We start from the raw sequence: 57,671 nt of genomic DNA, 5'->3' as shown, positions 1-57,671 counted from the left end.
ACTTGAAGAAAAAGAGATTCTGCGCCGTGAAAAGCAGTATGACTCAGAAGTGAAGAAGAAGGCTGACGCAGATCGCTATGCTGTTGAACAGTCTGCGGAAGCCGACAAACGCAAACAGGTCGCTGAGGCAGATGCTCATAAATATCGCGTTGAAGCGATGGCAAAAGCTGAGGCTGAAAAAGTACGTTTAGACGGTCTTTCAAGAGCAGAAGCAGAACGTGCAAAAGGGGAATCTGAAGCAGACGTTATCCGTCTGAAAGGTCTTGCTGAAGCCGAAGCGAAGCAGAAGATTGCCGAAGCGTTCGAGTTGTACGGCCAAGCTGCGATGATGGATATGATGATTAAGATGCTTCCGGAATACGCGAAGCAAGTGGCAGCACCACTTTCTAACATTGATAAAATCACAGTCGTGGATACAGGCGGCAGTGAGAACGGCGGGGCGAACCGTATAACAGGTTATGCGACAAACTTGATGTCCTCTCTGCAAGAATCATTAAAAGCTTCATCTGGCATTGATGTTAAAGAATTATTGGAGAACTTCTCAGGCAAAGGCAACGTGCGCCAAAGCATTGACGATCTTCGCATCGATTTTGCCAAAAAGCAGCCAAATGCGGTAGCAACGAAGGAAAAGGCTGAAGTAAAAGTTACAAAAGGCGAATAAATTGAGGAAAGCTTACTCTGTGCGGGGCAAATAGCCCTATGAGAGTAAGCTTTTTTCTAAATATGTATGCATAGATTGGTTTAAAGCTCGTTCAGCAGCATAAATTGCATGCTGAACGAGCGCCATACGGAAAATATGAGCGCCATACGGAAAATACGAGCGCCATACAAGATTTACTCTCAACTTAGCACACGAGCAAATCCTGCACTTACTCCTTACTCATCTGTGCCTCAACAGCTTTCAGTTTACCAGCCATCGTGGACTTTTTATCTCTGCGGTCATCTATCCTGATATTCGTTGCAACCCGCTGAATGCCTTTAGAGAACGGCACTTCATGCAACTGCTGGATGACATCAAAAAGATCTGAGAGTTCCCCCTCGATTAATGTGCTCATTGGCGTAAGCTGGTAGTTCACTTTATCTTTGTTTTGCTCAAGAACTTTTTGAATTTCTGCTACATAAGCACTGACACTTGGCGTTTCTGTACCGATTGGAATGATCGTAATGTCTACAATAGCCATATTAACACCTCAACTTTTTTCTCTTTATTGTAGCAAACCCATTCATAATCACAAAGAGGATGATACATATGGAAATCCGGCAAGCAAATGAACAGGATATCAATGCAATTATAAATATTGATCAAAGAATAATTGGAAGTGATCGAAGAAAAGGAGAGATAAGTCAGGCAGTAATAGAGGAAAGGTGCTTAATCATATCTTCAGAAGGTGAATTATTTGGATTTCTTATCTATCATGTTCATTTTTTTGAATGCTGTTTTATATCTCTTCTTATGATCGATCCAGCACATCAAAGAAAAGGTCTAGCTAGTGCCTTATTGAGCCGAATCAAACAGATTTCACCAACAGTAAAAATATTCTCATCCACCAATGAATCAAACGAGTCTATGAAAAGGGTGTTCACGAAGAATGGGTTCAGTAAAAGTGGTAAGGTTGACAACTTAGATGAGGGAGATCCAGAGATTATTTATTTTATAAAAAGGATAGGTGAGTAATAACATGGTTCAATTGAGAAAGATCGATGCTGCAATTGATGAGCTTTTTGTCCGTTATAGGGAGATCGGAACAGATCCAGCGTTCAGCCGTTTTATCCCTATGGTATATGACACTATTGCCTTTGATTGGAGAAAGGAATTCGAAACAGAATTTACACAACTTTTTAACGGACTCATGTTAAGAGGAAAAGAAGAGGTTAGCCGTGTTTTTCTGGCTGTGTTTCCATCAGACGAAGTGTTAACTCGTTTTATTGAAGAAAGCAGCCCTGGCGATTTGTTATTTATGCACCATCCACTCGTTATGGAGTGTGGTGATCCCCGAGGAAAGTGGGGAAGAGGATTTTATCCCTATTGCTCCTCATTATATACAACAGATGAAAGGTAAGTTTCTATCTGTATATACTCTTCATGTACCGCTTGATTATTCCAGAGTAATCAGTACGAGCGATGCGATAGCTGAAGCATTCAATGCAGAAGTAGTTGGTGAGTTTTTTCATGATGAGAAAGGAGCATGTGGTGTCATATGTGAGGTTGACCCCATTTCTACAGAACATTTGATTGCTGCATCAAAAGAAGTTTTTTCTATTCCTTATGCAGATGTTCAGGGAACTCCACACTCTCAAATTACAAAAATAGCAATCGTAGCAGGCTGTGGTGATAAAGTTAATGCAATGAAAGAAGCGGAAAAGATGGGAGCACAAGCTTATTTGACGGGAGAAGTGCATTGTCATATCGATAATGATTATGGGAAAAAGAAATATGAACAAATGAAAAATTTTATTGGTACAACATCAATGAGTTTAATAGGAGTTTCACATGCAGCCTCTGAATATTTAGTGCATGCAACACACATGAAACCTTGGTTTGAAGAAAGGTTTCAACTGCCTGTAACACTATTGCCGCAAAGCAAGTGGTGGATTTAGTTGAAAAATACTAACATGAGGTGAACAACATGAAAATAAGACGGGCTGTTCTAACAGACGCAGCTAACATCGCACAAGTGCACGTAAAAAGCTGGCAGCAATCGTATAAGGGATTAGTGGATTCAGACTACTTGGCACAAATGTCGATTGAAGAACGAACAGCCAAATGGGAAAAATGGCTAAGGCAAGGAAATTCACATATCGTTTTAGTTTTAGAAGATGACGAAAGAAATCTATGCGGCTTTATTTCTGGAGGTGCTATTCGATCCCATCATCCAAACGCGGGAGAAGTATATGCCTTTTACTTATTAAAACATGTCCAGCAAAAGGGATTTGGAACGAAAATGTTACGCATGTTTGTGACTGAACTTGCAGCGATAGACAAGAACAGTATGATTGTTTGGGTTTTGAAAGATAATCCCGCTAAACAAGCTTATATTTCATTAGGCGGGAAAAAAATAGACGAGGAACAAATTCTGATTGGTAAGCAAGAACTAACGGAAGAATGCTTTGCATGGTTTGATTTACAGGGAATACGCACATAGGGTCCATCTCGTCCCATATGCATATGTTATAATATTCTTATAAAATGTATTTTCCCCTTCCCAAAATACCTAATTTATCGTTACAATGGTAGAAGGTGTAAAAAAAGAAGTTGGTGACGTCATGGAATTTGACTTAATAAATATTATTCATCAATATAGTTATTTTGGGATTTTTTTATTATTGGCATTAGGTATTATTGGGCTGCCGATTCCTGATGAAATCCTTCTTGCCACAGTAGGCTACTTCATCTTTGCAGGAGATCTTGAAGCAGTGCCTGCTGTATTAAGTGCTTTTTTAGGTGCGATTACAGGTATAACGGGGAGTTATTATATTGGAACAAGCTTTGGTAAGCCTTTATTAAAAAAACTAGGCCCGAAGATTGGAATTTCCGAAGATAAAATAAATAAAACACAAAATTTCTTTTTGAAATATGGAAAGGCAGCTTTGTTCTTTGGGTACTTCATGCCAGGTGTTAGACATCTGACTGCTTATTTTGCAGGAATGTATTCATTAAACTGGAGGCAGTTTGCCCTTTATGCCTATACCGGAGCTGTATTTTGGTGTTCCTTTTTCTTACTGATTGGCTATCAGCTTGCAGGACGCTGGGCTCTTGTGATGGATGTAATCCATAAAATTGGGTTGTATGCATTTACGATTGTTGTTCTTAGTGTCATTGCTTGGCTAATCTTCAAGCCGAAAAACAAAAGTTCATATTCTAACGAAGGATTTAAATAGAAATCGTCTGCCTGATTGGGGAGGCGTTTTTTTATATCCATTTCCTTGCAATTACGGCCCCTATGTATATTTTCCCTTGTTCCTACAAATTTTATTAGATGACAGTCAAAAATTTTTAAAGGAGTGTCATTTAATGAAAAAGACTATTCTTGTTACATCTATGGCAGTTATGCTTTCTTCCTTTTTAGGTGCTTGTGGTATGAACAATAATGATAAGGACTTAGGAAGAGAAGCACGTGATAACATGACAAAAGTAAATTATGATAATCGTGCTGACCGTGACATGAACGATATGAACAACAATATGAACATGGGGACAGACAACTACCGTTACGATGAAAATGCGCGAATGGATGTTGCTGACGAAGCTGCTAATAAAGTTACAGACTTAAAAGAAGTTCAGAACGCTACGGTTATCGTTACCGATAATAATGCTTATGTCGCTGCTATGCTCGAAGGCGGAGAGAGCCAAAAATTATCGAAAGAAACAGAGAAAAAAATTGGGGATGCTGTAAGAAGCACAGACCCAGACATCAATGATGTATTTGTTTCTACAAACCCTGATTTCATGGATCGTTTGAGAGGTTATGCAGATGAGATCAACAAAGGAAATCCAGTGTCAGGTTTCATCAAAGAGTTTAATGAAACGATTCAACGCGTGTTTCCAACAAACCGTTAATCAATAACAAAGGGCTGAGCAAATTCTCAGCCCTTACATTTTGTCATCATTTATTAGAAAATTCTTTATATCTGAATATTGACTCCAATCAAATATCATGTTACAAATACATATGGATTAAAAATAATTCGACAAAATTCGATATATACTAATTTAAATAAACGACCACGGAGGAGGACAACTAACATGGAGAAACGAACGCTCTCGGTGGGCTTGATGTTATTTGCTTTGTTTTTTGGGGCTGGGAATTTAATTTTTCCGCCAGCATTAGGACAGTCAGCAGGAGTTTTGGTCTGGCAATCCATGCTTGGCTTTTTTATAACAGGAGTCGGTTTACCATTATTAGGCGTTATCGCGCTAGCTCGTTCAGGTGGGGGACTACAGACTCTGACAGAACGTGTAAATCCTCTATTTGGAGTAGGTTTTGCTGTTATTCTCTATTTAGCAATCGGACCGTTTTTTGGAATTCCGAGAACAGGAACCGTTGCATATGAAATGGCGGTTATGCCATTTTTGCCTGAGAGTATAAAGGGCGGATTGCCTTTATTTTTATTTACTGTCGCTTTTTTTGCTCTAACGTACTGGCTAGCATTAAATCCTTCAAAGCTTGTTGACCGGATTGGCAACATCTTAACACCTTTGTTGTTGATTATAATCGGAACTGTACTTGTAAAAGCAATAATTACACCGGTTGGAAAGTTAGGGCAAGCAACGCCAGAATATGCGAGCAGCCCGTTAATCAAAGGGTTCATGGATGGCTATTTAACAATGGATACACTTGGTGCTCTTGCATTTGGAATCGTTGTAATCACAGCGGTAAAGCAACCAGGTATGAAGAAAGAACAAGTGACTAAAATGGTTATCAAAGCAGGTGTTATTGCCGCTTTATGTTTAGCAGCAGTGTATGGAATCCTTGCATACCTTGGCGCAACAAGTCAATCACTGGGCAAATCAGATAATGGTGGACAGATCTTAACAAATGTCGTTTCCCAATTGTTTGGACAACCCGGAAATTTACTTCTTGGCCTTGCTGTAGCACTTGCCTGCTTAACTACATCAGTTGGACTTGTAACAGCATGCGGTGAGTTTGCAAATAAAATGTTTCCGAAGCTTTCTTATAAAGCCGTTATTTTAGTGTTAAGTATTTTTAGTGCAGGTGTAGCGAATCTTGGTCTAAGTCAGTTAATCAAAGTTTCTGTTCCTGTTTTAACTGCTATCTATCCAATAGCCATTGTACTCATCATTCTTTCTTATTTTCACGATGCCTTTTCAGGCAGACAAGAAGTTTACATTGGTGGAATCATTGCTACAGCACTCATTTCCATTGCAGACGGATTAAAAGCATTTGGCTTTAACCTAGGTTCAATTGAACAGTTCTACTCTTATATTCCTTTATATGCAGAAGGAATCGGCTGGCTTTTACCAGCTATAATCGGTGCGATTGTCGGATTTATCATTGCACTTATCAGAGGAAGAATTGTTATTTTCTCCGCATAAAAATCAATGATGCCTTAGAATTTAAAAATTCTAGGGCATCTTTTTTTTGCATGTGAAACAAGATCATTCATCAGATAGAAATTTTGTATGCATTCTAACCTGAACGTTAACTTTTACTAATTCCTTATATCGCAAAGATAATGTCCAAATGTGAAAGATTAGCTTTTTTTAGATATGGGTTGTTTTCGTTTGGAAAAAAGGTGGAAACATTCTGATATAGAATTAGTTGAGGAGGAGATACATGAGAAACTTCATCAAAAAATGGGTAGCAATGATCACATTTATTATTTTGGTGGGGGGCACTTCTGTACATGCATCACCAGAAGTACTTAGTGAAGGGAAAGCATGGGGCTATCATTATACGGTGATGGGAGAGTCCAAAATATTCACCTGGAAAATCGGAAATGGTAAGAAGCAGTATCATATTGAAGAGAATGAAGAGAACCGTCATGAATTAGATCGTTTCAGAAGTGCGGTTAATGAAAGTGACTTACAAAGCATTACATTATTCTTATTTGCTTTCTACTTATTGATAATCGGATTTGTAGCGTGGATTAATTATAAAAAAGGTAAAAACAACAAAAGACACATAACACCTATTCTTTGGTTATTTGCAATGTTTGCAGGCTACAAATGTTTCATGGCTTTTATCCATCTTAGAGAAGCTCTAGACAGTGCAAAGGTATATTTTTTAGTACTAACATAATACACAAAAAAGACCCAGCATTCGCCGAGTCTTCCTTAAATTAAACCATCGCTGGCATTTTTTTATTTTCTTTAATCTTAGCGGCTACATTCTGTGCAATCCAAACACCGCATGCGCTCGCTTGTGCAAGACCGCGGGTTATTCCAGCTCCATCTCCGCCGACATATAATCCGTTGATTTCAGATTCAAACTTGTCATCAAGCTTCGGCCGTGCAGAATAGAACTTTGCTTCTACGCCGTAAAACAATGTGTGTTCTGAAGCAATGCCTGGTGTAACTTTATCTAACGCTTCTGTCATCTCAATTAAGCTTTTCATCGTGTTATACGGAAGCACTAACCCTAAGTCACCAGGAACAGCTTCTTTTAATGTAGGGTGGAGAAACCCTTCTTTAATCCGCTTTTCAGTAGAGCGTCGGCCTTTTAATATATCCCCGTATTTTTGAACAACGAGTCCACCCATTGAGAGCTGATTTGCTAATCGAGATACTTCATGGGCATATTCAGTCGGTTGATCAAACGGTTCAGCAAATTGATGAGAAACAAGAAGGGCAAAGTTTGTATTTTCACTGCCAAGCTTAGGATCTTTATAAGCATGTCCGTTTGCAAGCATGATTCCCGAATGATTCTCTACTACAACGTGACCAGAAGGATTCGAGCAGAACGTTCTAACTTTTGTACCTACAGAAGTATTGAAAACAAACTTGCCTTCGTACAGATGTTTATTGATTTCTTCCATTACAATGTTGGATGTCTCAACGCGCACACCAATATCAACTTGGTTTGCTGTCATTTTAATCCGTCTCTTCTTAAGAATTTTTGTCAGCCAAGAAGAACCATCACGGCCTGGAACAATTACCACTTTTTCAGCATGAAGGGAAGTGCCATCTTTTAAGAGGATTCCTTTTGCAACATGTCCCTCAGTAGCACGTTCTGTAATAAGATCTTCTACTTCAGCTTTGTATTTCATCTCAATGCGTGTTTTTAAATATTCATAGATGCTCTTAAGAATTTCAAGGTTCTGTTCTGTACCCAAATGACGAACTTGAGCGCGCAACAGCTTCAAACCAGCAGCATATCCACGTTTTTCGATATCTTTAACTTCTGGTGTAAGAGGATCGGTTATCGAATCCGTTGCACCGTGCTCTAGATTGATTTCATCCACATATTTAATAAGTTCAACCACTTTTTCTTCAGAAAGATAATCCGTCATCCATCCGCCAAATTCACTCGTAATATTGAATTTTCCATCGGAATAAGCACCTGCTCCCCCAAAACCATTCGTAATGGAGCATGCAGGTAAGCAGCCAGCAAATTCTTTTCTCCCAGCTGCTGGAGGACATTTTTGTATTTTCTTCTCTAAAATCGGGCATGAACGGGCATAAATGTCATGACCTTTATCTATTAATAAAATCTTCGCTTCAGGAAGCTGTCTAGTTAATTCGTAGCTCGTAAAAATACCTGCAGGACCTGCGCCAACAACAATTACATCATAATGGGTATTCATAATATCCCCCTTGAAATTCTTGGTCGTTTTTCTTGAACTCTTTTTCCCTTGGTAAATATAACAATTATCCAAAGGTATTTCAAGTGAAATACGAACAATTTTATAAAAAATTTTATTTTCATTCGTGTTTAAGTCAATGATAGAAAAAACCTTAAGACATGGACTAGCATATCTTAAGGTTTTTAGAGCCTGATCTTTATGATTTTCCAACCGTCTGTCATTGACTTTTTTTCTAATAAAAACGTGTAGGTATCCGATTGCAAGCCGTTATCATCGTACATCCTAACCTTTGCTCTTATTTCAGTTTTAACGATAGGAGGATATCTGCTGCTTGGCGCCCTAATCTCATATTGCAAGCTTGTAATTCCTTTAAATAAAGAAGTGATTTTTTGGTCTTGAAGCAATGTGGGTGAAAGTACAGGTCGAGCTATCTTGATATCCTGCTGCTTCATACCGACTAAAAACATGGATACCGCTTGTTTAGCACTTGCACCAGATGCGAATTTAGACAATTGTCCACCCGCTTTTAGAATCATGTATTGGTGGGAAGGGTCGATATTACGAGAACGATGTGTTGAACTTCCCAAAAAATGAATACAAAAATGACCAGGAAATCCGTTCTCTAATGCCCCTGCTCCGTGTGGCATTCCGTGCATGCTCCCAGCTATCATTCTGCCTTTAACAGGAATTAGTATGGCGCGTCGGTTCCAGCTCCATTTACCGTTATACAGGTGCTTTAAAACAGCAGTATCATCACGCGTCAGCGGCTGTACATCGGCGTGTTTATTGCCAGCTCTTCTTTGTACTTGAAAATAAAAGCCTGTCTCCAAATCAATGACTTTAAATGTTGCACCTTTAGGAAGGAGTCTATTAACTCGATCCCACTCCAAAACCTCTCCCTTTTTAACGATAGGAAAATAAGTAAGAGGTTCTTTTGCTTCAGAAGCAGAGGGAGAGATCAAGCTGACACTAGCAGCAATTAGAACTCCGATCAAAATCTTATTCCACATAATAAATCCTCGTTTCCATCTTTTCTCTTCCTTAATATGGATTGTTTTTTTCTTTTTATCCTTTATAAAGAAAAAAGAAATGAATGATACGTTTTGGTTCATTCGTCTAACTAAAGAAGGTGAAGGAGGGCAGAGATGAAAACACTAAAAGAACGATTACTGCAGTTATTTTTAACGATTATTTCCATTATTCTTATAAGCGGACTGCCTGAGCTGATCATGAATAAAGATGTTTCTGCTTATGCAAATAAGATTGCGGTTGTATTTAATGAAGTACTTCAAATAAACGAGATGATCTATTTTAATCAGGGAATAGAGCGTTTATTTTTGGAAGACATATGGGGACCTTACTTCTACTCATTGACGATTCTTTTTGGTGCAGTGTTCATAGCTTTTTGCGCAGCACAGCTTTTGACCTGGGGGACACTTATGCTGCCGCTCTTTTTAAGAAAATTCATCAAAAATGTTCTGACCTTTTTAGAATCTTTACCAGATCTTCTCGTTTTCGCACTTGTTCAGATGGGAATTGTGATGATTTATAAAAAAACTGGAATACTTGTTTCAAATGTTGCCTCATTGGGAGCGGAGAGCAGAATCTACCTTGTCCCGATTGCGTGTCTGATGATTCTGCCTTTCGTTTATTTTTACAAGATGATGATTCTTATGACAGAAGAAGAGATGGCAAAACCATATGTAGAAATGAGTTTAGCAAAAGGTATGAAGAGGATATACGTTCTCATCTTCCATGTAACGAGAAACACAAGTGAAGGCATTTTTCATTTTTCAAAATCGGTTCTTTGGTTCATGATCTCCAACTTGTTGTTAGTAGAAATTATTTTTAATATCCATGGAATCACACATTATATGTACCACGATTTTAGACCTGAAATGCTTGCCGCTTGTCTCATTTTACTTGTGCTCCCATTTTTTCTAATCTTTGCCGTATTCGAATGGTTCATTCTGCGTTTTACGAATAGAGGTGAGGTGGTATGATAAGAAGCTGTAAATTTTGGATAGGATTTAGTATAATCTCAGGTTTAATTGTTTCTAGCCTTGTCTTTTCTGTATGTTTTGATAGCGAAATTCGTCAAGTCCAAGTGCTATATGATGAAAACATGAATCCGATTAAGGCAGCTCCATTTGAACCATCCTTTATGTTTCCGATGGGTACCGATCCCCATGGTTATGATATTGCTTTAAAAGTTCTGCAAGGTGCGAAATTCACACTATTAAGCGTCATCGCGATTGGTTTTTTACGGGTTTTGATCAGTCTCTTGACCGCAATACCTTTAACTTTTTACGTGCCAGAAAAAATTAGAAAAAGTCTAGATCAATTGCTCAGTTCTTTTTATTTCATCCCGCTTACAATCATAGCTGTATTTATCCTTTCTCCCATTTTAAAAGAACAATTCAATCCCAAAGAGATGGAAGGGTATTTTATTTATTCGTTAACCGAAAGAATTGGACTTGAAATTATCATTTTAACTGTACTTGTAGTTCCGCTGTTAGGATCTCTAATTAGTAATCTGATGGCTTCAACTTTAAAAGAGGACTTTATTGAGGGTGCACACGTTTTAGGAGCTAGCCGATGGAGAATATTTAATAAACATGTCATGCCTCATCTACTACCAAAGCTCGTTATCGTGTGGTGTCAGCAATGTGTGCAAGTGTTAATCATTTTTACACATCTCGGGTATTTTAAACTCTTTTTTGGAGGAACAGATGTTGATTTTACCCCTTTGGTTAATGATCCGCCAAAATCAATATCAAATGAGTGGTCGGGATTAGTAGGAGATTATTATTTCATGATTCAAGCCAATCCATTTATCGCGTTAGGACCCATCATCATGTTCGGCATCGCGATCTATGCGTTTCAACTTATGGGGGAGGGCTATCAAAAACACCTTCAAATCAGAAATGTAACAAAAGGTAAAAAAGTGAAAGTTGTAGAAGAAAACATTCCCTCACCTCATAAAGCACCATTTTCCTTTTTACAAAATAGAGGGGCATAAAAAAACACCACTTCTCTCATCCTGCCATACAATATCGTATCCTGTGCAGACAGGGGGGAGAGAAATGATTTTTGTTAATGGGTATCCAGTAAATACATCACAAATCTCAGGTTTCAATTCGCTTACATCGACACAGAAACAAATAGGTGAAAAGCTTAAAAACTCTAGAGAATCGTTCTATTACACAAGTCCTCACCAATTTTTATTTGAAGTTGTTATGCGTTCAAATATTGTTGCAGCTGCACTCGCTATGCGGGATAGCGGAGCGGGATTTGCTACGTTCGTTAATGCTCGCTGTAATCCTCAATATTGGAGAAGAACAGCTTATGGAGGTTTTTTGCTTCGATCGGGAGTCCGTCCTTCTGATGCCATTTCTGATATTTTTATTAATGGGAAAAAATACGGATTCGAATGTACAACAGCCATTATGATCATGTTCTATAAAGCAGTCCTTGAGACAATTGGAACGAGAATGTTTGATCAATTGTTTAACGGATTGCTTCTCTACAGTACAGAACATGATGAGGATCTTCAAATTATTCAGGTGTCGTCTGGAGATTCCTTACCTGGAGATGTGAGATATGTAAAAAATCCAGAGCATCATCCAAACACGCCTCAATGGCAAGGTGAAAATTTGATTGATCTTGGAAACGGGCAATTCTTCGGCCACGGAATTGGTACAGGTACGATTGGTGAGGTTATTGATGTGCTAAATAAAAAGAGAATGCCTGGTGCCACAGTATCGGCTTTTTTAACATCTGAAATCATCAGGCCAAACTATCGATTAATGTCCGAATACACGCGTCATCCAATTCGAAGGCTGCTTGCTGGGGTCATATAAAAAAGACGCAGAGAATCGTGTTCTCTGCGTCTTTTTACTTTTTTATTGAAGATATGGTCTTGGATCAACCGCATTTGATTTAGATGCATTCCAAGGTCCTTTGTGTAATTCGAAGTGTAAATGCTGACCTCTTGATTCACCAGTATTGCCTTGGTAGCCTAGGAACGTGCCTTGAGAGACAGATTGACCTTGACGAACTGCTGGTGTTGTTCTCATATGTGCATAAAGTGTTGTATAAAGCTGTCCGTTAATATAATGCGTAATATAGACAACGTTTCCGTAACTGTTTGAATAATAAGCTCTTGCTACTGTTCCAGATGCTGCTGCAACGATTGGTACCGAGCTTCCGCCTTTTGCGATGTCCAACCCATAGTGCATTCCTGAACTTCTGTTACCGAAGCCTGACGTAATCATTCCTTGAGAAGGCATGATAAAGTCACGGCCAACTGGAGTTGGAGCCGGTGTTGGTGCAGGCGGTGGTGTTGATGGTGCTGTTGAAGAACTAGAGTTTGACGAGCTGCTTTTCGCTCTTGCTGCCGCTGCTGCTGCATCAGCTTTCGCTTTTGCCGCTGCTGCTTCAGCCGCTGCTCTAGCTGCAGCTTCTCTCTTTTTGCGTTCTTCTTCTTCACGTTTCGCACGAGCGATTTCTGCTTTAATTGCCGCTTCTTGTGCTGAAAGAAGTTCGTTTTTCTCTTCTAATTGCACAATATGACTATGGATTTCTCCTTCTTCAGTCTGCAAGTGCGCAAGAAGAGAAGCTTTTTGTTTTTTCTGAGCCGTTAGCTTTTGGTTTAATCCCTCGAGCTCTGCTAAGTCTTTATTGAGAGAAGTTAGTTGAATTTCAACTTCTTCTTTTTTCTTTTCAACAGAAGCTTTATCTTGTCTGTGTTCTTCTAGAATCGCTTTGTCTTGCTCAGCAATTACATTTAAAGCAAATACACGATCAAGAAAATCGCCAAAATCTTTAGCGCCTAATAAAACGTCTAGGTAGTTAACAGCCCCGCCGCTTTCATACATGGAACTTACACGTTCTTTTAAAAGTGCGTCGCGTTCTTTAATTCTTTTTTCAAGCACATCGATTTCTTTTTTTAATTTTTCAATAGAAGCTTTTGTAGATTGAATAGAAGCTTTTTTGTTTTCAATTTCTTTAACTGTCTTTTCTATTGAACTCTGTAACTGTTCAATTTGATCTACTGTGTGATCTTGCTGATCTTTATTCTCTTTCAATTCAACCTGCTTTTTATCCTGTTCAGAGCGATTTAGTTCTTTTTTTTCTTTTATAGAAGACAGAGTTTCTGCCGATACGGTATATGTACTAAATACTAGACTGAGAGATAGTGTTGCCATTACTAGCTTGCGATTCAAAATGGGTACTCCTCCTTGTAAGTGCAAATGTTGCCAATTTCTTTACTCATGTGATTATACCATTGATTACTAGTCAGTTATCGCGAAATAATATTACATTTATATTTCAAAATGTTACACCTTGAAACACGATTCGACGTATGTCTGTAATAAATTGTCTATTAAAGGAAATAGAATGGTAGATATAGAATATGAAATGACAAATAAATACTTAATAGAATCAAAGTTTTATTACAAAAAAAACGGAGCCATTAGATAATTTATATAAAACTTCTCCATATTTACTATTCAACGAGAATAGATGCGACTCAGGCAGTGTTCGGATGGTTATCTGTAGTTGTATTAGATCAATTAACAATGAGTAAAAGATGAAAAATTTTGAATGAAAATCGAATCAACAACCGTCTAAGAGATAGATGGAGTGTAAGGTAAGGGGGGATGGACTTGAAAACGAAAAAAAGCGTTGTGTCACCAGAATTTAATTTTCACCACCTAAGTCAGGAAGAGTGGCTGATCCAAATTATGGACATGTATCAAGATAAGGTGGTAAGGCTCGCTTATACATATGTAAAGGATAGAAAATTGGCGGAGGATCTGGCACAAGAAGTTTTTGTGAAATGTTTTATCCACAAAGACAACTTCCGAAATGAATCATCAGTCAAAACATGGGTTTATTCGATCACCATTAATTTGTGTAAAGACTATTTAAGAAGCGGATGGAAGAAGTATATTCATGTGATTGATCGTTTTAGCAAGGCCAAACCATCCTCAGCTCTTACACCCGAACTCTCAATCGTGCAAAAAAGTGAACATGAAGCATTGTCAGAAGAAGTCTTGAAACTTCCGCTTAAATATCGAGAAGTCATCCTTCTCTTCTACTATAAAGAGTTGAAGGTTAATGAGATCAGCCAGATTCTAAATAAAAAGGAAGCAACAGTCAGAACAATTCTACAGCGAGGCAGAGAAATGCTGCGCCGTAAATTGGAAAAGGGAGGGTGAGTTCATGGAAGATCCGTTAAAGCAGCTGCCTGAAATTTTGAACAACGGCCGTATGAAAACCATTACGTTTAAAGAGGAACACAGGCAGAGCGTTCTTCAGAAAACACGTGATCTGAATAAACTTCCTGCACCTAAAAGTATGTGGTATCATTGGTTTCATCAGAGTTTGAGTCTTGCACTCGGTGTAGCCTTTATCTTTCTTTTTATCCAATTCGCCGAAAGCATGCCTCTTAATAAGGATACGAATAAAGATGCCAATTTCTTTGTGAAAACCCCTTATGTCAATCAAGCCATTTTAACAAAAGCACGACATGATATGCGGCATCAGCATAATGTGACAGGAATAGATGCCTACCAAAAAGGTGATACCTTAACTGTATATATTAGGTTTCCTGAAAATCTTTCACAAGAAAAACAGTTTTTTTTAACCGAATCATACTTAAAGGGAGTATCACACCTCACGTTAAACGAACCGTATGAAGCGCAGGAAAATTTGGGCGAACTATGGAAATATGTTAATCTAAAAGTCTATACAGCAAGTTCTACGGATAACGATTTGATTGCAGAACTTCTCAAAGTGGATAAAGACTTCGAATGGCTCGGTTCGATCAAGAAAAATGAAGGTACTTTAAAATGGGAACGAATCACGAATAAATAAACCATAGCCAAACAGGATATATGTATGTGCAGCTAGAAATTAGACAGGAAACAAGCAAAAGCGGTGAATAGCATGAAAAAAACACACATAAAATTTTTTACAGAAGTAGGCGCACAAAAGCCGAACAGCATCAAAAACAGAGAAACACCTTGTCCATTTTGTCGCATTGATGAATTGGAAGAAGTACTTGATAAAAGCGGATCGATTATATTAGTAAAAAATAAATATACCGTACTTGATGGAGCTTATCAGACAGTCCTTATCGAAACAGACGAATGTGAAGGAGAACTTTCTAATTACAGGAAAGATCACCTTTATGATGTCCTGCGTTTCGGTCTGGAACATTGGGAGCGGATGTTAACTAGCGAAAAATATCGTTCGGTTATGTTTTTTAAAAACCACGGTCCTTTATCAGGCGGAACGATACGGCATCCTCACATGCAGATTATTGGTCTGAACGAAGTGGATTGTATGCATGATTTTTCTGTCAATCAGTTTGAGGGAATTTCTATTTTAGAGAAGGATGGGGTAAGGTTCACCGTTTCAAATGAACCGCGGGTAGGATTTTATGAGTTGAATGTGATTTGGGAAAAGGATGCTGATTTAACCTTATTCGCAGATTGCATACAGACAGGAGCTCATTTTCTGCTTAATCATTTCCATCGAAACTGTACGAGCTATAATCTTTTCTTCTATAAAAAGAACGGCACTACGTACTGTAAGATCATGCCTCGCTTTGTAACATCGCCTCTTTTTATGGGGTACGGTGTACAGCAAGTGGCTAATAATATTGAAGGTATTGCAAAAAAAATACAAGACATTTATTTCACGGTATAAAGAAAAACCAGATCATTCAGATCTGGTTTTTTGCTTTATCAAACAGTGTTTCCATGGCAAACACGATGAGTGGATGCGTTTCGTCCATCACTTTGTTGATCTCCAGCCGTTCAGTCCACTGGTGAGCATCTTTGCCTAGTGGACCGATGTTAATCACCGGAATGTTGATCTCTCTCATATCATCAAAGGGAATGTTATATCTTGATCCTAGTAAAGGAAAGTTACTAGTAAACGCTGAAAGATCTCGAGCATCTCCGTTGAAACCAATATAACTTAAATCAGATAAACCGCTAAAGTAATGAACATTAACAAGGTCACTGTTGAACTCCCTTTTTGCATGGTTCACTACCTCTTCTGATGTCGCTTTAATTAATGGATGATCACTTGAACAAACAGCGGGATAAAATGGCGGTGTGTAGAAAAGAACAATCATTGGTGAAATGTCTCTGCACAGACTCGCCAGTTCAAATACATATTGAATGGTAAGTTCTCTTTCATCAGCATTTGGATTATTGGTTTGCAGCATGTTTTCTCTGCGGTCTAATTCTTCTTGTCCATATTTTGTTACTGCATGCTCATAAAGTTCGTTAAAGGTGAGTACTTTTATGTTTTCTTTTTCAGGTGTGAAAGGAACAATTTTAGATACGGCTTTACTTCTTTCATATAGTCGGTTCTCTAAATTTCTAGCTGCAGTCTGAGCACTGTTCATCAGCATGGATGTAATATCTGATAGCGACCGATTAAACAGCATAAGGTTAAATAGAGTAACAGCGGCATGTGGAATCTGCACGGAATAATGGTCTTTTAAATCTTTTTGTATCAAGTTCGTAGGAACAGGCGTAGCTTCTTCCCGAAACGTCTCAACATAATCAACGTTCCATTCTAGTTCTCTCGTAATCTCTGCTGCCATCGCGTTGCCATTCAAACCAGCAAGCGGTTCACCGACGTGCGTCTCTTTACCGTAACAAAGGAACCCTGGAAGGATCTTACCCGTTGATCCTGTGTACATATATGGCGCAGTATCACCTGGGAATTTAGTGAAACTAGGCTCACCGTTTAAACATGTGATGTATTTAATATCATATTCTTCCTTCAGCTGGCGTAAAACACTTACACCTGCCAGCATTCCCTCAGAGTGAACTTCTTCATCTGGAACTGATATCATAAGAACATTTCCTTTGAAATGACCTGTTGCTGCTTTCTCAATCATGGACATATGAAGCGCGACACCCGCTTTCATATCCATCGTTCCTCGACCGAACAGCCAATCGCCACTCTTTAAATCTTCCTGAACAAAAGGATGAAGCAGCTCTTTATTTTCAATAATCTTTTCGGTAAGTTCATCAGCCCGAAAAGCGAGGTGTTTCCATTCTCCAAAATCCTCAACAGAGACGACATCAAAGTGACTTAACAGGATAATCGTCTCTTTTACACTAGGATCTTTCTGTACAAATGCTGTTATCAGTTTTCGGCCATCTGGAAGGGGATGATGGCGAACGTGATCTGGGTGTGTTGTGAAATATTCAAGTGAAGATAGTGTGTGGTAAAGGTGCTCTGCCATAAACATTTCTCCATCATGATGGGTGATGCTCGGAATTGAAACAAGATCTTTTAGCAGTTTTGTATATCCTTCTTTTGATTGCCACTTTAACATATGTGTACCTCCTAGATGTATGTCATTGTTATCTATACTACTCTTTCCCTTTAAATCCTTTTTTAAAGAAAGTTTTTAAAATCATTGGTGTCCTTGTAAGAGGTTGATTTCCGTTCCAGATGCTCGCTTTCCATGGTGTACGATGTCTACAAAGGTGGACATTATGTAAGCAGCTTGATAGGGCTTCTATAAAAGTGTGAAGCCACCGCCGCAAAAACTTCATTGGGACATATTGACAGATAATGACATAACGTGGTATATGTGTATTGTAACCAATAGTACACTTAATACAAATGAGGTGAATTTGTGATTAAAGTTAATCATTTATCTTATGCTTTTAAGATTGGAAAGAAAGAAAAGGAGAATGTTGTTCCTGTTTTGCATGATGTAAATCTGCAGGTGGAAAAAGGGGAAATCGTAGCGATTGTTGGTAGGAGCGGTTCAGGGAAGTCAACATTATTAAACTTAATATCGGGATTCATTCAAGCTGAAACAGGTACGATTTCTATCAACGGGACCAAAGTTAGTGGTTTGTCAGAATCAAAGTGGGCAGAATTTCGCTTAAGCCACCTTGGGTTTATCTTTCAAAGTTTTCAGCTGATCCCTAGCATGACAGCTTATGAAAACATAGAACTTCCGTTGGTTCTAAAGGGGACGAACGAGAAAGATAGAGTTGAACGGACGAAAGAAATGTTAAAAAGGGTTGGTTTGGAACAGTATCAAAGTCATTATCCAGGAGAACTTTCAGGAGGCCAGCAGCAACGGGTCAGTATAGCAAGAGCATTGATCTTAAATCCTCCACTCATATTGGCTGATGAACCAACAGGAAGCTTGGATTCTGAAAACGAGAGAGAACTTTTATCGTTTATAAAAGAATTAAATGAAAACTATGGGATTACCTTTTTAATGATTACACATGATCATGAAGTAGCTTCCATCGCCCACCGGAAAGTGGAGATTGTAGACGGGTACTTAAGAGAAGGGAGAATGCTTCGTGAAGTTCAAAGATAAGCACCGTTTTGTCAGAAGTAATATGAAAAGAAACAGAACACGTGTCTGGATGACGATCCTCGCTTCAACGATTGGCTGTGCCTTTTTAATCATGCTAGCATCAGTCGGGTTTGCCATCCATAAAACAGCTGTAGATGATGTGATGAGTTACCGGTTGATGAACGAAATACAAATCCAAAAAGAAAACGGTATGATCACGGATAAAGAAGTGAAGAAATTAGAGAAGATTAAAGATGTAAAGGCGGTTACCCGCAAAAAGCATACACCAGCAAACGAATTTACGCTCGGTGATTACATGATCAGTACTTCTGTTTTCAGTGCACATATGCCTTCTGAGATCAAAGCTGGTTTTGAACTGGACCGCGGTCGTTTACCTAAAAATAAGAATGAAATCGTAGTCGGGTATCATTTTTCGGAACAATTCATAAAAGAAGCGCCTGAAAGTTTTTATGAAGGGTTGAGCGAGGAAGAGTCACAGGAAAAACACAAAGAGTTAGTTTACAAAGAGGACTTAATAGGAAAAACGCTCACCTATCATTTGACTCCAGCTGATAATAAGGATCAAAATGCAAAAAATCTTTCGGTAGACGTTAAAGTAGTTGGGATTGGAAAAAAACCAACAAAGAAGTGGGCTATTGTTACAGATGCTTATATTACAGATGATCTTCGAAAAGAGGTAGTTAACACGCTATTTGAAAAAAATAAGAATGAAGGTTCTTTGGAAGAAGGGTATGACGATGTAAAAGTATATACGTCGTCAGCCGAAGAGGTAAAAGCAGTTTCTGAAGTCATTGAGAAGATGGATTTATTAACTTATTCTGTTGCGAGCGAGTTAAAGGAGCTAAACCTATATTTTACTTTGTTTAAAGCAGGTTTAATTTTTATCGGTGGAATTGCTGTTCTGATTGCATCCATCGGCATATTTAATACGATGACGATGGCCGTAACGGAACGCTCACAAGATATCGGTATCATGAAAGCTATCGGTGCAACACCTAAAACCATAAAACGAATTTTCTTATTAGAAAGCGGTTATATCGGTTTATGGGGAGTGGGATTAGGTACAGTTCTGGCTTATATGATCAGCTATGGAGTCAATTTTGCTCTTCCCATTATCATAGAGCAGTTTTTAAACGAAAAACCACCTGAAGATTTCATTCTATCTTATATTCCATGGAGCCTGACTGTGATTGCAGTAACGATCTGTATGGGCGTAACGCTGTTATCAGGTTGGAGACCAGCAGCAAAAGCTACCACGGTAGATGTACTAAAAGCGTTAAGAAGAGACGTGTAGAGGTGAGCACCAGTAGAGGTTAGTCTGCTGGTGTTTTTTGTAATGAGGTGTCTTTCTGAAGTGTACACTAAATATCTATTTCCGTGATGTTTGGCCTTTTTTCCGTGATTGTTCTTTCTTTTTCCGTGATAACTTAAGATTTTTCCTTAATCAAGCTTTGTTTTTCCGTGATCACCTCCTCCTAATCAAGTCAGTGTCTTTCCTGACTAAAAATATACCCAATTACGACAGGAAAAAGAGTGATATTCCACGAAAACGTAAATTAAAAGGAGTGGTTAACATCATGAAACAAATTATTGCTATGGGTGGCGGCGGTTTTTCCATGGAACCTGAAAATAAACGATTGGATCATTACATTCTTCAGCAATGTAAAGCTGCTCAACCTCGTGTTTGCTTTGTTCCTACTGCGAGTGGAGATTCAGATGGATATATCGAACGCTTTTACAAAGCTTTTAAAGCTGAAAACTGCATATCATCACATTTGTCGCTCTTTTCACCACCTCTAGATCTCAAGGATTTCGTGAATCAGCAGGATATCTTTTATGTTGGCGGGGGTAATACAAAAAACCTTCTCACTCTGTGGAGAGAATGGGGATTAGATGCTCTATTAAGAACGGCATATGAAGAAGGGAAAATTCTGGCGGGTCTCAGTGCAGGATCACTTTGCTGGTTTGAAGAAGGTGTGACCGATTCATTTGGTCCGCTTACAAGGCTGGATTGTCTTGGCTTTCTCCCAGGAAGTCATTGCCCCCATTATGATGGCGAGGCAGAACGACGACCCGCATACCATAAACTTATTAAGGATGGATTAAAATCAGGATATGCAGCAGATGATGGGGCAGCACTTCACTTTATTGATGGAAAACTGCACAAAGTGGTTAGTTCAAGAGAGAATGCAAAAGCATATCTCGTAGAAAGACAAGGGGATGAAGTGGCGGAAAAGGAGCTCGAGACACTTTTTTTAAAATAAAGGTTTAAAGTTCTGATGATTGGGCGGAAAATGTACTAATCGCTAATCATCAGGAGGTAAAAGTGTTGAAAAAATTTGCAAGCATTCTGTTATTCGTGATGCTGGTCATCGTTTTAGCATCGTGTGGAAACAAGAATAAAGACGATGAACATAAAAATCATGATATGGAAGAATCCAAAGCCGCATCTCAAACGGCATCCAGTAAAGTAAAGGGTGGATCTTACATTGTGAATCTTATTGATTCAGAAGGTGATAAAGCAGGAGAAGCCACTTTAACACAAACAGCGGATGGAGTTAAAGTTGAGGTGAATGCCACAGGATTGAAGCCAGGCGAACATGGCATCCACTTCCATCAAGAAGCCATATGTACACCGCCGGATTTTAAATCAGCTGGATCACACTTTAATCCGACAGAAAAAAAGCATGGGTTTCTTAATCCGAAAGGTCCTCATGTAGGGGATATGCAAAATGTGAAGGCAAACAAAAGCGGTGTTGTTCAAGACGAGGTGTTATCAAATCTTGTGACACTTTTAGAAGGCAAGAGTAATTCACTTTTTGCAAACGGAGGCACCTCACTTGTTATTCATGATAAGCCCGATGATTATAAGACTGATCCTGCAGGAAACTCAGGAGACCGTGTTTTGTGCGGTGTAATTAAGAAATAAATAAAAAGGCTGGAAACCCGTAATCTACGGAATTTTCCAGCTTTTTCATCCTTTTAAGGAAGACAGGTTCTTGCTGATTTGATCATTTTATGTGATGACGTGTATTTTTTATGTGATGTGCCAAGTTTTTTATGTGATTATATCCTTTTTTTATGTGATCTCAATTCCTCTGTTTTTTTCAAAAGGATTTTGCAGCCAACTGGGGTGCACGCTGCTGCCGTACGCACACCTCACACTTTTGTATTTTACGAAAAAGTCCTAATTTAACTCCCCGTACTCGTAAAGGCTTTTAAACCTTTATTCCAAAACCAGTAGGCCACCACACATGAGACAATCGCCACTACAGGTGTTAGCAATGCAAGTTTTTGAAATCCTGAGCCTTCGATAAAATAGGCAGCAGGATAGAAAGCGGTAAAGCCGTATGGAATGATCCATGTAAGCAAGTGACGAATGCCTTTGTGATAAATCGTTAATGGATATCGAGCAAAATCACTTAAATTAAAAATCGTCCATACGATCGGAAGGCTATCGACCATCCAAAAGGATAACGTTGCAAAAAAAAGATTAATCGCTACAAAGATAAAGCCAGATGCAATAATCATGACAATAAGAATAAAGAACTCTAAAACTCCCCATGAAATATCCAGATGCGGCATGGCCGTACTGATAACGATGATACCGATAAACAGCTGTCCAAATCCGTCCTGCTGAAGCCGATCAGCAATAAAGTGAAACAACGGATTGATCGGACGTATGAGAAGACGGTCAAACTTTCCTGGCCGAATATACTGCCAACCGAGCGTCCACAGGTTATCAAAGAATATATGGTGAATGGACCGCCCTGTAGCGGCGATTCCGTATATGAATAGAATTTCGTAAAACGTCCAGCCGTTAAGCTGATGAATATGATCGAACACAATTTTAACAAAGAAGATTCCTGCAAACTGCTGAAGCATAACTGATAAGACGCCAAGCAGAAAATCCATCCTGTATTCCATCATTACTTTTAAGTTTTGTTTGCAAAACAAATAATATAATTTCAAGTACCGTGTTAACAAGCTAGCCACCTCCTAACCTCCAAAAATCGTGACCTTTTTTATTGCTATCGACCATAGGACCCTTAACAAAACAAAGAGTAAGACAGCCCAAAATACTTGCGATCCTAGCGCAAGCCATGCTTCTGTTCCAGTTAATATGCCTGTGTAGATCGCTACTGGAACATAGACCATTGCTTGAAATGGAAGGAAAAGACTGACCGTTTGAAACCATTCGGGAAATAGGATAAGCGGAACAAGTGCTCCAGAAAAAAACGAGATTACCGCTTCTTTCATCACTTCAAGCCCCCAAAGGTTAATCGTCCAAAAGGCAAGAATAGCAATCAGCAGGTCGAAAAATGTACCGATCCAAATCCCCATTAGTGCACTTAGCAAAAATAATAAGCCGCCTTGCCACGTAGTCGGCAGTGTAATATCCATAAAAATAAACGCAAGTATGCCTAGAGGCAGTGCTCCACGTATAAAGTGAATGATTTTGTCCCCGATATCCATAGCGATCAACCGAGTGATAAGGTGATAAGGGCGCATGAGTTCAATCGCAACATTTCCATCCTTTATGGTATGAGCAAGTTCTCTGCCCACACCTGAAACGAACATCTGTAAAAACATCGCGATAATAATATACGTAATCATGCTATCAAATGGCAGACCTTCTATTTCCGTGCGGCTGCTGTACACGGCTTTCCAAAAGAAATAAATGACAAGCATTCTTAAAAGAACGGAGAAGGTATTTGCCCAAAACCATGCGGAATAAGCAGCATGAACTTGCATTTGAACACGGGCAAACTCAATGTATTTCCTCATGCTGCACCCTACCTTTCAACCCTTTGCTGTAGATCTCTTCAACGATAGTTTCAATCTTTGCATCAGCAATCGTTAAGTCTAAAACAGGATAATGCTTCATCATACAGCTGATCACTTCTGCTCCTGAAATCTCTTTGCTGCTGAACGAAACAGATACAACATGATGATCCTCGTCTGTTTTTGGAATCACTACAGCTGCTGATCTTATTTCTTCTGGCAGCACAAAATGATCGATTGAATGCTCTAGCTCAAATTGAATGACACGCTTATCGCCAAATTGTGCTTTGATGTCCTGAATGGACCCGTCATATATGACACTGCCATCATCGATGATAATAATACGATGACAGATTTCCTCGATGTCTTGCATATCGTGCGTAGTTAATAGCACAGTTGTTCCGTACCGAGCGTTCATCTGTTTGATGAAGTTGCGGATTCGTACTTTAACCGCAACATCTAATCCGATGGTTGGCTCATCCAAGTACACGACCTTAGGACGATGTAAAAAAGCAGCAGCGAGTTCACAGCGCATTTTCTGGCCTAAGGATAGCTGCCTTACCGGTATACCTAGCAATGGTTCTAAGTGAAGCACTTCCACGAATTCAGCTAACGTTTCTTCATATTGCTTTTGTGGAATTTCGTAAATATGTTTTAGCAGTTCATAGCTTTCTCGAACAGGGATATCCCAGAACAATTGTGTCCGCTGTCCAAAAACAGCTCCGATATGACTGGCGTTTTGTTTCCTATTTTCATAGGGAATGATTCCGTTCACTTTCACTTCGCCAGAGGTAGGGGTTAAAATTCCGGTTAACATCTTGATCGTTGTCGACTTTCCTGCACCGTTCGCCCCAATATATCCAACCATTTCGCCTGATTCAATGTGCATGCTTATTCTTTTAACCGCTTTTTTCGTTTCATATTTTCTATGAAACAATGATTTAACGGCTCCTCTTAAACCAGGATCCCGTTTTGCAATTTTATAATATTTTTCCAGATTTTTTACAACAATCATGTGAAATCTCCTTAAAAATGAACACAAAAAAACCACAGACCATTTCCTGCGGGTATGTGTGCATATGTAATTTTTGCTCACGAATCGACGCGTCAGGTTTTAAAGGGATATGTAATTAATTTGATTGTATGATGAAAATCCACATGTTATCCCTCTCCTTTTGAAAACGTTTGCACTAGTATGCAATATACGCATTATATCGAAATTTTCATGATTTGTAAAATATATCCTTGTCTTTCATTTATCAGGTTCTAGTTTAATTGATTAAGTGTTTGGGAAAGTAGAGCTTATGTAGAGGTCAATAAATGTAACCATAAAAGGAGGAAGAATATGTACGATTACAATGGAGTAACGGATTCGTGGATGGCTTATTTGGGAAGACTGCCTGATTTGCTTCTAGCTATTTTAGTATTGTTAATTGGCTGGCTTATCGCTTCTCTAGTTGCCAAAGCAGTCAAAAAAGCTCTCCACAAAACTGACTTTGACAATAAAGTCGCAAGGTGGATGAGACCTGACTCAGATGGGGAACAAGTTGAACATAAGAGATCTGGAACATATTCTTCAGAAGAAATTATTAGTAAAGTAGTATTTTGGATCTTAATGGCAGTGGCAATTGTTATGTTCTTAAACATGCTTAGCCTTCCGTATGTTGCACAGCCGATTTCAAACGCATTAGGTGTAATTGCAGCAGCCATTCCTAACTTATTAAAAGCAGCTTTAATCGCGGCTGTTGCTTGGCTGATCGCATCTGGATTATCTATACTTGTAAAAAAATTAGGACAAAACACACGTTTCGAAAGATTATTGCATCGCTGGAAGCTTACTCGAGATCCGAATCAATCTGACAAAGCGGTTATCTCAGCTTCAAAAGCAGTATTTTACCTTACATTACTCTTATTCCTTCCTGCTGTTTTATCTGCATTAGGAATTGATGCTATCTCTGAGCCATTAGAAGGCATGTTAACGGGATTCTTTGCTTTCTTACCAAAACTTCTTGGAGCAGCTATCATTCTTTTTGTAGGATGGTTAGTTGCTAAAATCGTTAAGGAGATTCTCGTAAATTTCTTACAAAGCATCGGAACAGACCGTTTAGCCAACAAAATGGGTGCTGAACGCGCATTAGAGAAAACATCTCTTTCACAACTAATTGGAACAATCGTATACGTTTTTATCTTAATTCCTGTTGTAATTTCTGCACTTGAAACACTGGACATCAATGGAATATCCGGCCCGGCAATCGGTATGTTAGGCCAGATTATGGACATGATTCCGAATATTATCGTAGCTATCATCTTAGTAGCTGTAGGATTATGGCTAGGTAAATGGGTGAAAAGAGCAGTTACTTCGTTATTAGAACGAGTTGGATTCAACGGTATCTTTCACAAGATGGGACTTGGATCTCTTCATAAGACAAACCAAACGTTTACCATCTCAGAGATCATCGGATATGCCGCTCAGGTAGTTGTTGTACTTCTCTTTACTATTGAGGCATTGCAACTCGTTAATCTTGAAAGTTTAGTTAGCATACTATCTGTTGTCCTTGCTTATATCCCGATGGTTTTAACGGCTGTGTTGGTACTTGGAATCGGATTCTATGCTGGAGACCTTGTAAAACGTGTCGTTCAAAGCATGGTGAAACAACAGGCAGAAGGCAAGCTTTTAGGTAATATTGCAAAGTATACGATTATTACGCTCGCGTTCTTCATGGCTCTCGATCAGCTTGGAGTAGCAAAAACAATCGTAAACGCTGCGTTCATTTTGATATTAGGTGGATTCACCCTTGCTTTTGGCCTTGCTTTCGGCCTAGGTGGACGAGATGCTGCTGGTCGTACGCTGAATAAATGGGGACGACGAATGGAACAGACAACGATCGGAAGCCCGGACCCAGCGGAGTGGAAAGATAAGACTTCATTAAAAGACTTCCGTACAGATTCTTCAAAACAGCAAGATGTTTCAACAACACCAAATATGGATAAGCCTCATACCATCGCAAAGGATAGACAGTTTGATCACTTGAACACACCAAGCGATGAATTTGGCATCAACAAGAATGACCCAAAAAGAAATGATTTCTAATCCATAAATAAATAGGAGAATAGAAATGACTCATAAAGGTGAACCTTAACCTTTGTGGGTCATTTTTCATCGGTTCATTCACTGAGGTTTCATGTGATTTTCAATGAATGTGAATATAATCGTGGTTAACGTGAAATGAATTGGATGAGTGAGAAAATAAAGAACGTTTTAATACTATCGATTCTAGCATTATGATTATCGTTACTATTAAAGTAAGCTCATAAAAAAATTGAGAGGAGTTAAATAAGAATGCTACAGGCCGCTTTTTGGGGAGGAATAGCAGGTTCTGCTGTCCTGCTAGGATGTTTTGCAGCACTTGCGTTTCATATTCCAAAAAAATGGACAGCATGGGTCATGGCTTTTGGAACAGGCATTTTAATAGGAGCTGTTTCCTTCGAACTTTTAATAGAAGCTGTTGAACAAAGCAATTTAATGGTTACAGCCATCGGGTTTATTCTAGGTTCAACCATATTTACAGTCATAAATAGTATTCTTGCAAAAAAAGGTGGACACGAAAGGAAGAAATCAGGAGATAAGAAAATAAAAGGGGTAGGCATTGCTATCTTTTTTGGAACACTCCTTGATGCCATTCCTGAATCTGTTCTAATAGGTGCAAGCTTAATCGATCATAGTAAAGTAAGCTGGCTGCTTGTCGTTGCCATTTTTTTAAGTAATTTCCCTGAAGGGTTATCAAGCTCGATCGGATTATTAAAAGAGGGTTTTTCGAAACGCAAAATTATCGGTATGTGGATTTCTGTATTTTTCATATCTTCTCTCGCAGCTTTTCTTGGCTTTGTCTTTCTAGAACAAGCATCGGTAGCTTCACTTTCGTTGATCGGTGCCTTTGCCGGAGGAGCCATCATGGCAATGGTATCCTCCACGATGCTTCCGGAAGCACATGAGGATGCTGGTGTTGCCGTTGGTTTTATTACCTCGTTAGGACTGTTATCATCATTGGTCCTGACTCATTTTTCATAATCAAAGAATCCTAACCCAATAGAGCTGTTTTTGGAGAATCCTTTAAAAAGAGCATAAATAAAAACTTCGCTGACATGCGAAGCTTTTTATTTATTTTGGTAGATGAAGTGTTTTAATGTGCTGTATATTAATAAATACGGTTTCATTTCTTCCGATGGTCAATTGTATATGTTTGTTATCCATAGTAACTAGTTTTCCAATTTTATTTGGATCGTTGCCAAGATCAAAAATGACAAGTTTGTCTTTGTATTTTTTACATTCTTCCGAAAAAGTTCTGGCCAATGTCATCTGAAAAGGCACCAGTGGCAATTCTTCATTAGAAAGTGTGTATGGCCGTTCACCGACATGATAAGGAATAAGCCATTTCAAATGCTGCATGGGTATGAGCATAATGCTATAAACAGGCGAGTAAAAAGTGAAGTAATCATTCATGATCGTAGTAATATATCCATGGATAGATTGATTGCTTGTAATAAAAACCTCAGCAAATAACCCTTTTGCGTTCAATAATACTTTTCTAAGTGAGTATGACTCCTCTTCTGATCCGATAGGTAAACTTTCTGGTTTTTCTATATCTGTATCAAAATCTGTGCTGTTTATACGATGAATGTGGATTTTTGGTACATATAAAAATTGTTTACCGTCATAAATTACGATTATATCTGATCCGATATCGATTAAAATACCCGTAATCGTTTTGTTACCGCTAATAGATAGCTCAACGGTTTCTCCAACAAGTTTGTTAAAAATGCTCAAAAAAATCCTCCTATGATTGATACTCCCCCGCTAGGAGAGCATCCATCTTTCCTGTCCTAAAGCATATAAAGTCCTGTTTTCCAAAGAAAACAGGACGATACATAAAATTACAGTTTAAACCAGCCTTGTTCCCGCGGGTTACCTAATTTTTTTGGTCCTTCACCGCAGCAACCTTTCTTTTTTCTTTTCTTCCATTGTTTACTACTAGAAGAAGAGGAAGACTCATGTTTCTTATGAGAAGACTCTTTCTTATGAGAAGACTCTTTCTTATGAGAAGACTCTTTCTTGTGAGAAGATTCTTTCTTATGAGAAGAAGATGAAGAAGATGAAGATGATGAAGATTCTTTTTTATCGTCTTTATGAGAAGATTCTTTCTTATGAGAAGATTCCTTTTTGTGAGAGCTGCTTTCATGGCATCCGCCAATTTGGCTGAAGCTCTTAATATGAAGGATCGTTACAAAAATGATTTCATCTCCGCGAACTAATTCAAGCGTGCTATTGTTTACGGCTACAAGAACACCTTCTACGCTGTTTGGACCCCCGCGGTTAATTTTAACTTTGTGGTTGATAAAGTGTCTTAATACGTTGCAGAAAGTATCTTTTGTGCATTTTTTTGATTTTTTCCAACAGCACAATTCATCTGCTTCAATTACGATTGCTTTTACATGGAATAGTTGATAAAAAATTAATTCTTTATCATTACGACCCTTGCCTTTACCTTTACCATCTTTATCAAATGATTCAATCGCAAGGAAGTCTTCGCCTACACAAACCAATCTCCCTACTCTTGACTCTGGGCCACCAGTATTAACCTTAATCTTTTGACCCAATAATTTGCATAACTCTCTTGAAGAAAGTTTTGTTGGACAGTTGTTATTCTTCAAAAATATTTCCTCCTGATAATGATTTTGACTACTCTTGTCCATGCATTATATGTATCACTCTAATGAAAAGGCATAGGCAACTTGTCTAAATTACTAAAAAATAGGTTCAAATTTGACCCATTTTTTTTCTCTGATAAAAAAACTTCTGTTTAAGGGTTACCTGGAGGAATTTGTAAGTTTGGAAATCGGAGCTATTCTATAAGATAAAATATCTTTTACTTCACTTACACAAGCTGCTGTGTATATAATGTTGGAAGAAAAAGGAGGCGGTTATGATGGAATTTGTACAAAAAAGAAATACACATCTAATTCCACATATTCGCTGGTTAATTGAAAGAACAGATGACGTTATCCATTGTCATTTGTTCTTTTTTTGTGCATGAAGAAAGGGAGGGAAGCAGATGCGTTATAAACGTGTACTCATTAAACTAAGTGGCGGAGCTCTGGCTGGCCAACAGGGAACAGGGTTTGATCATCTTTCTCTAAATCACATCGCAAAAGAAGTTTTGTCCGTAATTGAAAAAGGAATTGAAGTCGCAATCGTGGTGGGCGGAGGAAATATCTTCAGAGGCAACCTTGCAGAGTATTGGGGTATTGAAAGGGTAGAAGCAGATCAGATTGGTACGTTAGGAACCGTCATTAACAGTTTAATGCTTAGAGGTGTCTTAAAAAGTAAAATGGATCAAGAAGTGCGGGTAATGAGTTCTGTTCCAATCAGTGCAGTAGCAGAGCCTTATATTCGATTGAGGGCGGTTCACCATTTAAACAAAGGATATGTTGTCATTTTTGCTGGCGGCAACGGGCAACCCTACGTAACTACCGACTACCCTGCGGTGCAACGAGCACTAGAAATGAATTGTGATGCAATACTTTGTGCGAAACAAGGAGTTGATGGAGTGTATGACAGTGATCCTAATCGATTTAAACAGGCAAGGAAGTATGCAACTTTGCATTATGATGAAGCAATTCGCAATAACTTAAAAGTGATGGATCAATCTGCTCTCATTTTGGCACGTGATCATGGATTGCCGATCCATCTTTTTGATTTTAACCAAGAAGGATCCTTTCTCAAGATTTGTACAGGACAGGATGTTGGTACATTTATCAGTCACAATATTGAAACAGCCCTTGTTTAAACAAGGTTTCATAGACACGAAACAGTCTAGTCTATTAAGGCATTCCGGCATACGACCGGAATGCTTTTTTGTATATTTCGAGTATTCTTTTCTCATATTAAGAGATAGAATAGAGGTGTGGACATCATGTTGAAATGGCTAAAAAAGAAACCAAAAGAGCAAACCCATACGATAGATTTATCCAATAATACATTCGGTCATATTAGAGAATTAATCGATAACTCTTTAGAATCGGCTGACTTTATTCACTATCCGCAAAAGACTGTCCACCACTCTATCTTTATCTCTTATTATAAGGCGATGATCGATGGAGAACTTCTTCATCGTGATGTACTACCTTATCTGATACACAATAAAGATTTTAAATCGTTAAAAGACTTAAAAGATATTCTGCCTATTGAAAGTGTTACGATTACAAATGATATAAAAGAGATTCAAAATAAACTGCTTCGTGGTTTTATTGTGGTTCAATTTGGTGAGTATGACGAAGAATGTGCCATCATTCGTGCTGAAAACTTTGCGACAAACCGTCCTGTTTCTGTTTCGGAAATTGAGTTTTCCGTTATTGGACCGAAAGAAGCATTTATCGAGAACTTAGACAGCAACTTGTATTTAATCAGAAGAAGGCTGCCCGTTCCAGAACTACGCTTTAAAGAGATCGTAATCGGAAAATTTTCAAAAACGCGTGTTATTATTGCTTATCTTGAAGGAGTAGCAGATCAAGAGAATCTTAATACCGTCATGCAGAGGATTAAAGATATAGAACTAGAGATTATTCCAGACAGTTCCTACTTGGAACAGATCATATCTGATAACACCAAATCCGTTTTTCCACAGTTGATTACAACCGAACGGCCAGACCGTGTAGTAGCCATGTTGAACTATGGACAAATCGCAATTTTGTCTGAAGGCTCTCCACAAGCGCTTTTAGGGCCTACCGGAATATCTGAATATTTTGCTTCACCAGAAGACTATTATCTAACATGGATACTAGGCTCGCTTTTCCGATTCATACGCTTTATATCTGTTATTTTCTCAACCTTCGCGACACCGCTTTATGTAGCTGTTTTAACGTTTCACTATCAGATGATTCCAAAGGATTTGCTGGCACCATTAATTTCTTCTCGTGTAAATATTCCGTTTCCCCCTGTATTAGAAGTTTTGTTTCTAGAATTAACGATAGAATTGTTGCGAGAAGCTGGTGCAAGGCTTCCGACAAAAGTTGGTCAAACACTTGGAATTGTAGGTGGTATTGTTATCGGTCAGGCATCTGTTGAAGCAGGACTAACAAGTAACATTTTGTTAATTATCGTTTCCTTATCAGCCTTGGCTTCGTTTACAACACCTATTTATAAAATGGCAAATACAATCCGGATTCTGCGTTTTCCGTTCATCTTTTTTGCTGCATTATGGGGCGGAGTGGGTATCATTCTCGCAATGTCCTTTATATTAGTCCATTTATTACGTTTAGAGTCACTTGGAAGACCTTATATGCAGCCAATCTATCCTCCACGGTTGCTCGATATGACGGATACCGTCTTCAGGCTGCCTTACAATCGTTTATTAAAACGTCCTATTTCGTTAGGAACAGAGCTTCCATCGAAAGATAAAGTGAAAGAAATGAGAAAAAAGAAGGACATAGACGAATGATCAAAAAGGGCAGATTAATTCTATTACTTATCGTGCTGCTATTTTCTGGTTGCGTACCTAAACAGATTATTGACGAAGTACAGCTGATGCACGCAATCGGCTTTGACGAACTGCCGGATGAAAATATTAAAGGGACCATAACGTACCCTATCTTTAACCCAGATGGTAATGTCCGAGTTGAAACGCTTACAGCCGTTTCTCATACGAGCCGTTTTATTCGGTCAATGCTCAATACTCAATCACCTAAAACATTAACTACAGGCCAGCTGCGTGTTGTTCTATTTAACGACAGATTTGCCGATAATGGCATCTTGGAGATTGTAAATTCTCTTTACCGTGACCCTAATGTAGGGAACCGTTTATACTTAGCTGTTGTAAATGGAAGTACGAATAAACTATTGACCACAAACTACACGGCAGCACCTCTACCGTCCATGTACATTACAGATATGCTTGAACAAAATATAAATACTGAAAACTTACCGAAAACAAACCTGCATGTCTTTTTGTACAGCTATTATGGAGAAGGAATGGACCCATTTTTACCTATAATCAAAGCTCGGGAAAAAACAATTCAACTAGAAGGTATCGCCCTCTTTAGAGGAGAAAAATATGTGGGTAAACTAGACCATAAAGAATCATTTGCGTTTAAAGTCCTTTTAGAGGGTTCAAAAACCGGACATTATGAAGTAGAGGTTAAAAAAGGAAAAAGAAGAGGCCATGCTGTTGTACGTAATATTAAAGGAACGACAACATACAAAGTAAAAAAAGTGAATGGTGTACCTCAGTTTGATGTAAAGATAAAGATTCTTGGAGAGTTACACGAGTATCCACACTGGTTGAATCTAGAGGAAGCCTCTAATATAGCTTTAATTGAAAAAACATTTAAAAAACAAGTACACGGTGAAGCAAAGTCGATCATCAACAAGTTCCAACGTTTAAAAGTTGATCCGCTAGGGTTTGGTGATCAAGTTAGAAGGCGTGAAAAAGGATGGGATTTTAAAGAATTCCAAAAACAATATCCTGATATAAAGATAAATGTAACAACTGAAGTCGAAGTTGTCGAATCGGGTGTTATCGAATAACATGAATAAACAGCTGTCCCACCGGGTGACAGCTGTTTATTTTTTGTTGATATTACGCGGTCAGAAAAACAAATGAAAAGCGAATATTTATATGGTTATTCCTTAATTGGATAGCGAGTTTAAAGGGGGCAATTGATTTGAGAACAACAGATGAGAAAATTAAACTGCGCAATCATTGGTTTAAAATTATTTTAATCAGCCTATTTTCATTAGTTTTCATGTTTAAAATTGTGGTAACCAAATTTACGTTTGATTTTTCCGATATGCTGGCATTCATTTTAGCCATTTTCGCGGTCGGGATTTGCAGCTTGTTTTATGTAAAAGTAAACGAGGCACTGCAGGCATTCGGAGCAGCGGGGAAATCGGTTCTGCCATTTCAAAATAAAAGTAAACAAGCTTTTGTTGAACAGGATGAGCATGAGGTTGAAGTTCAGGTAGAAGATCCAATTTCAGATAAAGAAGCAGAAGAGCTTGAACGCCTATTACTAACACATGAAGAACAAATAAAAAGAATGAAACAAGTACAAAATGAAATAATCAATCGCTTAGTAACAGAAGATCTCCATGAAGAGGACAAGAAAGATTATATCGATTACCTTCTTCAGAAAGAAAAAGAGATTGTGTTAGCTAAACAAGAAATCTTACGCATCACGTTATTGTTAGAACCTGAAGCAGTACAGGAAGATGAAGAAGAATACGAAGAAGAAAACGGAACAGATGAATACATAGAAGATGACACGGCCCACACAGCAAATGCAAAAGACATCGTGCAACTATTAGGAAAAGAGTTTGTCATAAACGCCAGCCTGGAGCAATTTAATCATAAAATGAGAGAAATCCAACATTCAATTACGATTGAAACAGCAAATCAACTAAAAGAAGAAGGTCTTATTGATCCTTATTTTAACGTTACGCGCAAAGGGTTAAAGGAATTTAGACGTGCTGCAAGAAAATTCAGCTACGGTGACGGTGTTAAATTCTTATCGAAAGTCGTTCAAAGAGGAAACCGTTAATACAAGAAAGATATCTATGTAGATTCCTAACTGTGCAGGTATACAGACTCGTTAAGCTTTATTTATAGATACGATCACGTTAAGAAGCTTGATCTTGTGACGACGTTATACGTCACGAGGTCCAGCTTTTTTTTTTAATTCTTCATATTGTCAATCTTAGTTTTTTCGTCAATCGCTTTTCCCTGCTACAATAGACATAGATCGTTGTGAAGGAGTTTGTTACATGTTTATTGTTGCTAAGACGTTGCTATATTTATGTTTTGCTATTCTAATGGGAGCATTTATTCTGTATGCTGTTCCACATACAAAGCGTCCCGACATTTATCTTTCAAAAAAGATTATCCTATTACTGATCGCGTTCATACCACTCTTTGGAATTGGTGAACTTTTAAGGCTGACAATGTACTTAGGAGAAGATCTAGGGTATTGGGTTACTTTCCAAAACATTGTTTTTAGTTTTGAAGTAGGTAAAGGATGGCTGTTTTTAACAGGAATATCGGTTTTATTATTTTTTATGGTCTCATTTAATGATATACAAGAAGACAGATTCTTTGCAGGACTTGCTTTGTTTTTACTAGCAGGAATGGGTGTTTCAGTTGGTTATTCAAGTCATGCTGCAAGTTTAGAATCTTTAGGGTTCTTAGCACACACCATTCATTTTTTGGCTGTGGTTATATGGTCTGGTGTATTGCTCGTGACCGGTTTCTTCACCAAGGGCGAGGGCCCTAGTCTGCCATTTTACAAATGGTTCACGCCACTCGCACTTGTCTGCTTGTTCACAGTTATTGGTGCGGGATTATGGTTGATGTCTTATATTGTGCCTGAATATGTGAACGGATATATGCTAAATTATGGTCAAGCTTTATTGATCAAGCATATCCTTCTATTAATTATTGTGTTTTATAGCTTGATAAATGGTGTTTGGTTAAAGAAGAAAATAAGAAAAGGTGCAAATGCTGCTGGCTTATTAAAGTGGATGAAAGCTGAAGGCATTATATTGTTTTTGGCCTTTGTAACGACTGCGGTTATGAGTCAGCAGACACCACCTCATAACGTGGCTGAAACACTGCAGATGGAGAAACCGTCCAAATTATTTACGGTTGTCACAGGTTTAAATCCTGGTGAGAACCCAGCACTCACTTTTGATTTCTCTATGATGAGCATCGTTTGGCTGGCATTTGGTGTTTTGCTAATTTCGGCTATCTTTATGAGCGTTAAACGAAACAGAAGCATTTTGCTAGTTATTACAGCTTCTGTTCTAGCAACGAGCGCACTTTATTTAGCGGTCATGTCTTCTTTATCTTTATAAAGGATATATGTAAGTTTTCAAATGCATTAAATGTTACCTGAGAACAGCCTAAATGATGAGCTCCATAAATAACAAAAAATATACAAAGAAAAAAAGCAGTCTAACGGGCTGTTTTTTTATCCTTGAAATATTTTTAATTTTTCAAAATCGACAATATTCGCAAAAAGAATGATATATTTAAAGCGGTTACACATAGAAAGAATGTAACCAATCTTTTTTAATTTTTTTAAGGTAATAGGGGGTAATTGATTTGGAACAACTTATGCGCAATTTTTTCTTATTTCTTGCTAAAAATAAATCGTTAACAAACCTTGCAAAAAGATACGGTCTTCGTTTCGGTGCAGGTCGTTTCGTAGCAGGAGCAACGCTTGAAAGCTCGATTTCTGCCATTAAGCGATTGAATGAAAAAGGGATGCCAGTAACAATCGACCATCTTGGTGAATTTGTTGACAATGAACGAGAAGCTGCAGAAATGACTGAGCATTGCATTCAAGCAATCAAAGCAATCAGCAAAGAAAAACTTGATTCACAGCTTTCTCTAAAAATGACTTCCATGGGATTAGATATTAGTGATGAACTTGTGCTAAGCAACATGAGGAAAATTATGGATGCTGCACAAAAACATAATGTTTTCATTACAATTGATATGGAAGACTATTCTCGTTGTGAAAAGACATTGGAAATCTTTAAACTCTTAAAGAGTGAATATGATAATATCTCAACAGTTATCCAAGCTTATTTGTACCGTTCTCTAGAAGATGTACAAATCTTGGATGAGTATCATCCGAATCTGCGTCTTGTAAAAGGTGCTTATAAAGAACCGCAAACTGTTGCGTACCCAGAGAAAAGTGATGTGGATAATAACTTTAAAAAGTTGATCGAAACACACCTTCTAAACGGTAACTATACAGCCATTGCAACTCACGATGATGAAATTATTCAATTTACAAAGGATCTAGTTGAAAAGCACAACATTCCGTATGATCAATTTGAATTCCAAATGTTATATGGAATCCGTGTAGAGAGACAAGATCAATTGATGCAAGAAGGTTATAAAATGCGTATTTATGTGCCATACGGAAACGACTGGTACGGCTATTTCATGAGACGTCTTGCAGAACGACCAGCGAACGTAGTATTCGTTCTTAAAGGTGTGTTCGGAAAATAAGAAATGTAAGCCAAAAGAACCTTGATGAGGTTCTTTTTTTTGATAGCTAACAGCAAAAGAAGAGCAGGGGTCTGTCCTGGGGACAGACCCCTAGCTAATAATTTTACTAAATGAAAAGAAATAGTTCTCAACTATTGCTAAAATTCTGAATATATTTTATATTGAGTATAGGCTGATTAATTTTTTTATGGATAAAAAATGAATGAGTATTCATTCAATAAAGGAGGAAGACTATTTTGTCTCGTGAAATCCGAAAAGCTGCCGTTCTGGGTTCTGGTGTAATGGGATCAGGCATAGCCGCACACCTTGCAAACGTCGGAATACCAACATTACTATTGGATATTGTACCGCCTTCTTTAAGTGAAGAGGAAAAAGCGAAAGGGATCACTGAAGATCATCCTGCTTTCCGAAACAAATTCACCCTATCTGCTACACAAAAATTGTTGAAGCAAAAGCCGGCTCCACTGGCAGTAAAAGAAAATTTAGAACTAATCTCGATCGGAAATTTAACAGATGATCTTGAAAAACTGAAAGAGGTTGATTGGATCATTGAAGTCGTTGTAGAACGTTTAGATGTAAAACAAAAGCTTTTTGAAAAAGTCGATCAATACCGCAAGCCAGGAAGCATTATCACTTCAAACACGTCAGGAATCTCTATTCGTGCAATGGCTGAAGGGCGATCAGAAGATTTTAAAGCCAACTTCTTAGGCACGCATTTCTTTAATCCGCCAAGATATCTAAAGTTACTCGAAATCATTCCAACTGAAGATACGAAACCAGAAGTTGTGCAATTCATGCGGAACTTCGGTGAAAACGTACTAGGTAAAGGTGTTGTTGAAGCAAAAGATACACCTAACTTTATTGCGAACCGCATTGGAACTTACGGGTTGATGGTTACGATGCAGGAGATGCTGAAACAAGGATACAGCGTTGGTGAAGTTGATTCTGTAACAGGACCACTGATCGGTCGTCCAAAATCAGCTACTTTCAGAACACTTGATGTTGTTGGTCTGGATACGTTCCTTCACGTAGCTCGTAATGTTTACGAACAAGTGGATGGAAAAGAAAAAGAAGTTTTTGAGATCCCTGACTTCTTAAATGAAATGGTTGATAAAGGGTGGACAGGAAGCAAGACAGGTCAAGGATTTTATTTAAAACAAAGAAGTAAAACAGGAAGTGAAATTCTAGAGCTTGATCCATCTACATTGGAATACAAGCCTCGCTCAAAGATGAAAACAGCAACACTTGAAGCCGCAAAACAAATGAAAACCACAAACCAAAAAGTGAAAGCGCTTTTATACAGTGATGACCGAGCAGGAAAGTTGCTTTGGGACATCGTTAAACCGGTTCTTCTCTATTCGGCAGAAAAGTGTTATGAGATTGCAGATGATCTTGTTGCCATTGATCAGGCGATGAAGTGGGGATTCGGCTGGGAGCACGGGCCATTTGAGATCTGGGATGCAATCGGCGTGCCGGAATCAATAGAACGAATGAAAGCAGAAGGGGAAACAATCCCAGTTTGGGTTGAGGAACTTCTTCAATCTGAAAAAACTTCCTTCTATACAAAAACAGAAGGTGACCGATCTTACTATCATCACGGAAGATACCTCCCTGTTGAAGAAAACAAAAAAGTAGTCCATTTAAGCCGTTTAAAAGAAAAAGGCAACGTGATTACGAAAAACGGCGGAGCGACGTTAATCGATCTTGGCGATGATATTGCAGGTCTTGAGTTCAATTCACCGAACAATGCGATTGGACCTGAAATCATCATGATGCTTCATCAAGCGATCGATGAGGTTGAAAAGAACTACAAAGGGCTAGTCATCGGGAACCAAGGAAAGAACTTCTGTGTTGGAGCTAACTTAATGCTTATCTTGATGGAAGCACAAGATGATAACTTCTTTGAACTGGATATGATGGTCAGACAATTTCAGCAGGCGATGGCAAGAGTTCGCTATAGTGCAAAACCGGTTGTTGCAGCCAACTTCGGAATGACGCTCGGAGGCGGTGTTGAGGTATCACTTCCAGCTGCAAGACTGCAGATGTCATCTGAAACGTACATGGGTCTTGTTGAAACTGGTGTTGGTTTGATTCCAGGCGGAGGCGGAAACAAAGAATTGTATCTTCGTCTATTAGAACAGCTGCCAGAAGGTTCGAAGGGTGATCTGCAAAAGGTAGCAAATCAAGCATTCGAAACGATTGCAATGGCTAAAGTATCAACTTCCGCTCAAGAAGCTAGAAAGTTAGGCTTTTTACGAAAAGAAGACAGTATCTCTGTAAACGGCGATCACCTTTTACATGATGCAAAAACACAAGTACTCGCTCTAGCCGAACTTGGCTATACACCGCCTGTTAGAAAGAAAATCCCTGTTGTAGGTGAAGCGGGTTATGCAACGCTTGCACTTGGTGCTCAAACGATGCATTTCAGCCAATATATTTCAGAGCATGATCTGAAAATTGCTAAAAAGTTAGCCTTTGTTTTAGCTGGAGGAAGAGTGCCAGAAGGAACATTAGTAGATGAGCAGTATCTGCTGGACCTTGAAAGAGAAGCGTTCCTAAGTCTAGCAGGAGAACCGAAAAGCCAGGCAAGAATGCAGCACATGCTTGTAAAAGGCAAGCCGCTAAGAAACTAAGGGGGGAAGAATTCAATGTTAAAAGAGGCAGTAATAGTAGCCGGTGCTAGAACAGCGGTTGGGAAAGCAAAAAAAGGTTCTTTTGCACATATGAGACCGGACGAACTGGCAGCGGTAACGATTAAAGAAACGTTGAAGCGTGCAGGTGATTATAACGGTGAGATCGATGATTTAATCATTGGATGTGCTGTCCCTGAAGCGGAACAAGGGATGAACATGGCTCGTCTGATTGGAGCTCGGGCAGGGTTGCCTGAAACAGTTCCAGCCATTACGATCAATCGTTTTTGTTCGTCTGGTCTGCAAAGTATTGCATATGGCGCGGAGAAAATTATGTTAGGCGCAGCAGAGGCCATCCTTGCTGGCGGCGCAGAATCCATGAGTCTTGTACCTGTAGTCGGGCATGTTGTTAAACCGAACCCGTACTTAGTAGAAACGGTTCCTCAATACTATATGGGGATGGGGCATACAGCAGAAGAAGTGGCGAAGCGCTTTGGCATCTCTAGACAAGATCAAGATGAATTTGCTGTACGCAGTCACCAAAAAGCTGCAGCTGCTATAAAAGACGGAAAGTTTAACGATGAGATCGTTCCCGTTCACGTGATGAAACGCTGGTTGGATGAACAATCAAAGCTTGTGGAAAAAGAAATCGCTGTATCTGTCGATGAAGGCGTTCGTGCTGGGACTACACTTGATGTTCTTAGCAAGCTGCGTCCGGCGTTCACACCTACAGGTTCTGTAACAGCAGGGAATTCGTCGCAAACAAGTGATGGAGCAGCAACTGTTCTTGTGATGAACAGAGAAAAAGCAGAAGCAGAAGGACTTACTCCTTTATTGAAGTTCCGTTCTTTTGCAGTAGCTGGAGTAGCTCCAGACATTATGGGGGTAGGTCCTGTAGCTGCTATTCCGAAAGCATTAAAGATGGCTGGTTTAGAGCTTTCCGACATTGGATTGTTTGAATTAAACGAAGCCTTTGCTTCACAAAGCGTCCAAGTGATTCGTGAATTGAACCTGCCAGAAGAAAAGGTGAACGTGAATGGTGGAGCGATTGCACTTGGACATCCGCTTGGGTGTTCAGGAACGAAACTAACGCTGACGCTTTTACACGAAATGAAGCGCCGTAATGAACAGTTTGGGATTGTCACAATGTGCATTGGCGGCGGAATGGGTGCAGCCGGCGTATTTGAACTCGTAGGATAATAAGGAGGAGAAAGCATGTCAAACACAGCGGAAAAACAAATCATTGGTGGAAGCTTTTTAATTGAAGACATTACAGCAGCAGATATTTATACACCGGAGGATTTTTCTGAAGAACACCTTATGATTGCAAAAACGACAGAAGATTTTGTAGTAAAAGAAGTGGTGCCTCAGCTTGAAAAGATGGAAGACCACAATTTTGAAGTTTCCCGCAAGCTCCTAACAAAAGCAGGAGAGCTAGGTCTTTTAGGTGCAGATGTACCAGAAGAATACGGTGGACTTGGATTAGATAAGATTTCTTCTTCCTTAATTACGGAAAAGTTCGCACGCGGCCGCGGCTTTTCTATCAGCTATGGCGCACACGTAGGAATCGGATCACTTCCAATCGTTCTTTTTGGAAATGAAGAGCAAAAGAAAAAATACCTGCCTGAGCTTGCGACAGGTGAAAAAATTGCAGCTTACGCATTGACTGAGCCAGGTTCTGGATCCGATGCGCTTGGTGCGAGAACAACAGCAAAATTAAACGCTGAGGGAACTCATTATGTGTTAAACGGAGAAAAGCAATGGATTACAAACTCTGCATTTGCTGATGTGTTCGTTGTTTACGCAAAAATTGACGGAGAGCAATTCTCTGCATTCATCGTTGAACGAGATTTTCCAGGTGTTTCGACGGGGCCTGAAGAAAAGAAGATGGGGATCAAGAGCTCTTCGACACGTACACTGATCTTAGAAGATGTAGCTGTTCCAAAAGAAAACCTGTTATGGGAAGCTGGAAAAGGGCACCTTATCGCCTTTAACATTCTAAATATCGGTCGTTACAAGCTTGCTTTAGGATGTGTTGGAGCTGCTAAACGCGCATTTGAAGTTTCAGTGAAATATGCGAACGAACGCCAGCAGTTTAAACGCAAAATCAGTTCATTCAGCTTGATTCAAGAAAAACTGGCTAACATGGCTGTACAAACGTATGCGGCCGAAAGCTCTGTTTACAGAACAGTTGGTTTGTTTGAAAATCGCCTTGGGGCATTGTCTGAAGAAAAGCAAAAAGATGGTCGTGAACTAGCAAAAGCGATCGCTGAGTATGCCATTGAATGTTCATTAAACAAAGTGTCAGCTTCAGAAGTACTGGATTATGTAGTAGATGAAGGCGTTCAAATTCATGGCGGATACGGGTTTATGTCTGAGTATGAAATCGAGGGTGCATACCGTGATTCTCGTATTAACCGTATCTTCGAAGGCACGAACGAAATTAATCGATTGCTCGTTCCTGGAACGCTTGTGAAAAAGGCGATGAAAAATGAATTGCCATTGATCCAAAAAGCAACACAGCTTCAGCAGGAGTTAATGATGTTGATGCCTATAGAAGTAGGGACGGAAAGCTTGGATCAAGAAAAGTACTTAGTTTCTATGGCGAAGAAAATCTTCTTGATGACAGCTGGCTTGGCTGTTCAAAAGTTCGGACCTAAGTTAGAGCAAGAGCAAGAAGTGCTTTCTAACTTAGCTGATATCATCAGTGAAGTTTACAGCATGGAATCTGTCCTATTGCGTACTGAAAAAGCAATCGGAAGATCCGGCGCTGAAAAGGCAAAACAAAAGCTTCTTTATACGGAAGTTTATTGTCAAGAAGCGTTTAACCGCATTGAAGCTCACGCAAAAGAATCTATCATTGCGGTAGAAGAAGGCGACATGCTGCGCATGATGCTGTCTGCTTTAAAGAAGCTTACACGTCATACACCTATTAATGTGATTAAGAAGAAGCGCGAACTAGCTGTTCAGCTTCTTGAAGAAGAACGCTATATCGTTTAATTGATCTGATTTACGCTAACCTTCAAAATATCTTATCTTTCCCTCTTACATTTGTAAGAGGGCTTTTTTTTTGAGATACAGACTTATGTTGTATTTAAAAGTGGTGATTTCCCTTCGGAGGCGCTCGCTTTCCGCGGGGCAGGCGGTGAGCCACATTTGTACGTTTCACTTTTAAGTGTCTCACCCGCCAGCCTCAATGAAGCATCCTTGCTCCTGCGTCTACAAGTTAATGCTAACGTTGCTAGCTTCCTCGTCGCATGCCTTTCGAGAAGCTTCTCAAGTCGTTGGCACGTACCTTGCACTCCAATCAACTTTCACAGAAGAAAAGTTAAAATAAACCTTAGCAAGTGCTAATAAAGGGGCAAATAAGCTCAAATCAGGTGCAGTTTCGGCATCCGAAACTGATTTCAATTGATACCTGCTGGGGTATGCAGCCATTCTAAAGAGTCCGATTCCACAAAAATGCATCATCAATCCAGAAATTCAGTCCGCTTATCCACGAGTTTTATCATCCAATCCAGAAATTTTAGCTGTTTATCCACGAGTCTACAATCCTCGACAATTTTCGCATCTGACTATACCCCCGCCTTCTTCCACAAATAAGCTTCCCCAACACAATCAGGCATATGGCGGGGAGCAATCCCACCACACCCCCCGCTAAAAGACAGGCATCCTAATAAGTCTGTGATGCGCCCGAATAAAACAAATTTCGCAAAGTGCAGAATTTCTTGTTTTATTGGTGACACTAGTTTGTGGTACTATGAAAAGGGGTGATATAATGCTACTGAAAGTGTACGAATATCCAAAATGCTCAACCTGTCAAAAAGCCAAAAAGTGGCTTAAAGAAAATGAAGTAGCCTTTGAGCCTGTACATATTGTGGACAATCCGCCTTCAAAAGAAGAACTTAAGAATTTGATCCAATTAAGCGGTTTAGAGATAAAGAAGTTCTTTAATACGAGCGGAATGAAATACCGTGAGCTGGGTATGAAAGAAAAAATGAAAACGGCTGCAGACGAAGAGCTATTAGAAATTTTAGCAAGTGATGGCATGCTCATCAAAAGGCCGATCGCAACAGATGGCAAACAAGTGACAGTTGGTTTTAAGGAAGAACAGTACGAAAACGTCTGGAAGAAATAATAATTGTTGCTGACTATAATAAAAAAATTATTGTAGTTACTATAAAAACAAACAAAAGCTGGAGGGATTACACATGGAATTTCCAAAAGAATTACGCTATTCAGAAGAGCACGAGTGGACAAAAACAGAAGAAGGCAATAAAGTTCGTATCGGTATTACGGCATTTGCACAGGACGAGCTAGGAGATATCGTGTTCGTTGAACTTCCTGAAGTTGGGGATGAACTTACTGCAGATGAGCCATTCGGAAGCGTAGAATCCGTTAAAACTGTTTCTGAACTGTATGCTCCTGTATCTGGAAAAGTGGTTGAAGTTAACGCTGATCTTGATGACAGCCCAGAACTTGTTAATGAATCTCCTTACGAAAAAGCATGGATGGTTGTTGTAGAACTTTCAGATTCCTCTGAGCTAGAAAAATTAATGACTGCTGAACAGTACGAAGAATTAATTAAAGAAGATTAATGAAAACATTCTCTTCAGGAAAGAATAGGCTTATTGCTATTCTTTTTTGGAGGGATTTTTTTATGAACGAAGAAAGACGAGACGTAACATCAAGAGTCTTTGGGAAAATGAAAGGCGGCTCAATGTCCCTTTACTTAGATAAAGATGAAATTGGTCAGATCCGTTTTACGAATCAGGGAAACATGTATGAGATGTCTGAAGGCTTTGAATTTGATGCAGATAAAATCTATAAACGTGAAAAGCCAGTAGAACTTCCTAATCCATCAAAATATGTAGATGAGTGCGACAAGGGCTGGTGCTAGTTTAGTCAGGAAACGAGAGGATGATGTCAAAAAGAGCATTTTGGCATTCATCCTCTTTTTATATTTTGTTGTATCCATCATGAACTGTACTTTCGTCTTTCGGCTCTTCCTCCTTTTGCACCGATTTTTTGATAAAAAGTTGTATCTTGATTTTTTGATGTGGAGGCTCCACCTTTTTTTCCGATCTCTTGATAAAATGTTTTGCTATGTGTGTTAGAGGTGGAACTGCCGCCTTTTTTTCCAATTTCTTTATAAAAATCATTGCTATGTTTTTTGGAAGTGGAAGTACCGCCCTTTTTTCCGATTTGTTGATAAAATTCCCTTCCGCGTGTTTTGGACGTTTTTTCTCCACCTAATCGTCCTGCATCTGCGCGGCTCATTTTCTGCTCTATTTTTGCCATTAGTCACCCCTCCATAATTCGTTTTATGCCTCCCATTTCCCTTAAATAGAAGTACATCAAACTCCTTAATGAGGAAATAGTGCAAAAAGCATACATGGTTGGCATAATGGTAGGAAATTAGGAAAAAGGGGTATAGTAATAAAGAACATCTCTTGCAGGATTTTAATAAAATAAAGCAAATATATATCTAAGCGATGCATTCATTTTAGAGTTCTTCAATGTATAGGAGAGATGAGTAATGAATGAAAGCAAAAACAAAGTGATCATTGTAGAAGGAAAGTCAGACAAAGATAAACTAGCGGCCATACTAGATGAACCAGTTGAAATCATTTGTACAAATGGAACATTGGGTTTGGATAAATTAGAAGAGCTTGCAATAGCAATAGAAGATCGAGATGTTTATATCTTGGTGGACGCTGATGATGCTGGCCATAAATTAAGAAAGCAGCTGCAGCGTGAACTGCCGAATGCAGAGCATTTATATATTAATAAAATGTACAGAGAAGTTGCAAAAACACCGCTGATGTATCTTGCGAAGATATTGGTAGGTGCACACTTTAATATTCATAAGAACTGCTTAGGATAGCCATGAAAAAAATATCTTTTGCCATATTAACGGCGTTCTCATTAATAAGTGGCTGCAGTCCTTTAAATAAAGATGAAGTGGAACAAACTTCACAGGAAACCATAGCTAAAAAATTAAATATTCCGTGGCAGATTAACAGCACCCAAAATGAAATGTGGATAAGTGAAAGATCAGGGGGGCTTGTTTCAATAGGTCAAAACCATAAAAAAACCTCTTATTCCCCTGTGTTCTCATCAGCTTTATCTGATGAAGGGGAAGGAGGTTTTCTTGGTTTTGTTCTGGATCCGAAATTCAAAACAAATCAAAAAGCCTATGCTTATTACACATATAAGGAAAAAGGAAGATTGTTAAACCGCATTACTGAAATGAAATTTAATGCAGGAAAATGGATTGAGTATCAAATCCTCCTTGATGATATTCCAGGTGGTTTTACACACAATGGCGGTAGGTTGGAATGGGGACCAGATAAAAAGCTTTATATCACAACAGGAGATAGTGGTGATGAGAGTCTTTCACAACAATTGGACAGTCTTGCAGGTAAGATATTAAGAATAAACAGCGACGGTACAGTTCCAAAGGATAACCCTTTCTACCCATCGCCTGTTTATACATATGGTCATCGAAATCCTCAAGGGATGACTTGGGATGAGCAAGGGAACATGTTTGCCGCTGAGCATGGGTCATCAAACTATGATGAAATAAATAAGATTGATCCTGGTAAGAACTATGGATGGCCTGTTATACGTGGAAGTGAGAGGAAAAAAGGGTTGGAATCGCCTTGGATCCACTCTGGCAGTGAGACTTGGGCACCTTCAGGAATTCAATATCATGACGGGTTTATTTATATAGCATCATTACGAGGTGAAAGTGTAATGAAAATAAGTACGTCTTCGAAAAAGCGAACCTTAATTGTTACCAATGAAGGACGCATTCGTGATATCCTAGTTGATGAAAATGAATTGTATTTTGTTACGAATAATACAGATGGAAGAGGGCAGCCATCTAAAGATGACGATCGGCTGCTATACGTTTCATTAGAAAAATAATGGAGAAGTTTAATGAAGGAAATTACACGAAGTAATTGGGATAGCGTTATCGAACAATCGCTGGACAAGCCTTACTTTTTATATCTAGAAACACCTCTTTGCGGGACATGCAAAATGGGAAAGAAGATGCTTGAGGTTGCGGTTGAAACCATTCGCGTTCAAAAAGACGAAAACATTGCGGTGGGAGTAAGCAATATTAATGAGATGCCTGAGCTAGCTTCGAAATACGGTGTAACAAGCGTTCCGTGTTTATTGATTCTTTCGAGGGGTATCGTCATGAATCGTATTTATGCGCTTCAATCAGCAGGAAATATTTATCAATTGATGTTGAAAAGTGTTGAAAAGGGATAATTGGGCTGAAATAAATGTGTGAAACACACCACAATTTTTATATTTCGTCATTATTCTATAAAAAAATTATTTTTTCGGGGGTTTAATCCTAAGAAAAAAATGGTAATTTAATTTCGCGATCACACTTCTTTGTAACAAATAGGAGTGTGTTTTTCTTTTGTAAGAATAACGATAAACACTATGCAAGTAAGGATTAATCCATTTTCCGAGAAGTTGTCAGTTTGTTTTGTTTATTCAGTATCTTAACGATAACGTCACAAATGTTACGAGCGTTGTAATATTGTTATAGAACTGTATCCTACAAATGTCAAAAGTCGTGGTATAAATGAATAGGAGAGCTTGTTAGCATGTTTGCTCCCGTCTTAATTGTGGTAAATAAGAATGATTTTATTTTTATAACAAAAACAATCGAACGATAATAAACCGAACAAAACAGAAAGCAATTTTTTTAACAGAGGTGATTGATAATCATGGCATCTTTAAACTTGAACGCAGTATTTCCTATCGCAAAAAACAAACTAACTAGCATAGAGGATAAGGTTCTAACGATCCAAGAAAGAAACGATGAGAAACTTAGAAATGAACTTATAGGTGATTACCAACCATTTATAAAAAAAGTGACTTCTAAAGTTTGTTCTCAATATATAGATCGAACAATGGACGAATTTAGTGTAGGTCTTTTTGCCTTCAATGAAGCCATTGACCAATATCAAGAAGGCCAAGGCAGCCGTTTCTTGTCATTTGCTGATATGGTGATTAGACGCAGAGTGATTGATTATATTCGAAAAGAAGTACGTCAGAACAGATTGATCTTCTTACAGCCAGATGAAGAAGATGAAGAAGGACGTTTAGAAGAGAGTTATGCAGAGCAAAAAGCTGCAATGGATCATTTCGAAGACCAAATTCAAGTCGAAAATCGTGTGTATGAGATTGAAGAATACCAAAAGTTATTAAAAACATTTGGGTTAAACTTTAAAGTATTAAGCAAACATTGTCCAAAGCATGTTGATGCACGTGAAAACGCTAAAGAAATTGCACGATTATTAGCTGAAAACGAAGACCTTGCTGCATTTTTAAAAGAAAAAAAGCAATTACCAATAAAAGATTTATTAAATATGGTATCCTGTAGTCGTAAAACCATAGAGAGAAATCGAAAGTATATAATAGCAGTATCACTTATATATTTAGGCGATTTTCAAGCGCTGAAATCATACATTCAGCCATAAGGTGAGGTAAAGATGTTACATGGTAAGAGAATTACAGCTTCTCTTACCTGTAATTTATACTGATCCTGCTACATGCGGGAGGGATATCATTGAAAAACGGCAGCGGCATAGTCATTGAAGTTCAAAATAAAAAAGCGACTCTTCTCATGAAGGATGGAACATTTGTTTCATTAAGAGTGCCAGCAGGGAAACGGCCAACTGTAGGCAAAGAGTATCAGGCTTCTTATTTTTCGCAAAGAAAAAGGAGTCTTTTTGTGCTGCCTTCTATTTCTTTATCTATCGCAGCCCTCGTTGCTTTTCTTTTTTTCTCAGGTTTCATGCCTTACACGAGTAAGCAAGCAGCTGCAGCATATGTGAGTTTTGATATTAACCCAAGCCTGGAAGTTGGCGTGGATGAAGAAATGCATGTCGTTGAGATCGATACTTTTAATAACGAAGCAGAACATATAATAAAGAAATATAAATTTTCTAAAGATAAGTCTATAACCCTTGAGGAGTTCGCTGATCAACTGATTAAGGCTTATGAATCTGAAGGGTATATGGATGCGAATCATTCTATGCTCATAACGACAGTCTCAGACAACTTAAGTGACAAAGAGACAAAAAAAGAGCTGGATAAAGCATTGGATTCAATTGTCAAAAAAGCCGTAGTCCACTATCCTGTGGCCATCACGGTAACAGAATCAAACGAAGAAACTCGGGAAAAAGCGAAACAGCTAGGTGTATCATCAGGCAAATATACTACCTTCCAAAAAGCAAACGAAAATGGAAAAGCGTTTAAAAAAGAAAAGATCAAAGAAGTACAGTTTCAAGAACTTAAGGTGAATGCTGATGATGCTGCTTCGAAAGACATCAAAGTAGTTCCGCATCCACGCAAGATTAAGTCATCACAGCATGAGATCAAGCAAAATTCTGATAAACTTGTGTTGGATCAAAAAAAACAGGAGCTTAATAACAGTCAACATAACAAGAAAGAACAAAAGACTGTTATGAAGGTTCAAAAGCCAAATAAGATAAAGGCAAATGAAAAGCAAATTAAAAAAAATCATCCTGTCAATATGAAAAATCCTAATCAGACAAGTAATAATAAAAAGCAGCATGAAAAAAAACGTGAAACTCAAAATGCTGTACCTAAAAACAGCACCGAACCCAAACAAGCTGTAAAGCCACAAAAGCCAAACCAAAAAGGTGATAATAAACAGCAGCAAAAACAGCATAAAAATGGGCATAAGCACTAATTATGAGTAAACCTGTCGTAATACCAATTACGATTTCCCGCTGCTGTCGAAGAGTTTATAAAGGTATACGAATATTCCTCTCGAATCGGTGAAGTAACGACTAATTCGGGGGGATTTTTATGTTGGATATCTACTACTTTGAAAACCAGATTGCCAAAAGCCCATATCTGCCACTTTATAATATTCCAGTAAAACCTAGATTCAAATTCAATGATGAAACGACGCTCAAAATAGATTACAGAGAAGGAGAAAGGAACCGTACTGTCACGTTTACAGGGAATCCTAAATATCTTTCTTTATTGTTAGAGGGGAAGATGAAGCTGAGTACGCTGCTGAGGCAAGAGATGATTGAATTCCACGGAACCCTTCGTCAACGATTAAAATGGGAAGCCATCTTTTACTTGAGTTCGCACTGGGAACAAATATCAGCAGGCGTTTTAGTCAGAACTGCAAAAAATATTTGACACGAATCGACAAGGGTGATAACATTCTTCACAGTGATTCAAAAATGCATTGCTTGAACTTAATAATTTAACACTTTTATACTTATCACGAGAGGTGGAGGGACTGGCCCTATGAAACCCGGCAACCGCTAGAACTTATGCACTGCATTTGATCTAAGAAAGGTGCCAATTCCTGCAAAGCTAATGCTTTGGGAGATGAGGAGAACGTGCATAGAATATTATATGCCCTTCTGCTCATATTGAAGCAGAGGGGCATTTTTTGTTGGCTGTTCACGCAAAACTTTGTAGTTCATAGAAGTAGTTGATTTCCGTTCCAGGTGCTTCGCTTTCCGCGGGGCAGGCGGTGAGCCCCTTGCCGCTTTGCGCCATTAAGGGTCTCACCTGACCGCTTGTCCCGCAGAGTCTCGCACCTTGCACTACAATCAACTTTATCAATGAAGAGAATGAATAAACAAAGACAAAATAAACACTCTCTTCAATAACAGCCTTTATTATAGATAAGAAATGAGGTAAGAATCTTGATTAATCTACAATCAGTCCGTAAAGTCTTTCAAACCAAAGATGGTGAAGTAAAGGCTGTTGATACGGTAGATTTAACAATAAAACAAGGGGAAATATACGGCATTATCGGATATAGTGGTGCAGGTAAAAGTACACTTATTCGTATTCTAAACATGTTAGAACGTCCGACAAGCGGTACTGTTACAATCGCTGGTAAAAACATGTCAGAGCTTTCTTCAAAAAAATTAAGAGAAGCAAGACAAGAGATCTCTATGATCTTTCAGCATTTTAACTTGCTATGGTCTAGAACGGTAAGAGAAAACATTGCTTTTCCACTTGAGATTGCAGGCTATCCAAAAGATAAGATCAAACAGCGTGTTGATGAACTGATTGACTTAGTTGGGTTAGAAGGACGCGGCGGGTCTTATCCATCACAATTAAGTGGCGGGCAGAAACAGCGCGTAGGGATTGCGCGTGCGCTTGCGAATGAACCAAAAGTACTTTTATGTGATGAAGCCACTTCAGCACTTGACCCCAAAACAACAGATAGCATTCTGGACCTTCTTGTTGAGATTAACCAGAAGCTAGGTTTAACGATTGTTCTAATCACACATGAGATGCACGTAATCAGAAAGATTTGTCATCGTGTAGCTGTTATGGAGAAAGGAAAGGTCGTTGAAGAAGGCGATGTTCTGAATGTCTTTAAAAATCCGAAAGAAGCGATTACGAAGGATTTTGTGAAACAAGTAACAGAGCCTGAAGAAACAGTGGATACTATTAAGCAATTTATTGAGGAGTTTCCTGAAGGTCGAATCATTCAGCTTACATTTATTGGCGGACGTGCAGGGCAGCCTTTAATTACAGAACTGATTCGAAATTACGACGTTGATGTTAACATTCTGCAAGGTAAAATAACACAAACTCAAAATGGACCTTATGGAACACTATTCATTCAGATTAAAGGTTCAGAATCTGCACTTGCTCGAGCTATGGAGTTCTTAAATAGTGTGCAGGTTGAAGTAGAGGTGATTCATAATGCTTAGTACATGGTTCCCTAACGTTCAATGGGACGTTCTTTTAGAAGCAACAAAAGAAACGCTATATATGTCTGCAATATCAGTAGTCGTTACATTTATTTTAGGACTTGGACTCGGGCTGGCATTATTTTTAACTTCTCCTGGAAACTTATGGGGAAATAAATTTTTAAATAGTGTAATTGCGATCATCGTTAACGTCTTTCGTTCAATCCCGTTCATCATCTTAATCATTTTATTGATACCATTTACACGATTTATTGTTGGTACGATGCTCGGCGCAGAAGCAGCACTTCCTGCTTTGATCGTAGGATCGGCGCCATTTTATGCTCGTATGGTTGAGATCGCTTTGAGAGAAATTAATAAAGGGGTCATTGAAGCTGCAAAGTCTATGGGTGCTACAAACACTCAGATTATTTTTAAGGTACTAATTCCTGAAAGCACACCAGCTCTTGTATCAGGGATCACAGTTACAGCAATCGCGCTTGTTAGTTACACGGCGATGGCTGGAGTTGTTGGTGCGGGAGGCTTAGGTAACTTGGCTTATATGGAAGGTTATCAACGAGATAACGCAGATGTAACATTGATTTCTACCGTACTCATCTTAGTTATTGTATTCGTCATCCAATGGATTGGAGATCGTGTTACAAGTGCATTAGACAAGAGATAGCGTTTAGACAACAAGGAGGAATTTCACATGAAAAAAGTATTGTTAGCTCTTTTACTAGCTGTTCTTGTAGCGGCACTTGCTGCTTGCGGGAATAAAACAGAAGGCGGAATCAGCGATGAGAAAATCGTAGTTGGTGCATCTAACGTTCCACACGCTGAAATTTTAGAAGAAGCAAAACCTCTTTTAAAAGAAAAAGGCATTGAACTTGAAATCAAAACATTCCAAGATTACGTATTGCCAAATAAGTCATTAGATGAAAAAGAAATTGGTGCAAACTATTTTCAGCACGTTCCTTATTTAGAATCACAAATGAAAGATCATGGCTATAAGTTTGAAAATGCTGGCGGAATCCACATCGAACCGATCGGAGTTTATTCAAAGAAATATAAATCGCTAGATGAACTGCCAAATGGCGCAACGATCATCATGTCAAACTCTGTAGCAGATCACGGCCGTATGCTTGGATTACTTGAAAAAGAAGGTCTTATTAAAGTAAAAGAAGGCGCAGGATATGAAGCGCAGATCAAAGATATCGTAGAAAATCCAAAGAATCTTAAATTTAAAGCTGACGTTGACGCTGGAATGCTGCCAAAAGCATATAAAAACGGTGAAGGCGATGCAGTACTAATCAACACAAACTATGCAATCGACGCCGGGTTAAACCCGCAAAAAGATGCAATTGCACTTGAAGGCCCAGATTCTCCATTCGTAAACATCATCACAGTGCGTGAAGGTGACAAAGATAAAAAGTCTGTTAAGGCTTTAGTAGAAGTATTACGTTCAAAAGAAATTCAAGACTTCATCAAAAAGAAATATGAAGGCGCGGTAGTACCAGTAACGAAATAATGGTGTTATGGAGAGAGAACTGACTTAATGTCAGTTCTTTTTTTGATTGAAAATGGCTTTTCGACACTTTATAGTCCCTTCAACTCATTTTATAGGCCTACAAATTTTTTAATAGGCCCTTAAAATTATTTTATGGTCCTTCAACTATTTTTATAGTCCTTCAAAATCATTTATAGGCTTTTCGACAATAAGACAAACCAACAAAACTTACGAATGTTTATTACATAACCGGATTGCGAATAACCCATACTAATCCTGTTTACTATTTTGTGACAGGAGTGAATGAGATGAAACAAGAAGAACAGCCGCTTCCAGGAGCTAACTCGACTCAATACCATTTGGTTCGCTATAAAGAAGGTTTAGGGAAGTACAACGAAAATATGCCTGAATTAACGCATGCATTTAACGAATTTACTCGCCACTGTTTTAAAGAAGGTGAGATCTCTGAGAAGTATAAGCAGCTGATCGCTTTAGGAATCAGTATCTATTCTCAAGACGAATATTGCATCATCTACCATACAAAAGGCTGCTTGGATCAAGGGTGTTCTGAGAATGAGATCCTTGAAGCCGTTGGTGTTTCAGCTGCATTTGGCGGAGGAGCAGCTATGAGCCAAGGTGTGACACTTGTTCAAGAGTGTATCCAAGAATTAAACAAGCCGCGTCATTAAAGAAACTTTTAATTACACACTTTCAAATGTTTTAGAATCAGCCAAAGAGGTTATTGAAGTAATATAGCGTTTTTAGCAGGATATCTGAGTGAACATTCGATTACTCTTCAAGAAAACAATATACTCATGTAAACACGGTGATCTTCATACAAGAGCAGGTTGAGTATAAAGATGAAGGCTGATACGCTATAATTACTAACTTCGAAAGGATTGATTCATTATCCACCCCATTAAGGTAAAACATACGTCCGAGATGGAAAAAGCAATGCACCAGTCACATGGCTGCGGCTTTGCAGAGTACGAGAGGGATCTAGACAAAAGGTTAGATGTTGAAAAAGATCGTGACAAAGCATACAAAAAAGGATTAGAAGTAGCGGCAGATGCAACGAAGAACCATACGCCGTAACATATGAATGATAAAATTGTAAAGGCTGACTCAAGAGGTGTTATACTTCCTTTTGAATCAGCCTTTTTTCCGATATAACGTGATAAATAACGGCACATCTGTTAACAATGGTATAGATAAATAAGGTTTCGGCGTCGTTCCCTTGAACATACATTTCATTTGTTATAAGATTAGAATGAGAATAAATTGAGAATGGCTATTTAGTGCCTTTTATCAAAAATCTTGAGAATGATTTCTTAATGGAGGTTGTATTATGTCAGCACCTAATTTAAAGATTGAAGATCTTCGTGTGTCGATTGAAGATAAAGAGATTATTAAAGGGTTAGATCTCGAAATAAATGGTGGAGAAATCCATGCGATCATGGGACCTAACGGAACAGGAAAGTCTACTCTTTCTGCAGCGTTAATGGGACACCCAAAATATGAAGTAACTTCTGGTAAAGTTACGTTCAACGGAGAAGATCTTTTAGATATGGAAGTAGATGAGCGTGCGCAAGCTGGTCTATTCTTAGCGATGCAATACCCTTCTGAAGTAAGCGGTATTACGAACGCTGATTTCCTTCGTTCTGCAATTAATGCAAAACGTGAAGAAGGCGACGAAATTTCACTAATGAAATTTATCCGTGAACTAGATAAGAAGATGGATCACCTTGAGATGGATAATGCGTTCGCTCACCGTTACTTAAACGAAGGTTTCTCTGGTGGAGAAAAGAAGCGCAACGAAATTCTTCAAATGATGATGCTTGAGCCAAAACTTGCAATCCTTGATGAAATTGACTCAGGGCTTGATATTGATGCTCTTAAAGTAGTAGCAAAAGGTGTTAACGAAATGCGCAGCCCTGATTTTGGTTGCTTGATCATCACTCACTACCAGCGTCTATTGAACTACATCACTCCTGACAAAGTACACGTGATGATGCAAGGACGCATCGTGAAATCTGGTGGACCTGAGCTAGCTCAACGTCTTGAAGCTGAAGGGTATGACTGGATTAAAGAAGAGCTAGGAATTAAAGACGAAACTGTTGGTCAAGAAGCGTAAGCAATAAGGGGGACTATACATGTCAGTTGATACGAGCCTAAGATTTGATAAGGACTACGTAACCGGTTTTTCAAACAGCAGACAGGAACCCGCTTGGCTGCAGGAACTTCGTTTGCAAGCATTAGAACTAGCTCAAGAGCTTCCAATGCCTAAACCGGATAAAACTAAGATCGATAAATGGAACTTTACAGATTTTAAACATGAAGCTGCTGGAACACCAGTTGCCTTTAACGAACTTCCTGAAGATGTTAAGGCATTAGTCGGTTCTGAAGCAGAAGCGAAAAATGTTCTTGTTATCCATAACGGAACACCTGTTTACTCTGCACTTGAGCAAGCTGTGAAAGATCAAGGCGTTATTTACACAGACCTTTTAACAGCTGCAAAAGAGCACGAGGACTTAGTGAAAAAGTTCTTTATGAAGAGCGCAGTAGCAGTAGACGAAAACCGTTTAACGGCGTTACATGCAGCACTATTCGTAAATGGAGCTTTTCTATATGTTCCGAAAAATGTTGAACTTTCTGCTCCAATTCAAGCTGTTTATTATCAAGATGATGAAGCAGCGATCTTTAACCATGTTATTGTTGCTGTAGAAGATAACAGCTCAGTAACGTATGTAGAGAATTACTTATCAACAAACGAGTCTACAGATTCAGTAGCAAACATCGTTTCTGAAGTATTTGCAGGCAGCGGTTCTAAAGTGGTATATGGTGCTGTTGATAACTTGGCAAAAGGGATGACGACTTACGTAAACCGCAGAGGCCGTGCTGAAAAAGATGCTCGTATCGAGTGGGCACTCGGTCAGTTTAATGACGGAAATACGGTTTCCGATAATACGACACACCTGATTGGTGATGGATCGTTTACAGATACAAAGACTGTAACAATTGGTCGTGGCGATCAAAAGCAAAACTTTGTTGCGCAAATCTTTAACCATGGAAAACATTCTGAAGGTTATATTCTCACTCATGGGGTAATGAAAGATAGTGCTAGCTCAATTTTTAACGGTATTACAAAAATTGAACATGGTGCTACAAAATCTCATGGTGAGCAAACAGAACGCGTTCTAATGTTAAGCGAAAAGGCACGCGGTGATGCTAACCCGATCCTTTTGATCGACGAAGATGATGTTACAGCTGGGCATGCTGCGTCAGTAGGAAGAATTGATCCGCTTCAAATGTTCTATCTAATGAGCCGCGGTATTTCTAAAGCTGAAGCTGAGCGTTTAATCATTCACGGTTTCTTGGCACCGGTAGTTAGCCAGATGCCTTTAGAATCTGTTAAAAACCGTTTAGTAGAGGTTATTGAAAGGAAAGTGCGCTAATGAGTGCAAACGAATGGAGAAAGCTGTTTCCTATCCTGAATCAGGAAGTTAACGGCAAACCTCTCGTTTACCTTGATAGTGCAGCCACTTCACAAAAACCAATACAAGTTATTGAAGCGCTAGATAAGTATTACAAAGAGTACAATTCCAATGTTCACCGTGGTGTTCATACACTTGGAACTCGTGCTACAGATGGCTATGAAGGAGCGCGTGAAAAGGTTCGCCGTTTTATCGGTGCTAAATCCACTCAGGAGATTATCTTTACACGTGGTACGACAACAGCGATCAATACGGTAGCAAGAAGCTATGGAATGGCTAACCTTTCAGAAGGCGATGAGATTGTGATTACGCCTATGGAGCATCATAGCAATATCATTCCATGGCAGCAGGTAGCGAAAACGACAGGTGCAACACTTAAATACATTCCTTTACAGCCTGATGGCACGATTGATCTAGCGGATGTTGAAAAAACGGTAACAGAGCATACTAAGATCGTCTCAGTAATGCAGGTATCAAACGTATTAGGAACCATTAACCCAATCAAAGAGATTGCCGCAATCGCTCATAAAAATGGAGCGGTTATGGTAGTGGATGGTGCTCAAAGTGCCCCGCATATGAAAGTCGATGTTCAAGATCTTGATTGTGATTTCTTTGCCTTCTCTGCTCATAAAATGTGTGGTCCAACAGGCATTGGTGTCCTTTATGGGAAGAAAGCGCTTCTTAACAAAATGGAACCTGTTGAATTCGGCGGGGAAATGATCGATTTTGTCGGACTGCAGGAATCAACTTGGAAAGAGCTGCCTTGGAAGTTTGAAGGCGGTACACCAATCATCGCTGGTGCGATCGGTTTAGGTGCAGCGATTGATTTCCTAGAGGATATTGGTTTAGATAACGTTTTGAAACATGAACATGATCTTGCGGAATATGCGATGGAACGTCTTTCAGAACTTGAAGGTGTTACAATCTTCGGGCCGAAAAAACGAGCAGGACTCGTAACGTTCAACTTAGATGACGTTCATCCACATGATGTGGCAACCGTACTTGATTCCGAGGGTATTGCCGTTCGTGCAGGCCATCACTGTGCACAGCCGCTCATGAAATGGCTAGATGTAACAGCTACAGCTCGTGCAAGTTTCTATTTGTACAATACTGAAGACGACATCGATGCTTTTCTGAAGGGCTTAACAACAGCAAAGGAGTATTTCGGTCATGTCTTCTAATTTAGATCAGCTTTATCGGCAAGTCATTATGGACCATTATAAAAACCCTCGCAACAAAGGGGTTATTGAAGATGGTGCATTAACGATTAATATGAACAACCCTACATGCGGTGACCGCATCCAGCTCACGTTAAAAGTGGAAGATGGAAAGATTGAGTCTGCTAAGTTTGATGGAGAAGGGTGTTCGATTAGTCTTGCATCAGCATCTATGATGACACAGGCTGTAAAAGGTCTTGCCGTTGAAGATGCTGTGAAACTCGCTAAGATTTTTTATGATATGATGTTAGGGAACGATTATGATGATGAAACCTATGATCTAGGTGACATCGAAGCTCTTTCTGGCGTTTCCAAATTTCCTGCTCGCATCAAATGTGCTACACTTGCGTGGAAGGCGATGGAGCAAGGAGTAGGGAAAACGGAAGAAGAGGAAGAATAAGTTCCTTTTGAAATGAGTAATAGAGTGCCAATCCAGTAAGGAGGGATTCTGTAATGGCTAAGAAAATGCCGGATATCGGCGAATATAAATATGGTTTTAGAGATAAAGACGTTTCCATTTTCAGATCGAAGCGTGGGTTAACAAAAGAGATCGTAGAAGAGATCTCACGCATGAAGAACGA

The 57,671-nt window shown here is 38.9% G+C and carries 58 protein-coding genes, 1 pseudogene and 1 riboswitch (2 of these 60 running past the window's edge); of the genes and pseudogenes, 48 read left to right on the top strand and 11 right to left on the bottom strand.

Features of this window, described 5'->3' with window-relative positions; all coding sequences use genetic code 11:
* Positions 1-661 carry the 3' end of a flotillin family protein gene (locus tag AWM68_RS07085; protein ID WP_066239165.1) on the top strand. 905 nt of this gene lie to the left of the window's left edge, so only the last 661 of its 1,566 coding nucleotides appear in the window; its start codon lies off the left edge, out of view; its stop codon occupies positions 659-661.
* A gap of 208 nt (positions 662-869) precedes the next feature.
* Here the strand turns inward: AWM68_RS07085 and AWM68_RS07080 are convergent, their stop codons facing one another.
* Positions 870-1,181: an MTH1187 family thiamine-binding protein gene (locus AWM68_RS07080; protein WP_066239162.1), complete on the bottom strand. Its 312-nt coding sequence runs from the start codon at positions 1,179-1,181 to the stop codon at positions 870-872.
* Positions 1,182-1,249: 68 nt separating this feature from the next.
* Here AWM68_RS07080 and AWM68_RS07075 point away from each other — a divergent pair, with 68 nt between their 5' ends.
* The 7 genes and pseudogenes from AWM68_RS07075 (at position 1,250) to AWM68_RS07045 (ending at position 6,761) form a co-directional block, all read left to right on the top strand.
* A complete protein-coding gene (locus AWM68_RS07075) occupies positions 1,250-1,675 on the top strand; it encodes a GNAT family N-acetyltransferase (protein WP_231868387.1) in 426 nt (141 codons plus the stop codon).
* 4 nt (positions 1,676-1,679) lie between these two features.
* Positions 1,680-2,598 (top strand): annotated as a pseudogene (locus tag AWM68_RS07070) (Nif3-like dinuclear metal center hexameric protein).
* Positions 2,599-2,627: 29 nt separating this feature from the next.
* Entirely contained in the window at positions 2,628-3,143 is a 516-nt protein-coding gene (locus AWM68_RS07065; protein WP_066239157.1) for a GNAT family N-acetyltransferase, read from the top strand.
* A gap of 121 nt (positions 3,144-3,264) precedes the next feature.
* Positions 3,265-3,879, top strand: a complete 615-nt coding sequence (locus AWM68_RS07060) for a DedA family protein (protein ID WP_066239154.1) — start codon at positions 3,265-3,267, stop codon at positions 3,877-3,879.
* Between the two features lie 133 nt (positions 3,880-4,012).
* Positions 4,013-4,558 carry a YhcN/YlaJ family sporulation lipoprotein gene (locus tag AWM68_RS07055; protein WP_066239150.1) on the top strand — a complete coding sequence of 182 codons (546 nt, stop codon included), beginning with the start codon at positions 4,013-4,015 and terminating at the stop codon, positions 4,556-4,558.
* A 186-nt stretch (positions 4,559-4,744) separates the two neighbouring features.
* On the top strand, positions 4,745-6,055 hold the full coding sequence (brnQ, locus tag AWM68_RS07050) for a branched-chain amino acid transport system II carrier protein (protein WP_066239145.1): 1,311 nt from the start codon (positions 4,745-4,747) through the stop codon (positions 6,053-6,055).
* Between the two features lie 241 nt (positions 6,056-6,296).
* A complete protein-coding gene (locus AWM68_RS07045; RefSeq protein ID WP_066239142.1) occupies positions 6,297-6,761 on the top strand; it encodes a hypothetical protein in 465 nt (154 codons plus the stop codon).
* A gap of 40 nt (positions 6,762-6,801) precedes the next feature.
* On the opposite strand, the gene AWM68_RS07040 is transcribed toward AWM68_RS07045, so the two are convergent.
* Positions 6,802-8,265: an NAD(P)/FAD-dependent oxidoreductase gene (locus tag AWM68_RS07040; protein ID WP_066239140.1), complete on the bottom strand. Its 1,464-nt coding sequence runs from the start codon at positions 8,263-8,265 to the stop codon at positions 6,802-6,804.
* 182 nt (positions 8,266-8,447) lie between these two features.
* Positions 8,448-9,275 carry a hypothetical protein gene (locus AWM68_RS07035; protein WP_066239137.1) on the bottom strand — a complete coding sequence of 276 codons (828 nt, stop codon included), beginning with the start codon at positions 9,273-9,275 and terminating at the stop codon, positions 8,448-8,450.
* A gap of 135 nt (positions 9,276-9,410) precedes the next feature.
* Between AWM68_RS07035 and AWM68_RS07030 the strand changes: the two genes are divergently transcribed.
* The 3 genes from AWM68_RS07030 to AWM68_RS07020 all read left to right on the top strand — a co-directional run bounded on the left by AWM68_RS07030 (position 9,411) and on the right by AWM68_RS07020 (position 12,128).
* Positions 9,411-10,268, top strand: a complete 858-nt coding sequence (locus AWM68_RS07030) for an ABC transporter permease subunit (RefSeq protein WP_066239134.1) — start codon at positions 9,411-9,413, stop codon at positions 10,266-10,268.
* A complete protein-coding gene (locus AWM68_RS07025; protein WP_066239131.1) occupies positions 10,265-11,287 on the top strand; it encodes an ABC transporter permease subunit in 1,023 nt (340 codons plus the stop codon). The genes AWM68_RS07030 and AWM68_RS07025 overlap by 4 nt, the downstream gene beginning before the upstream one ends.
* A gap of 64 nt (positions 11,288-11,351) precedes the next feature.
* Complete coding sequence (locus tag AWM68_RS07020) at positions 11,352-12,128, top strand: protein-glutamine gamma-glutamyltransferase (RefSeq protein WP_066239129.1); 777 nt, start codon at positions 11,352-11,354, stop codon at positions 12,126-12,128.
* 42 nt (positions 12,129-12,170) lie between these two features.
* Here AWM68_RS07020 and AWM68_RS07015 read toward each other — a convergent pair whose 3' ends face one another.
* Complete coding sequence (locus tag AWM68_RS07015) at positions 12,171-13,493, bottom strand: murein hydrolase activator EnvC family protein (protein ID WP_066239127.1); 1,323 nt, start codon at positions 13,491-13,493, stop codon at positions 12,171-12,173.
* Between the two features lie 444 nt (positions 13,494-13,937).
* On the opposite strand from AWM68_RS07015, the gene AWM68_RS07010 reads away from it, so the two are divergent.
* The 3 genes from AWM68_RS07010 (at position 13,938) to AWM68_RS07000 (ending at position 15,987) form a co-directional block, all read left to right on the top strand.
* Positions 13,938-14,492 carry a sigma-70 family RNA polymerase sigma factor gene (locus AWM68_RS07010; RefSeq protein WP_231868386.1) on the top strand — a complete coding sequence of 185 codons (555 nt, stop codon included), beginning with the start codon at positions 13,938-13,940 and terminating at the stop codon, positions 14,490-14,492.
* A 4-nt stretch (positions 14,493-14,496) separates the two neighbouring features.
* A complete protein-coding gene (locus tag AWM68_RS07005) occupies positions 14,497-15,150 on the top strand; it encodes a hypothetical protein (protein ID WP_066239121.1) in 654 nt (217 codons plus the stop codon).
* A gap of 72 nt (positions 15,151-15,222) precedes the next feature.
* Positions 15,223-15,987, top strand: coding sequence for a DUF4931 domain-containing protein (locus tag AWM68_RS07000; protein ID WP_066239118.1), 765 nt, complete (start codon positions 15,223-15,225; stop codon positions 15,985-15,987).
* 16 nt (positions 15,988-16,003) lie between these two features.
* On the opposite strand, the gene AWM68_RS06995 is transcribed toward AWM68_RS07000, so the two are convergent.
* A complete protein-coding gene (locus tag AWM68_RS06995) occupies positions 16,004-17,641 on the bottom strand; it encodes a M20/M25/M40 family metallo-hydrolase (protein WP_066239115.1) in 1,638 nt (545 codons plus the stop codon).
* 306 nt (positions 17,642-17,947) lie between these two features.
* Here AWM68_RS06995 and AWM68_RS06990 point away from each other — a divergent pair, with 306 nt between their 5' ends.
* The 4 genes from AWM68_RS06990 to AWM68_RS06975 all read left to right on the top strand — a co-directional run bounded on the left by AWM68_RS06990 (position 17,948) and on the right by AWM68_RS06975 (position 21,581).
* On the top strand, positions 17,948-18,652 hold the full coding sequence (locus AWM68_RS06990) for an ABC transporter ATP-binding protein (RefSeq protein WP_066239113.1): 705 nt from the start codon (positions 17,948-17,950) through the stop codon (positions 18,650-18,652).
* Entirely contained in the window at positions 18,636-19,946 is a 1,311-nt protein-coding gene (locus tag AWM68_RS06985; protein ID WP_066239110.1) for an ABC transporter permease, read from the top strand. The genes AWM68_RS06990 and AWM68_RS06985 overlap by 17 nt, the downstream gene beginning before the upstream one ends.
* A gap of 283 nt (positions 19,947-20,229) precedes the next feature.
* Complete coding sequence (locus AWM68_RS06980) at positions 20,230-20,916, top strand: peptidase E (protein ID WP_066239107.1); 687 nt, start codon at positions 20,230-20,232, stop codon at positions 20,914-20,916.
* Between the two features lie 62 nt (positions 20,917-20,978).
* Positions 20,979-21,581, top strand: a complete 603-nt coding sequence (locus AWM68_RS06975) for a superoxide dismutase family protein (RefSeq protein ID WP_419865574.1) — start codon at positions 20,979-20,981, stop codon at positions 21,579-21,581.
* A 263-nt stretch (positions 21,582-21,844) separates the two neighbouring features.
* Here the strand turns inward: AWM68_RS06975 and AWM68_RS06970 are convergent, their stop codons facing one another.
* From AWM68_RS06970 to AWM68_RS06960, 3 genes are read right to left on the bottom strand one after another with little or no spacing between them, the layout of a single operon-like run.
* The gene (locus AWM68_RS06970; protein WP_066239103.1) at positions 21,845-22,648 is read right to left on the bottom strand and encodes an ABC transporter permease; all 804 of its coding nucleotides are present in this window, start codon (positions 22,646-22,648) and stop codon (positions 21,845-21,847) included.
* A 3-nt stretch (positions 22,649-22,651) separates the two neighbouring features.
* Positions 22,652-23,440: an ABC transporter permease gene (locus AWM68_RS06965; protein ID WP_066239099.1), complete on the bottom strand. Its 789-nt coding sequence runs from the start codon at positions 23,438-23,440 to the stop codon at positions 22,652-22,654.
* Complete coding sequence (locus AWM68_RS06960; protein WP_066239096.1) at positions 23,424-24,452, bottom strand: ABC transporter ATP-binding protein; 1,029 nt, start codon at positions 24,450-24,452, stop codon at positions 23,424-23,426. The genes AWM68_RS06965 and AWM68_RS06960 overlap by 17 nt, the downstream gene beginning before the upstream one ends.
* A 330-nt stretch (positions 24,453-24,782) precedes the next feature.
* Here AWM68_RS06960 and AWM68_RS06955 point away from each other — a divergent pair, with 330 nt between their 5' ends.
* Positions 24,783-26,528 carry a mechanosensitive ion channel gene (locus tag AWM68_RS06955; RefSeq protein ID WP_082820605.1) on the top strand — a complete coding sequence of 582 codons (1,746 nt, stop codon included), beginning with the start codon at positions 24,783-24,785 and terminating at the stop codon, positions 26,526-26,528.
* Positions 26,529-26,777: 249 nt separating this feature from the next.
* Positions 26,778-27,506, top strand: coding sequence for a ZIP family metal transporter (locus tag AWM68_RS06950; RefSeq protein WP_066239092.1), 729 nt, complete (start codon positions 26,778-26,780; stop codon positions 27,504-27,506).
* 90 nt (positions 27,507-27,596) lie between these two features.
* Here AWM68_RS06950 and AWM68_RS06945 read toward each other — a convergent pair whose 3' ends face one another.
* A complete protein-coding gene (locus tag AWM68_RS06945) occupies positions 27,597-28,262 on the bottom strand; it encodes a hypothetical protein (protein ID WP_066239089.1) in 666 nt (221 codons plus the stop codon).
* A 107-nt stretch (positions 28,263-28,369) separates the two neighbouring features.
* Entirely contained in the window at positions 28,370-29,146 is a 777-nt protein-coding gene (locus tag AWM68_RS06940) for a hypothetical protein (protein ID WP_066239087.1), read from the bottom strand.
* A 401-nt stretch (positions 29,147-29,547) separates the two neighbouring features.
* On the opposite strand from AWM68_RS06940, the gene pyrH reads away from it, so the two are divergent.
* The 12 genes from pyrH (at position 29,548) to AWM68_RS06880 (ending at position 44,037) form a co-directional block, all read left to right on the top strand.
* Positions 29,548-30,282: a UMP kinase gene (gene pyrH / locus AWM68_RS06935; protein ID WP_066239084.1), complete on the top strand. Its 735-nt coding sequence runs from the start codon at positions 29,548-29,550 to the stop codon at positions 30,280-30,282.
* 126 nt (positions 30,283-30,408) lie between these two features.
* Positions 30,409-31,932, top strand: coding sequence for a spore germination protein (locus tag AWM68_RS06930; protein ID WP_066239081.1), 1,524 nt, complete (start codon positions 30,409-30,411; stop codon positions 31,930-31,932).
* Positions 31,929-33,017, top strand: coding sequence for a Ger(x)C family spore germination protein (locus AWM68_RS06925; RefSeq protein ID WP_066239078.1), 1,089 nt, complete (start codon positions 31,929-31,931; stop codon positions 33,015-33,017). Before AWM68_RS06930 ends, AWM68_RS06925 begins: the two co-directional genes overlap by 4 nt.
* Before the next feature lie 137 nt (positions 33,018-33,154).
* A complete protein-coding gene (locus AWM68_RS06920) occupies positions 33,155-34,030 on the top strand; it encodes a hypothetical protein (RefSeq protein ID WP_066239075.1) in 876 nt (291 codons plus the stop codon).
* A gap of 223 nt (positions 34,031-34,253) precedes the next feature.
* Positions 34,254-35,339 carry a copper resistance D family protein gene (locus tag AWM68_RS06915; RefSeq protein WP_066239072.1) on the top strand — a complete coding sequence of 362 codons (1,086 nt, stop codon included), beginning with the start codon at positions 34,254-34,256 and terminating at the stop codon, positions 35,337-35,339.
* Between the two features lie 250 nt (positions 35,340-35,589).
* The gene (locus AWM68_RS06910) at positions 35,590-36,507 is read left to right on the top strand and encodes a proline dehydrogenase family protein (RefSeq protein WP_066239070.1); all 918 of its coding nucleotides are present in this window, start codon (positions 35,590-35,592) and stop codon (positions 36,505-36,507) included.
* Positions 36,508-36,743: 236 nt separating this feature from the next.
* Positions 36,744-39,140 (top strand): 3-hydroxyacyl-CoA dehydrogenase/enoyl-CoA hydratase family protein, encoded by a 2,397-nt coding sequence (locus tag AWM68_RS06905; protein WP_066239068.1) that lies wholly within the window; start codon positions 36,744-36,746, stop codon positions 39,138-39,140.
* A 15-nt stretch (positions 39,141-39,155) separates the two neighbouring features.
* Entirely contained in the window at positions 39,156-40,337 is a 1,182-nt protein-coding gene (locus AWM68_RS06900) for an acetyl-CoA C-acetyltransferase (RefSeq protein WP_066239065.1), read from the top strand.
* A gap of 15 nt (positions 40,338-40,352) precedes the next feature.
* Positions 40,353-42,137 (top strand): acyl-CoA dehydrogenase family protein, encoded by a 1,785-nt coding sequence (locus AWM68_RS06895; RefSeq protein ID WP_066239062.1) that lies wholly within the window; start codon positions 40,353-40,355, stop codon positions 42,135-42,137.
* A 778-nt stretch (positions 42,138-42,915) separates the two neighbouring features.
* Positions 42,916-43,275 (top strand): arsenate reductase family protein, encoded by a 360-nt coding sequence (locus AWM68_RS06890; protein WP_066239060.1) that lies wholly within the window; start codon positions 42,916-42,918, stop codon positions 43,273-43,275.
* Positions 43,276-43,348: 73 nt separating this feature from the next.
* A complete protein-coding gene (gcvH, locus tag AWM68_RS06885) occupies positions 43,349-43,735 on the top strand; it encodes a glycine cleavage system protein GcvH (protein ID WP_066239057.1) in 387 nt (128 codons plus the stop codon).
* A 62-nt stretch (positions 43,736-43,797) separates the two neighbouring features.
* Positions 43,798-44,037 (top strand): YusG family protein, encoded by a 240-nt coding sequence (locus tag AWM68_RS06880; protein ID WP_066239053.1) that lies wholly within the window; start codon positions 43,798-43,800, stop codon positions 44,035-44,037.
* 77 nt (positions 44,038-44,114) lie between these two features.
* Here the strand turns inward: AWM68_RS06880 and AWM68_RS06875 are convergent, their stop codons facing one another.
* Positions 44,115-44,438 carry a general stress protein gene (locus AWM68_RS06875; RefSeq protein WP_066239050.1) on the bottom strand — a complete coding sequence of 108 codons (324 nt, stop codon included), beginning with the start codon at positions 44,436-44,438 and terminating at the stop codon, positions 44,115-44,117.
* 238 nt (positions 44,439-44,676) lie between these two features.
* On the opposite strand from AWM68_RS06875, the gene AWM68_RS06870 reads away from it, so the two are divergent.
* The 16 genes from AWM68_RS06870 to sufB all read left to right on the top strand — a co-directional run.
* Positions 44,677-45,024: a toprim domain-containing protein gene (locus AWM68_RS06870; RefSeq protein ID WP_066239047.1), complete on the top strand. Its 348-nt coding sequence runs from the start codon at positions 44,677-44,679 to the stop codon at positions 45,022-45,024.
* Between the two features lie 2 nt (positions 45,025-45,026).
* Positions 45,027-46,070 carry a PQQ-dependent sugar dehydrogenase gene (locus AWM68_RS06865; RefSeq protein WP_066239045.1) on the top strand — a complete coding sequence of 348 codons (1,044 nt, stop codon included), beginning with the start codon at positions 45,027-45,029 and terminating at the stop codon, positions 46,068-46,070.
* 12 nt (positions 46,071-46,082) lie between these two features.
* Entirely contained in the window at positions 46,083-46,421 is a 339-nt protein-coding gene (locus tag AWM68_RS06860) for a thioredoxin family protein (protein WP_066239042.1), read from the top strand.
* 470 nt (positions 46,422-46,891) lie between these two features.
* Complete coding sequence (gene sigI / locus AWM68_RS06855; RefSeq protein WP_066239039.1) at positions 46,892-47,647, top strand: RNA polymerase sigma-I factor; 756 nt, start codon at positions 46,892-46,894, stop codon at positions 47,645-47,647.
* An 89-nt stretch (positions 47,648-47,736) separates the two neighbouring features.
* Positions 47,737-48,885 carry an anti-sigma-I factor RsgI family protein gene (locus AWM68_RS06850; protein ID WP_066239036.1) on the top strand — a complete coding sequence of 383 codons (1,149 nt, stop codon included), beginning with the start codon at positions 47,737-47,739 and terminating at the stop codon, positions 48,883-48,885.
* A 119-nt stretch (positions 48,886-49,004) separates the two neighbouring features.
* Positions 49,005-49,349 carry a hypothetical protein gene (locus AWM68_RS06845; protein WP_066239033.1) on the top strand — a complete coding sequence of 115 codons (345 nt, stop codon included), beginning with the start codon at positions 49,005-49,007 and terminating at the stop codon, positions 49,347-49,349.
* A gap of 79 nt (positions 49,350-49,428) precedes the next feature.
* Positions 49,429-49,551, top strand: a riboswitch (SAM riboswitch).
* A 316-nt stretch (positions 49,552-49,867) separates the two neighbouring features.
* On the top strand, positions 49,868-50,893 hold the full coding sequence (locus AWM68_RS06840) for a methionine ABC transporter ATP-binding protein (protein WP_066239028.1): 1,026 nt from the start codon (positions 49,868-49,870) through the stop codon (positions 50,891-50,893).
* A complete protein-coding gene (locus AWM68_RS06835) occupies positions 50,886-51,554 on the top strand; it encodes a methionine ABC transporter permease (RefSeq protein WP_066239025.1) in 669 nt (222 codons plus the stop codon). The genes AWM68_RS06840 and AWM68_RS06835 overlap by 8 nt, the downstream gene beginning before the upstream one ends.
* A gap of 27 nt (positions 51,555-51,581) precedes the next feature.
* Entirely contained in the window at positions 51,582-52,400 is an 819-nt protein-coding gene (locus tag AWM68_RS06830; RefSeq protein ID WP_066239022.1) for a MetQ/NlpA family ABC transporter substrate-binding protein, read from the top strand.
* Between the two features lie 287 nt (positions 52,401-52,687).
* Positions 52,688-53,068, top strand: coding sequence for a carboxymuconolactone decarboxylase family protein (locus AWM68_RS06825; RefSeq protein ID WP_066239019.1), 381 nt, complete (start codon positions 52,688-52,690; stop codon positions 53,066-53,068).
* Positions 53,069-53,333: 265 nt separating this feature from the next.
* Positions 53,334-53,474, top strand: coding sequence for a hypothetical protein (locus AWM68_RS21695; RefSeq protein ID WP_197468142.1), 141 nt, complete (start codon positions 53,334-53,336; stop codon positions 53,472-53,474).
* 253 nt (positions 53,475-53,727) lie between these two features.
* A complete protein-coding gene (gene sufC, locus AWM68_RS06820; RefSeq protein WP_066239016.1) occupies positions 53,728-54,513 on the top strand; it encodes a Fe-S cluster assembly ATPase SufC in 786 nt (261 codons plus the stop codon).
* Positions 54,514-54,532: 19 nt separating this feature from the next.
* Positions 54,533-55,834 carry a Fe-S cluster assembly protein SufD gene (gene sufD, locus AWM68_RS06815; RefSeq protein WP_066239013.1) on the top strand — a complete coding sequence of 434 codons (1,302 nt, stop codon included), beginning with the start codon at positions 54,533-54,535 and terminating at the stop codon, positions 55,832-55,834.
* Positions 55,834-57,054, top strand: coding sequence for a cysteine desulfurase (locus tag AWM68_RS06810; RefSeq protein WP_066239006.1), 1,221 nt, complete (start codon positions 55,834-55,836; stop codon positions 57,052-57,054). The genes sufD and AWM68_RS06810 overlap by 1 nt, the downstream gene beginning before the upstream one ends.
* Positions 57,044-57,490 carry a Fe-S cluster assembly sulfur transfer protein SufU gene (gene sufU, locus AWM68_RS06805; protein ID WP_066239003.1) on the top strand — a complete coding sequence of 149 codons (447 nt, stop codon included), beginning with the start codon at positions 57,044-57,046 and terminating at the stop codon, positions 57,488-57,490. Before AWM68_RS06810 ends, sufU begins: the two co-directional genes overlap by 11 nt.
* A 53-nt stretch (positions 57,491-57,543) precedes the next feature.
* On the top strand, positions 57,544-57,671 hold the 5' portion of the coding sequence (gene sufB / locus AWM68_RS06800; RefSeq protein ID WP_066239001.1) for a Fe-S cluster assembly protein SufB. 1,270 nt of this gene lie beyond the right edge of the window; the window shows 128 of its 1,398 coding nt (coding positions 1-128); its start codon is at positions 57,544-57,546; its stop codon lies beyond the right edge, outside the window.

Origin of the sequence: Fictibacillus phosphorivorans (genome assembly GCF_001619875.1) — a bacterium.
Classification (GTDB): domain Bacteria; phylum Bacillota; class Bacilli; order Bacillales; family Fictibacillaceae; genus Fictibacillus; species Fictibacillus phosphorivorans_B.
This window is presented reverse-complemented; position numbering and strand designations above follow the sequence as displayed.

Coding starts and splice junctions, on each gene's coding strand:
- AWM68_RS06830 (WP_066239022.1), top strand. CDS start 51,582: ATGAAAAAAGTATTGTTAGCTCTTTTACTAGCTGTTCTTGTAGCGGCA.
- AWM68_RS06915 (WP_066239072.1), top strand. CDS start 34,254: ATGTTTATTGTTGCTAAGACGTTGCTATATTTATGTTTTGCTATTCTA.
- AWM68_RS06965 (WP_066239099.1), bottom strand. CDS start 23,440: ATGAGGAAATACATTGAGTTTGCCCGTGTTCAAATGCAAGTTCATGCT.
- AWM68_RS06870 (WP_066239047.1), top strand. CDS start 44,677: ATGAATGAAAGCAAAAACAAAGTGATCATTGTAGAAGGAAAGTCAGAC.
- AWM68_RS06930 (WP_066239081.1), top strand. CDS start 30,409: ATGTTGAAATGGCTAAAAAAGAAACCAAAAGAGCAAACCCATACGATA.
- sufC (WP_066239016.1), top strand. CDS start 53,728: ATGTCAGCACCTAATTTAAAGATTGAAGATCTTCGTGTGTCGATTGAA.
- AWM68_RS06825 (WP_066239019.1), top strand. CDS start 52,688: ATGAAACAAGAAGAACAGCCGCTTCCAGGAGCTAACTCGACTCAATAC.
- AWM68_RS06880 (WP_066239053.1), top strand. CDS start 43,798: ATGAACGAAGAAAGACGAGACGTAACATCAAGAGTCTTTGGGAAAATG.
- AWM68_RS07035 (WP_066239137.1), bottom strand. CDS start 9,275: ATGTGGAATAAGATTTTGATCGGAGTTCTAATTGCTGCTAGTGTCAGC.
- AWM68_RS06810 (WP_066239006.1), top strand. CDS start 55,834: ATGAGTGCAAACGAATGGAGAAAGCTGTTTCCTATCCTGAATCAGGAA.
- AWM68_RS06950 (WP_066239092.1), top strand. CDS start 26,778: ATGCTACAGGCCGCTTTTTGGGGAGGAATAGCAGGTTCTGCTGTCCTG.
- AWM68_RS07030 (WP_066239134.1), top strand. CDS start 9,411: ATGAAAACACTAAAAGAACGATTACTGCAGTTATTTTTAACGATTATT.
- AWM68_RS07080 (WP_066239162.1), bottom strand. CDS start 1,181: ATGGCTATTGTAGACATTACGATCATTCCAATCGGTACAGAAACGCCA.
- AWM68_RS06860 (WP_066239042.1), top strand. CDS start 46,083: ATGAAGGAAATTACACGAAGTAATTGGGATAGCGTTATCGAACAATCG.
- AWM68_RS07045 (WP_066239142.1), top strand. CDS start 6,297: ATGAGAAACTTCATCAAAAAATGGGTAGCAATGATCACATTTATTATT.
- AWM68_RS07005 (WP_066239121.1), top strand. CDS start 14,497: ATGGAAGATCCGTTAAAGCAGCTGCCTGAAATTTTGAACAACGGCCGT.
- AWM68_RS06845 (WP_066239033.1), top strand. CDS start 49,005: ATGTTGGATATCTACTACTTTGAAAACCAGATTGCCAAAAGCCCATAT.
- AWM68_RS06875 (WP_066239050.1), bottom strand. CDS start 44,438: ATGGCAAAAATAGAGCAGAAAATGAGCCGCGCAGATGCAGGACGATTA.
- AWM68_RS07055 (WP_066239150.1), top strand. CDS start 4,013: ATGAAAAAGACTATTCTTGTTACATCTATGGCAGTTATGCTTTCTTCC.
- AWM68_RS07000 (WP_066239118.1), top strand. CDS start 15,223: ATGAAAAAAACACACATAAAATTTTTTACAGAAGTAGGCGCACAAAAG.
- AWM68_RS21695 (WP_197468142.1), top strand. CDS start 53,334: ATGCACCAGTCACATGGCTGCGGCTTTGCAGAGTACGAGAGGGATCTA.
- AWM68_RS06925 (WP_066239078.1), top strand. CDS start 31,929: ATGATCAAAAAGGGCAGATTAATTCTATTACTTATCGTGCTGCTATTT.
- sigI (WP_066239039.1), top strand. CDS start 46,892: ATGGCATCTTTAAACTTGAACGCAGTATTTCCTATCGCAAAAAACAAA.
- AWM68_RS07025 (WP_066239131.1), top strand. CDS start 10,265: ATGATAAGAAGCTGTAAATTTTGGATAGGATTTAGTATAATCTCAGGT.
- AWM68_RS06960 (WP_066239096.1), bottom strand. CDS start 24,452: ATGATTGTTGTAAAAAATCTGGAAAAATATTATAAAATTGCAAAACGG.
- AWM68_RS06865 (WP_066239045.1), top strand. CDS start 45,027: ATGAAAAAAATATCTTTTGCCATATTAACGGCGTTCTCATTAATAAGT.
- AWM68_RS07020 (WP_066239129.1), top strand. CDS start 11,352: ATGATTTTTGTTAATGGGTATCCAGTAAATACATCACAAATCTCAGGT.
- sufD (WP_066239013.1), top strand. CDS start 54,533: ATGTCAGTTGATACGAGCCTAAGATTTGATAAGGACTACGTAACCGGT.
- AWM68_RS07040 (WP_066239140.1), bottom strand. CDS start 8,265: ATGAATACCCATTATGATGTAATTGTTGTTGGCGCAGGTCCTGCAGGT.
- AWM68_RS07065 (WP_066239157.1), top strand. CDS start 2,628: ATGAAAATAAGACGGGCTGTTCTAACAGACGCAGCTAACATCGCACAA.
- AWM68_RS06955 (WP_082820605.1), top strand. CDS start 24,783: ATGTACGATTACAATGGAGTAACGGATTCGTGGATGGCTTATTTGGGA.
- pyrH (WP_066239084.1), top strand. CDS start 29,548: ATGCGTTATAAACGTGTACTCATTAAACTAAGTGGCGGAGCTCTGGCT.
- AWM68_RS06980 (WP_066239107.1), top strand. CDS start 20,230: ATGAAACAAATTATTGCTATGGGTGGCGGCGGTTTTTCCATGGAACCT.
- AWM68_RS06900 (WP_066239065.1), top strand. CDS start 39,156: ATGTTAAAAGAGGCAGTAATAGTAGCCGGTGCTAGAACAGCGGTTGGG.
- AWM68_RS06890 (WP_066239060.1), top strand. CDS start 42,916: ATGCTACTGAAAGTGTACGAATATCCAAAATGCTCAACCTGTCAAAAA.
- brnQ (WP_066239145.1), top strand. CDS start 4,745: ATGGAGAAACGAACGCTCTCGGTGGGCTTGATGTTATTTGCTTTGTTT.
- AWM68_RS07075 (WP_231868387.1), top strand. CDS start 1,250: ATGGAAATCCGGCAAGCAAATGAACAGGATATCAATGCAATTATAAAT.
- AWM68_RS06895 (WP_066239062.1), top strand. CDS start 40,353: ATGTCAAACACAGCGGAAAAACAAATCATTGGTGGAAGCTTTTTAATT.
- sufU (WP_066239003.1), top strand. CDS start 57,044: ATGTCTTCTAATTTAGATCAGCTTTATCGGCAAGTCATTATGGACCAT.
- gcvH (WP_066239057.1), top strand. CDS start 43,349: ATGGAATTTCCAAAAGAATTACGCTATTCAGAAGAGCACGAGTGGACA.
- AWM68_RS07060 (WP_066239154.1), top strand. CDS start 3,265: ATGGAATTTGACTTAATAAATATTATTCATCAATATAGTTATTTTGGG.
- AWM68_RS06995 (WP_066239115.1), bottom strand. CDS start 17,641: ATGTTAAAGTGGCAATCAAAAGAAGGATATACAAAACTGCTAAAAGAT.
- AWM68_RS06835 (WP_066239025.1), top strand. CDS start 50,886: ATGCTTAGTACATGGTTCCCTAACGTTCAATGGGACGTTCTTTTAGAA.